General features: G+C 37.5%; 46 protein-coding genes and 1 tRNA gene (1 of these 47 running past the window's edge). 19 read left to right on the top strand and 28 right to left on the bottom strand.

Annotated features, from left to right (window positions below):
* From ABIL69_03855 to ABIL69_03775, 17 genes are all read right to left on the bottom strand, one after another.
* Positions 1-767: the 5' portion of a carboxypeptidase regulatory-like domain-containing protein gene (locus tag ABIL69_03855; protein ID MEO0123119.1), read on the bottom strand. 172 nt of this gene lie to the left of the window's left edge; the window shows 767 of its 939 coding nt (coding positions 1-767); it begins with the start codon at positions 765-767; the stop codon falls past the left edge of the window.
* Between the two features lie 80 nt (positions 768-847).
* Positions 848-3391, bottom strand: coding sequence for a polysaccharide biosynthesis tyrosine autokinase (locus tag ABIL69_03850; protein MEO0123118.1), 2544 nt, complete (start codon positions 3389-3391; stop codon positions 848-850).
* Between the two features lie 2 nt (positions 3392-3393).
* Positions 3394-4014, bottom strand: coding sequence for a polysaccharide biosynthesis/export family protein (locus ABIL69_03845; protein ID MEO0123117.1), 621 nt, complete (start codon positions 4012-4014; stop codon positions 3394-3396).
* Positions 4015-4085: 71 nt separating this feature from the next.
* Positions 4086-5294: a hypothetical protein gene (locus ABIL69_03840; protein ID MEO0123116.1), complete on the bottom strand. Its 1209-nt coding sequence runs from the start codon at positions 5292-5294 to the stop codon at positions 4086-4088.
* Positions 5291-5986 (bottom strand): ScpA family protein, encoded by a 696-nt coding sequence (locus ABIL69_03835; protein MEO0123115.1) that lies wholly within the window; start codon positions 5984-5986, stop codon positions 5291-5293. Before ABIL69_03835 ends, ABIL69_03840 begins: the two co-directional genes overlap by 4 nt.
* Positions 5987-6031: 45 nt before the next feature.
* Positions 6032-7366 (bottom strand): MFS transporter, encoded by a 1335-nt coding sequence (locus ABIL69_03830; protein MEO0123114.1) that lies wholly within the window; start codon positions 7364-7366, stop codon positions 6032-6034.
* A 26-nt stretch (positions 7367-7392) separates the two neighbouring features.
* A complete protein-coding gene (locus ABIL69_03825; protein ID MEO0123113.1) occupies positions 7393-9057 on the bottom strand; it encodes an adenylate/guanylate cyclase domain-containing protein in 1665 nt (554 codons plus the stop codon).
* On the bottom strand, positions 9050-10156 hold the full coding sequence (locus ABIL69_03820) for an HD domain-containing phosphohydrolase (GenBank protein ID MEO0123112.1): 1107 nt from the start codon (positions 10154-10156) through the stop codon (positions 9050-9052). Before ABIL69_03820 ends, ABIL69_03825 begins: the two co-directional genes overlap by 8 nt.
* The gene (locus ABIL69_03815) at positions 10137-11147 is read right to left on the bottom strand and encodes a DUF362 domain-containing protein (protein ID MEO0123111.1); all 1011 of its coding nucleotides are present in this window, start codon (positions 11145-11147) and stop codon (positions 10137-10139) included. Before ABIL69_03815 ends, ABIL69_03820 begins: the two co-directional genes overlap by 20 nt.
* Before the next feature lie 59 nt (positions 11148-11206).
* A complete protein-coding gene (locus ABIL69_03810; GenBank protein MEO0123110.1) occupies positions 11207-13006 on the bottom strand; it encodes an FG-GAP-like repeat-containing protein in 1800 nt (599 codons plus the stop codon).
* A gap of 171 nt (positions 13007-13177) precedes the next feature.
* Entirely contained in the window at positions 13178-14602 is a 1425-nt protein-coding gene (gene purF / locus ABIL69_03805; protein ID MEO0123109.1) for an amidophosphoribosyltransferase, read from the bottom strand.
* A gap of 1 nt (position 14603) precedes the next feature.
* A complete protein-coding gene (gene guaA / locus ABIL69_03800) occupies positions 14604-16106 on the bottom strand; it encodes a glutamine-hydrolyzing GMP synthase (GenBank protein MEO0123108.1) in 1503 nt (500 codons plus the stop codon).
* Between the two features lie 58 nt (positions 16107-16164).
* Entirely contained in the window at positions 16165-16302 is a 138-nt protein-coding gene (locus ABIL69_03795; protein ID MEO0123107.1) for a hypothetical protein, read from the bottom strand.
* 608 nt (positions 16303-16910) lie between these two features.
* A complete protein-coding gene (locus ABIL69_03790) occupies positions 16911-18230 on the bottom strand; it encodes a glutamine synthetase family protein (protein ID MEO0123106.1) in 1320 nt (439 codons plus the stop codon).
* The gene (pruA, locus tag ABIL69_03785; protein MEO0123105.1) at positions 18227-19795 is read right to left on the bottom strand and encodes an L-glutamate gamma-semialdehyde dehydrogenase; all 1569 of its coding nucleotides are present in this window, start codon (positions 19793-19795) and stop codon (positions 18227-18229) included. The genes ABIL69_03790 and pruA overlap by 4 nt, the downstream gene beginning before the upstream one ends.
* Before the next feature lie 52 nt (positions 19796-19847).
* Positions 19848-20885, bottom strand: coding sequence for a tetratricopeptide repeat protein (locus ABIL69_03780; protein ID MEO0123104.1), 1038 nt, complete (start codon positions 20883-20885; stop codon positions 19848-19850).
* A gap of 1 nt (position 20886) precedes the next feature.
* Positions 20887-22437, bottom strand: a complete 1551-nt coding sequence (locus tag ABIL69_03775) for a tetratricopeptide repeat protein (GenBank protein MEO0123103.1) — start codon at positions 22435-22437, stop codon at positions 20887-20889.
* A 244-nt stretch (positions 22438-22681) separates the two neighbouring features.
* Here ABIL69_03775 and ABIL69_03770 point away from each other — a divergent pair, with 244 nt between their 5' ends.
* The 8 genes from ABIL69_03770 to phoU all read left to right on the top strand — a co-directional run bounded on the left by ABIL69_03770 (position 22682) and on the right by phoU (position 30191).
* Positions 22682-24163 carry a DUF4832 domain-containing protein gene (locus ABIL69_03770; protein ID MEO0123102.1) on the top strand — a complete coding sequence of 494 codons (1482 nt, stop codon included), beginning with the start codon at positions 22682-22684 and terminating at the stop codon, positions 24161-24163.
* 10 nt (positions 24164-24173) lie between these two features.
* The gene (locus ABIL69_03765; GenBank protein ID MEO0123101.1) at positions 24174-25469 is read left to right on the top strand and encodes a radical SAM protein; all 1296 of its coding nucleotides are present in this window, start codon (positions 24174-24176) and stop codon (positions 25467-25469) included.
* Positions 25470-25546: 77 nt separating this feature from the next.
* Positions 25547-26338 carry a phosphate ABC transporter substrate-binding protein gene (locus ABIL69_03760; GenBank protein MEO0123100.1) on the top strand — a complete coding sequence of 264 codons (792 nt, stop codon included), beginning with the start codon at positions 25547-25549 and terminating at the stop codon, positions 26336-26338.
* Positions 26335-27168 carry a phosphate ABC transporter permease subunit PstC gene (gene pstC / locus ABIL69_03755; protein MEO0123099.1) on the top strand — a complete coding sequence of 278 codons (834 nt, stop codon included), beginning with the start codon at positions 26335-26337 and terminating at the stop codon, positions 27166-27168. Before ABIL69_03760 ends, pstC begins: the two co-directional genes overlap by 4 nt.
* Positions 27165-28007, top strand: a complete 843-nt coding sequence (gene pstA / locus ABIL69_03750; protein ID MEO0123098.1) for a phosphate ABC transporter permease PstA — start codon at positions 27165-27167, stop codon at positions 28005-28007. Before pstC ends, pstA begins: the two co-directional genes overlap by 4 nt.
* A gap of 2 nt (positions 28008-28009) precedes the next feature.
* Positions 28010-28759, top strand: coding sequence for a phosphate ABC transporter ATP-binding protein (locus ABIL69_03745; GenBank protein ID MEO0123097.1), 750 nt, complete (start codon positions 28010-28012; stop codon positions 28757-28759).
* The gene (pstB, locus tag ABIL69_03740) at positions 28756-29505 is read left to right on the top strand and encodes a phosphate ABC transporter ATP-binding protein PstB (protein ID MEO0123096.1); all 750 of its coding nucleotides are present in this window, start codon (positions 28756-28758) and stop codon (positions 29503-29505) included. The genes ABIL69_03745 and pstB overlap by 4 nt, the downstream gene beginning before the upstream one ends.
* Positions 29506-29519: 14 nt before the next feature.
* On the top strand, positions 29520-30191 hold the full coding sequence (gene phoU / locus ABIL69_03735) for a phosphate signaling complex protein PhoU (protein MEO0123095.1): 672 nt from the start codon (positions 29520-29522) through the stop codon (positions 30189-30191).
* 18 nt (positions 30192-30209) lie between these two features.
* Here phoU and ABIL69_03730 read toward each other — a convergent pair whose 3' ends face one another.
* The 4 genes from ABIL69_03730 to amrS all read right to left on the bottom strand — a co-directional run bounded on the left by ABIL69_03730 (position 30210) and on the right by amrS (position 34103).
* The gene (locus tag ABIL69_03730) at positions 30210-31526 is read right to left on the bottom strand and encodes a tetratricopeptide repeat protein (GenBank protein ID MEO0123094.1); all 1317 of its coding nucleotides are present in this window, start codon (positions 31524-31526) and stop codon (positions 30210-30212) included.
* Positions 31519-31971 (bottom strand): hypothetical protein, encoded by a 453-nt coding sequence (locus ABIL69_03725; protein MEO0123093.1) that lies wholly within the window; start codon positions 31969-31971, stop codon positions 31519-31521. The genes ABIL69_03730 and ABIL69_03725 overlap by 8 nt, the downstream gene beginning before the upstream one ends.
* Positions 31971-32846: a site-specific tyrosine recombinase/integron integrase gene (xerA, locus tag ABIL69_03720; GenBank protein MEO0123092.1), complete on the bottom strand. Its 876-nt coding sequence runs from the start codon at positions 32844-32846 to the stop codon at positions 31971-31973. Before xerA ends, ABIL69_03725 begins: the two co-directional genes overlap by 1 nt.
* Before the next feature lie 105 nt (positions 32847-32951).
* A complete protein-coding gene (amrS, locus tag ABIL69_03715; GenBank protein ID MEO0123091.1) occupies positions 32952-34103 on the bottom strand; it encodes an AmmeMemoRadiSam system radical SAM enzyme in 1152 nt (383 codons plus the stop codon).
* Positions 34104-34218: 115 nt separating this feature from the next.
* Here amrS and gcvH point away from each other — a divergent pair, with 115 nt between their 5' ends.
* The 8 genes from gcvH (at position 34219) to recO (ending at position 44578) form a co-directional block, all read left to right on the top strand.
* On the top strand, positions 34219-34650 hold the full coding sequence (gene gcvH, locus ABIL69_03710; protein ID MEO0123090.1) for a glycine cleavage system protein GcvH: 432 nt from the start codon (positions 34219-34221) through the stop codon (positions 34648-34650).
* A gap of 102 nt (positions 34651-34752) precedes the next feature.
* Positions 34753-36003: a nickel-dependent lactate racemase gene (gene larA / locus ABIL69_03705; protein MEO0123089.1), complete on the top strand. Its 1251-nt coding sequence runs from the start codon at positions 34753-34755 to the stop codon at positions 36001-36003.
* A gap of 25 nt (positions 36004-36028) precedes the next feature.
* The gene (locus tag ABIL69_03700; GenBank protein MEO0123088.1) at positions 36029-38524 is read left to right on the top strand and encodes an FAD-binding and (Fe-S)-binding domain-containing protein; all 2496 of its coding nucleotides are present in this window, start codon (positions 36029-36031) and stop codon (positions 38522-38524) included.
* Positions 38525-38631: 107 nt separating this feature from the next.
* Positions 38632-39177: an HDIG domain-containing metalloprotein gene (locus tag ABIL69_03695; protein ID MEO0123087.1), complete on the top strand. Its 546-nt coding sequence runs from the start codon at positions 38632-38634 to the stop codon at positions 39175-39177.
* On the top strand, positions 39174-40049 hold the full coding sequence (locus ABIL69_03690; protein MEO0123086.1) for a glycine--tRNA ligase subunit alpha: 876 nt from the start codon (positions 39174-39176) through the stop codon (positions 40047-40049). Before ABIL69_03695 ends, ABIL69_03690 begins: the two co-directional genes overlap by 4 nt.
* On the top strand, positions 40042-42105 hold the full coding sequence (gene glyS, locus ABIL69_03685; protein MEO0123085.1) for a glycine--tRNA ligase subunit beta: 2064 nt from the start codon (positions 40042-40044) through the stop codon (positions 42103-42105). Before ABIL69_03690 ends, glyS begins: the two co-directional genes overlap by 8 nt.
* Before the next feature lie 12 nt (positions 42106-42117).
* Positions 42118-43824, top strand: a complete 1707-nt coding sequence (gene aspS / locus ABIL69_03680) for an aspartate--tRNA ligase (GenBank protein MEO0123084.1) — start codon at positions 42118-42120, stop codon at positions 43822-43824.
* A gap of 13 nt (positions 43825-43837) precedes the next feature.
* On the top strand, positions 43838-44578 hold the full coding sequence (recO, locus tag ABIL69_03675; protein MEO0123083.1) for a DNA repair protein RecO: 741 nt from the start codon (positions 43838-43840) through the stop codon (positions 44576-44578).
* A gap of 117 nt (positions 44579-44695) precedes the next feature.
* Here the strand turns inward: recO and ABIL69_03670 are convergent, their stop codons facing one another.
* From ABIL69_03670 to murA, 4 genes are read right to left on the bottom strand one after another with little or no spacing between them, the layout of a single operon-like run.
* Positions 44696-45916, bottom strand: coding sequence for a Xaa-Pro peptidase family protein (locus ABIL69_03670; protein MEO0123082.1), 1221 nt, complete (start codon positions 45914-45916; stop codon positions 44696-44698).
* A 34-nt stretch (positions 45917-45950) separates the two neighbouring features.
* On the bottom strand, positions 45951-46556 hold the full coding sequence (locus tag ABIL69_03665) for a gamma-glutamyl-gamma-aminobutyrate hydrolase family protein (GenBank protein ID MEO0123081.1): 606 nt from the start codon (positions 46554-46556) through the stop codon (positions 45951-45953).
* Positions 46537-47592 (bottom strand): flavodoxin-dependent (E)-4-hydroxy-3-methylbut-2-enyl-diphosphate synthase, encoded by a 1056-nt coding sequence (ispG, locus tag ABIL69_03660; GenBank protein MEO0123080.1) that lies wholly within the window; start codon positions 47590-47592, stop codon positions 46537-46539. The genes ABIL69_03665 and ispG overlap by 20 nt, the downstream gene beginning before the upstream one ends.
* Positions 47589-48851, bottom strand: a complete 1263-nt coding sequence (murA, locus tag ABIL69_03655) for a UDP-N-acetylglucosamine 1-carboxyvinyltransferase (GenBank protein MEO0123079.1) — start codon at positions 48849-48851, stop codon at positions 47589-47591. The genes ispG and murA overlap by 4 nt, the downstream gene beginning before the upstream one ends.
* An 85-nt stretch (positions 48852-48936) precedes the next feature.
* Here murA and ABIL69_03650 point away from each other — a divergent pair.
* Positions 48937-49008, top strand: a tRNA-Cys gene (locus ABIL69_03650).
* Positions 49009-49028: 20 nt separating this feature from the next.
* On the opposite strand, the gene tatC is transcribed toward ABIL69_03650, so the two are convergent.
* From tatC to ABIL69_03635, 3 genes are read right to left on the bottom strand one after another with little or no spacing between them, the layout of a single operon-like run.
* Positions 49029-49745 carry a twin-arginine translocase subunit TatC gene (tatC, locus tag ABIL69_03645; GenBank protein ID MEO0123078.1) on the bottom strand — a complete coding sequence of 239 codons (717 nt, stop codon included), beginning with the start codon at positions 49743-49745 and terminating at the stop codon, positions 49029-49031.
* Between the two features lies 1 nt (position 49746).
* A complete protein-coding gene (locus ABIL69_03640) occupies positions 49747-51228 on the bottom strand; it encodes a hypothetical protein (GenBank protein ID MEO0123077.1) in 1482 nt (493 codons plus the stop codon).
* On the bottom strand, positions 51228-52790 hold the full coding sequence (locus ABIL69_03635) for an NAD(P)H-hydrate dehydratase (protein MEO0123076.1): 1563 nt from the start codon (positions 52788-52790) through the stop codon (positions 51228-51230). The genes ABIL69_03640 and ABIL69_03635 overlap by 1 nt, the downstream gene beginning before the upstream one ends.
* A gap of 105 nt (positions 52791-52895) precedes the next feature.
* On the opposite strand from ABIL69_03635, the gene ABIL69_03630 reads away from it, so the two are divergent.
* Both ABIL69_03630 and ABIL69_03625 read left to right on the top strand, forming a co-directional pair.
* A complete protein-coding gene (locus tag ABIL69_03630; GenBank protein ID MEO0123075.1) occupies positions 52896-55463 on the top strand; it encodes a T9SS type A sorting domain-containing protein in 2568 nt (855 codons plus the stop codon).
* Positions 55464-55909: 446 nt separating this feature from the next.
* Complete coding sequence (locus ABIL69_03625) at positions 55910-57400, top strand: choice-of-anchor Q domain-containing protein (GenBank protein MEO0123074.1); 1491 nt, start codon at positions 55910-55912, stop codon at positions 57398-57400.
* Positions 57401-57671 lie beyond the last annotated feature (271 nt).

Below are 57671 nucleotides of genomic sequence, written 5' to 3'. Positions count from 1 at the left end.
TGAGATAATTTCAAATTATATGCATCTGAACCAATATCATCTGTATGCCCTTGAATTTCAACATCAATTTCCGGATGCATCGTTAGTATTCTCGCTGCATCATCAAGCACAGGATATGACTCTGGTTTTAATTTTGCACTATTGAATTCAAATTCAACACCGTGCAGAATAATGCTTGAACCTTCACGAAATATTCTTATCATCTGGTCTGTAGATTTTCCCGGTTCAACCTTGATATCAGTCTGGGATGTAACATAATTTAATGCCTGCACCTTTAATAAATAAAATCCCGCAGGGACATTTTCAAACTCAAAAAAGCCATTCTTATCTGAGGATGTTGTGCGATTCAATTCCATTATTGTCACTTCAGCGACAAGGGGCTCGTTTGTCAAATAATCGGCAATTATCCCCTTGATACTACCGGTTTTTGTACCAATCCTTTTTAGAATCTGATCAAGTTCTATCTTTTTTCCTGCCTCTACCTTACACGAAATCGTCTTTGATTCAAATCCCGGACGGGTAAATATCAGATTTAAATCGCCAGGGGGTAAATCCTGTAGTATATAATAACCTGCAGAATTTGTATATACAGTCATTCCCCCCTCTCCTGCCACCGAAACCTCAACCCCTTCAAGCGGTTCATATTCTTCATCATTAACAAACCCAAAAATAGAACCGACTTCCACCAATCCTGAAGAAGTAAAAAAGGCGCAAGAAACAAAAAAACAAAAAATTAAGACTAAAAATAAGACCGATATACGAAACATAACTCCTCCTTTTTATTCTCTATTTAAACTTTTTACAAACAAATTTTTCTAAGTTATAAAATCACCATATATCCAATTGTTTATTTACTGTCTTTATAGTATTTAGAATAATATTTATAATAGTAATGGTAATAATAACTCCCAGATTTTAATGGCGCACCGTTGATAACAACTCCAACTATATCAGCACGCGCCGAAATCAAAATCTCTTTGCTGTTTTCTAATTCTTTTAAGTTAGTTTTATTATACATTGTGGTCAATAAAACTCCATCACAATACCGCGCAAGATATGTTGCATCCGCAAATAAAAGAATAGGCAGACCATCAACAAGTATATAATCATATTGGGTCTTTAATTTTTCAAGTAGCTGGCGCATTTTTTCTGACTCCAAAAAGATAAAAGGATTAGCAGGCACATCCCCGATTGGCAATAAAAACAGAGTTAAACTGTCCTTTGATTCAAATTGTGTCTTTGTATCTTCGCCGTTTGATTGCGCTATATCACTAAAAGGTACAATCACATTTTCCAATTCTACCTCTTCCTTTAGCACATCAAATATTCCTCTTTCTTTTTTCAATCTTGTAATATGGGTAAGATTACCCCTTTTCTTGCGGAAGTCTGTGTCAATTAATAGAACCTTCTTACCCTTTGTAGCAAAAACATAGCCAAGATTCAAAGTTACAAATGTCTTTCCCTCCTCAGGTCCGGATGAGGTTATGTAAATTGTTTTATACTCCTTTTCAGGATGGGCAAATTCAAGATGTACAGTAAGTTTACGGAAAGCCTCAAATTCAGCACTGGAACGGTTAGAAACAATTTTTAACTTGCTGGTTCTATGACCCGAATTATTAAACCCCAGAAAAGCTTGTATTGCATTTTTTAAATATTCAATATTAAAACCGGGCTTTGCTCTTTTATCATCGCTCTCCAAAATTCCCGGTATCGTTCCATAGACTGAAAGATTAAGTTTCTCTTTAATTGTATCCGGCTCTTTTACCGTATTATCAAAATATTCTGCAATAAACACCACTGCGGTTCCAACAAGAAAGGCAAAAAATACAGATAAAAATAAACTAAGTAATGCACGGCGCGGATTCACCGGACTACCTGAGACAAAAGGCGGATTAATAAGTTTTATATCAGAAGTAACACCTGCTTCCTGGACCCTCGTCTCTTCAAGTTTTTCTGAGAAAAAAGTATACAATTTTTCGGCAGTCTCTCTATCCCTTTCCAATCTTGCCAGACTTATTTCATCAGATGGTATATTTTCAAGTTTCAACTGAAGGTTTCGTATCTGGCTTGTGACACCCTGGATATCGGTTTTTATTGTAGAAACACGCTTTGCAATCTCATCTTTTAATTGTTCTTTAAAACCTTCATACTTTGCCTTAATTTCAGCATATTTGGGATGTTTTGTAGAATATTCTTTCAAAATTCCCTTCAATTCTGCATCGGCTTGAACGAGCTGGGCATATAGCTGTTGAATTCCCTGGTCTGAAATCATCGTTGTAGCAATATTGAGAGGCACATCTTTGAGAGTATCGCTCAATAGATATTTGTTAATATCAGTCAAAATCTTTTCTTCTATTTCTAACTGATTCTTTCTTGATTCAAGCGTAGATACCTGATTTATCAAAGCCTGGGTTGATGCCTTTAAGTCAGCAATCTTTTTTACCTCTTTGAAATTCTTTATCTGCTCCTCAAGTTCATTTAAACGTTTCTGATAGAACGCAAGTTGGGACTCTATAAACTCTCTGGATTGTACATATTGGAGGCTTTTTTCTTGAATATTTTCTTTGACAAGTATCTCGGACAATGCCCGTGCTATGCGTAGTGCCTGTTCCCTGTCACCCCAGTAAAGTTCAATCCGAAGAATACCAATAATATTCATCCCTGGGAATATCGTTTTCGCGGATACCATTTTCTTTGCCGCCCCTTCCCCTGAAATTGGAACACCAGAACGGTCCCCTGCCCGTTCTACTTTATCCGCCTCAAGTACTTTTACCGATATTGAATTTCTAAGGGCAAGCGCCATCTTACTTCTTGGATAAAATGTAAGTGAATAAGTCTTCCCGTTAATCAAATTTTGGTCGTGAGGAATTGTAAATTCTAAGGGACCAAGATTTATATATTCCCCATAATTTTTTTGAAAAACTTCACCATCCAGTTTTAAACTGAATCCGTTTTCCATTATTTTCAACTGATACGGTCCCAATGGTTGTTCAAAATTAGATTTTAACTGAACATTTAACCTGATATCTGAATTACCATTTTTAAAAAAGGCATAAAGTCCAAGGGTATCAACAACTTTTTCGGCAATTTTAACACTCAAAAGATTTGCGATAAGACGCTGGGTCACCGTGCCGATCTGGACCGTCGGTGTTTCTGACATACCAGTGAAAAATCCTTCTACAGCACGATTTTCAGCAACACCAAGGTCAAAACTTGACAAGTAGATTGGTGTGTATGGTCGGGAAAGTCTGAAAATAAGAATACCTAAAAATACAGGTATCGCAAATATAAAGAATAACCTGCGCCTGCGTAAAAACTTAACCCATAAGTCCTGCAGATTTAATGGTTTCTCCTGTTCAAGGTAATAATCTGGTAATTCAGAATTATTCATAATTATCTTAACCTTTCAATCGTAACATAAAGGTTAACTGCGGTCAGGGTCAGCGTTGCAAATTGTAATACCGTACCCCAGTTAATCATAAACTTTCTACCAATATAAACCCAGTCCCCTGCCTTCAGTTCAAAATTTTCTTTTTCGCTTCCCTTTTTCAAAATATTATCAAGATTAATCGTATATACCTTTACCCCTGACTCAGTGTTGCGCACAATTCTGACTTTCTTTAGATTAGCCCGGTCGCTGGGACCACCAGCGAGTGCAACATAATCACTTATCCGTAGGCCCCTTTGATAATTAACTGTTCCGGGTCTGATCACTTCACCATAAACTGCAACCGTAGAAATGCTGGGACCTTTAAGAATTACGGACACAAGTGGCTGAACGAAATATCTTTTTAAAAGATTGGCAATTGTATCAGCGACTTCATTGGTAGTAAATCCAGCAACACGGATATCACCGATCAAAGGGAATGTGATATTGCCGTTATGCATTACCAGCAAATCCCTGGATAATTCCTCCTGTCCGAGAACAACAACTTCCAGAACATCACCCGGTTCAATACGATAAGTAGAAGATTCCGCATTAATGCAGAATAATAGCAATAGTTTTATAAACATAATTCTATTTTATATAAAAAGCCCTAATTGTCAAGTCAAAAATACGACAGCATTATATACCCAAAAATTCTTTAAAAAAGTAGCATAAAATGTAAATAAGTATGATTGTGCATATATTTAGGTGTTGGGAAATCGCCTTCCATCGCTTCCACCAGATAAAACCATACATTTTTAAAATGATATTCCAATCCTACATTGATTCTCCTTTCTTTTATTTCAATTCCCTGATTATTTTGATAAAAATTTCTCTGGGTCCCGAAATGCCAGACGAAATTTCCGCCTGGATGATATTCAAGATCCAAAAGATAGGCAAATACATTTCTTTCATAATGTAGGGTATCTATTTCATTCTTGTAATTATAGGTTAGATAAAGATTGGGAATCCATTTTTTACTCTTTAAATATGTAATTTGCAACTCGGGCATCGCATCAAAAATCTTCTCGGAAATTTCAAACCCTGCGTTATCTTTCTTTTTAAAATATATTTTGCATTCGTTTAAAATCCCGATTCTGAAGATTCCAACATCTTGCCAGCAACGAATAAATGCTGTATGTCTGTATCCTTCTTCTCTAAATGTTGATGGTTTATCGGTTGACTCAAGTTGATACCTTCTTCCCAATTCAATCTCTGCTTTAAACCTACCCGTTGACCATTTTTTGTTAAAAATTGTTTTGATTTTAATCGGATAATTTAATCCCTTATAGATAATTTTATCCGGTCCATCTGTCATGTCCTGGAGAGAAAAATTTCTATCAAAATTTTCTACCAGCAAAAAAAATTCAAAAAAATTTAGATAATTATAACCCCTAAAATACCCAATTCCAATTTCATCTTCCCCTTTGTAATAATGAGTTGTTATTGATAAAAATAATCGGGTGTTTTCTTTTAATTGAAAAAACGGTTGAAAATAATGATTGGATATATGAATGTCATAGTCACCGATATAACGATTTTGGTAACGAATACCAAGAATTTTTGATAGATATGCTTCATAACGTAGTTCAAGATTGATATACCAGTTAAGTAAATCAAGACAACCCTGACTTGTCCGCATGCCATTTTTTGTTGAATCAAATGCAGTTTCCCAGGATTGAAAGTAATGGGCAAGTTGTTTATCAAGAAGATACTGATAATTTGAGTCTTCAGGTGCATAGGCAAAAACAAAATGACAAACACCAAATGTCAGAAACCAGAAATAATTATTGATTCGTTTAAATTGTTCAAAAATTCTGTCAAAGGTGCTATTTTTAATTTCCATATAAATACAGTTATTTTTCAAATACCCGGTTTTGTATCAATCTGTTTTTTATATAAATAAATCTCTCCAAATGTTTCATTCTGTTCTACACTTGCCAGCCCTTCTTTTACTATTTGTAGCATACCAAAGAAGTATGATACCGCTATAGAAGTATTTCTTTTTTCTTGAAGGAATTTCAAAAAATTGATTTTTTCATTTTTTTCAAGAACCTGTGTCAAATCTTCAATGACCTTCTCAATCGGTATTAATTGTCTTTTTATCAAAACTGCTTCTTTTTCAGTGGGTTTAAAACTTTTGAATGCAAGGATAAGGCTCGTCAGATCTCCTTCTTCAAGCACCGTTGTGGGTTCTACCTTTGCAAAACGGGGGAATTGTTTACTCGTCTGTGTTTCCATTTCTCCAAAATACCGTGCTATCTCTTTGAATTTTTTGTATTCTTCAATAATCTGCATCAATGTAATTGGTTTTGCCTCTTCTTCGTCTTCAGGGGTTCTGGGCAAAAGCGAGCGAACCTTTAATCTTATTAAAATTGCTGCCATCAAAAGAAAATCCGCTGCATCTTCAAGGTCTTGCCGTTCAATCTTTCTTATGTAATCAAGATATTCTTCTGCAACCTGCCCGATTGGGATATCAAATATATCAACCTCTTTTTTGCGAACCAGATATACAAGGAGGTCTATTGGTCCATAATAAATTCCAATATCAATCTTCACACCTTTATTTTAATCATCAAGATTGAAATGTCAAGCAAAGAGATTTTATTTTGTGAATCGTAATATATTCAAAAGCAAATCTTTGTGTTCATTCAATCTTCTTACTGCATAATCTCCAATTAATTGCAAGGTCTGAAAAGCAGGATAAGCTTCTTTCTCACGGACTTTTTTCAAAAGAAAAACACTTAAAAATCTAAAAAATGAAGTTCCTATAAAGAGGATATGAAAATTGACAAATGTCTGTCCCATGAATTCAAACCTGAAATTCTCAAGTAACTGGGCAATCAAACCACCCAAGAGTGAAGACAAAAAACCACATATTCCTGTTATTGTAGAAAAAACTGCAAAATATGATTCTTTCAATTCTTTCTCTTCAGTCAAACTCAATAAAATATTAAAAAGACTCAGGTTGATTCCACACCAGAACAGACCGCTAAAAAATGCATCAATCCATATCGGTAAAATAAAATCCGAACGGGCAAAAAGCCATATTATTGGCAAAAATATAGTACCCGCAAAGTTTATTGCCAATATAGGTTTTGACCTGACTCGGTCAATCATTTTTCCCCAGAATATTTGAAATACTAAACTCGCAATGCCCGCAATGATTCCATAAATGGCAATCGTTGAATAAGCCATTTTTAGATTTTTTATCATATGGACCACATAGAAAGGCGCTGCAATGCCTGCAAATAGATACCAGAATGATACAAATTTTAAAAGGGCAACAAAATTTTGGTCCTTCATCGGTTTTAAGAATACATCCTTAAAGTGTATAACCTTTTTTTCAAATTTAGGCTCAGGCTGGAATGAAAGCGTAATACCCGCAAGGGTAGAGAAAAAGACAGCCGTGGAAAAGATTATTATAAACGCCTGATTTGGTGCAAAAAAATCAAGGACCTTTCCTCCAAGATAATTTACAACCATTCCAACCGCACTTATTATTGTTGTTCTAATCCCGAAATATCTTCCCCTCTCTTCTTTTGGTATCAAATCACTCATCCAGGAAAGCCAGAGATTACCCGAAAAATTCAAAAGGAGATTAAACAAAAATATTATAACAAAAAAAGTATTAATGCTGATTCGGATATTAAAAACAAGTGCAATAACAAAAAATATAAAAATTCCCCTGCCAATCAATGCAGTAAAAAGACAGGGTGATTTCCTCTTTCCAATTATATTTGCGATATAAGCAGCAAAGAAACCAACACCCGCAAGTATTGATGGAATCGCAGTCAAAATACCTATCTGAAATGGATTGGCATTTAAAAACAGGGCAAACGAAGTTAAAAACATACCTCCGGTCAGGGTGATATGGAATTGAGCAAAAACGCCCTCTATGACAGAAATCCTTTTACCAGAAGTTAATTCGTTCTCCATTGATTTTGAGGTGTATTACTACATTTTTAAAAAACCAACTCATAAATCATAACTTCTTCTTCTTTACCCTTCACTTTTACCTTACCCAGTTCTTTAAAGTGAAGTTCAATTGTTGGATGTGATGAGACCATTTTATATGTTTCATTACCAATGATTACACTCACACCAAATTCTTTGGTCAAGCCCTCAAGCCTTGAAGCAAGATTAACTGCATCACCAATAACCGTGTATTCCATCCGCATTGGCGAACCAAAGTTTCCACTCACAACCTCACCAGAATTTATGCCCACCCCAATCTTTAATCCAAGCTGTTCAGCCCTCTTGACCATTTCCTTCGCACAGAGGCAGGCATTTAATGCCGAATTTTTTAATTTGACCGGATGGCCAAATACTGCCATCACACAATCACCAATGAATTTATCAACCCTACCTTGATACTTGAATACAATCATAACCATTTCCGTCAAAAATTTATTTAAAGAATTTGCTACCTCTTCGGGTGTTGACTTTTCTGTATATGGAGTGAAGTTTCTTATATCCGCAAAAATAATTGTGCAGGCAACCCTTTCTCCACCAAGTCTGGGTGGTTCTTTGATAATTTTTTCTAAAAGTTCCTTAGAATAATATCTTGAAAAGATAGATTTCAATCTACGCTTTTCTCTTTCTTCAAAGCGATAGCGGTATATAAGCGAAATTATTATCGTCAGGATTAGTGAATAATAAATGCGCACGCTCTGAAATTCTATATTGTTATAAAAAAGGACAAGAGAAAGAATAAAAATTGATAGAAAACTTATCAAATATACAAGCACATACACCCTTGTTTGATAAAAACTTGTGAAGATAGCGATAAGTAGCGAAAAAAATATTGTTATTAACAAAATAAAAAAATAGGGAAATTGTGTTATTTTCAAATTTTTGATAAAGCCATTAACTAAATTAGCCTGTATCAATATCCCCGGGAAATGTCTACGAAATGGAACCGCATGATAATCAAATAGACCGGATGCAGTTCCGCCAATCAGCACTATTTTATCCGTAAAATATTCCTTGGGCACCCGCTGTAAATACACATCACTGAATGATATTCTGCGAAATGATTCTAAATCAAAATAATGAATTAAAAATTTATTATCAAAAAAATTCTTGCCTATTTGGCGTGCAATTGTATATGCGAATGTCTGTTTGTGATTTATTTCTTTATATCCATTACGCACGACTCCATCTTCATCAGCAATTATCTCTCCAACACCGCTCGGGCATATAGAACTAAAGATGGATTCTTTATTTAATGAAGAAACAAGAACCACATTTTTATTATTCAATATTGCATTTATAAGGGTAGAATCAAAATCTGGCTTTTGATAATATCTTCTTGCATATACCGGCAGTGTGTCAGGTTCACCAAAGAATATATCGATCCCGATTAATTTCGCTAAACTCAAATATTCAATAACCTCCGCAAAATACACCCTGGGCCAGTTTTGATAACGACCCAATTTTTCTAAACTAATCTCATCAATATCAATAACCACAATATCTTCTATGTGCCTTTCCGATATCGCAATACGATATTTAAGATCGTAAATCTTCTGGTCAAAAGGTTGATAAAGAGGTTTGTAAAGACAGATGATATGTACAACAACAATAACACCAATAGAAATCAAAAGATTTTTCAAAATTCTATTCATTCTTAAATTGTCGCTCAAATGTCTTGATAAAAAGTTCCGCAAGTTTAGGGTCAAACTGTGTTTTGCGATTCTTTTTTATCTCACTCAATGCTACATTCGTTTCCATTCTTGGACGATAAGGACGGTCTGATGTCATAGCATCAAATGAATCAGCAATCGCAATAATTCTTGCACCCAGCGGAATTTTATCTCCTTTCAATCCCATTGGGTAACCTGTGCCGTCGTATTTTTCATGGTGATGAAGGATATTCGGTACAAGGCTTTTAAGCTTCTTTATTGGTTCAACAATCTCCGCACCAAATTCAGGATGGCGCTTCATATACGAATATTCTTCTTCATTCAGAAGCCCCGGTTTAGAAAGTATCCTATCCGGTATGCCAATCTTCCCTACATCGTGCAGCACTGCTGACAATTCAAGATCCTTTAATGATTCTTTGTCAAGCTCAAGACCCTCACCAATCAACAATGCATATTCAACGACACGTGCTGAATGTCCTTTTGTATATGGGTCTTTGGCATCTATTGCCTCAACGATTGCCCTGATAGAAGATAAAAATAGTTCATCAAGCTCCTTATATAAAGATGCATTCTCAATAGCAATAGCAATCTGATTTGCAAGCGCAAGATACATTTCTAAATCATCTTCATTAAATTGTTTATTACCCCGTTTATTTAAAACTTCCGCAACGCCTATTATCTTACCTTTAACCATAAGGGGCACGGCAAGAATTGAACGGGTCACAAATTTCGTCTTCTTATCAACACCACTGAACCAGCGGGGGTCTTTTGTAACATCAGGAACGAGCAATGGTTTTTTGTGTTGGGCAACCCACCCGACAATACCCTTTCCCATCGGAATGCGAATTTCTTTAACTTCCTTACCCTTTTCACCACGGGCAGTGATAAAATACAATTCATTCTTTTCTTCATCAATTCGGAATACACTTGATGCCTCAGCATCCATAAGTTCTTCTGCCTTTTGCAAAATGATATTTATTAAGGTATCAATATCCAAGGTTGAAGAAAACACAAGTGAGGCATCAATCAAGGTTTCAAGGTCTCTAATCTTCTTCTTAAGTTCATATATTTTTGATTTCATAATTACGCTCCCCTGCACCAAATTTCTCCCCATAATATAATTGGACCTGCGAATCTATGTCCGGACGCAATTTATCAATATCGTTTTTCACCATATCATAAGAAGCACAATCAATTGCAACCGGGTCAAATCCTGCAAGAATACCTACATCGGGGCATATCGGTGGTTCAGATGTGTGAAGACAATCACAATCAGGTGTGATGTTTATGATAAAATTCAAATAGAAAATCTTTTTATTTTTTACAAGATTTGCTGAATACTGGGCAATCCCTTTTTGAACTTCGTCAGAGGCTGCACTCCAGGAAAATCTAATTGCCCTTTGTGGGCAGATAGACATACAACCTGCACAACCACTACATTTATTATGGTTTATCTGGACTTTTTTCATATTCTTCTCAATGGCACTATATGCACAGTAATCATAACACTTAAGACAGAAAGTACATTTTTCCTTTTCCACATAAGGACGGGAACGAGAATGTAATTGAAGTTTGCCACCCTTTGAGGCAAAACCCATTCCTAAGTTTTTCAACGCTCCACCAAAGCCAGTTAATAAATGTCCCTTGAAATGACTGATGCAAAATATCGTATCAATGTTTTTGAAAGCCCTTGCAATCTTTGAACCATTAATTTCAAAGTATTCATCTCCATATATTCCGTCGCCAATTATAATCGGTGCAAAATCAAAACCATGTTCTTTTGCAAGTTCAATATGGGTATCACCCTTAAATCTTCTCCCCGAATAAAGCGTAGTAGTATCTATCAATAAGGGTCGGGCACCGGTATTTTTTATCATATCCACAACCTTGCGCACATACAAGGGATTGACAAAAGTAAGATTACCATCTTCACCAAAATGGGTTTTTACCGCAACAATCTTATTATTTTCTACTATCTTGAGCCCTCCAGAAATTTCTACCATTTTTTCCAGCATTTTCAAGTAATTTTCTTTCTGTTTTTTACGGAAATCAAGAAAATATAGATTTTGCATAATAGATAATACTCAAATAACAGAAAAATTCAAGGGGTATTTGTGTAAAAATTACAAATTCAATTTGTTATCGCAATTTTTTGTCTTATCTTTTTACCTTCATTTGTCTGCAGTTCTATAAAATAAGTACCTGTAGGAACCAACCTGCCCCTTAAGTCCTTTCTATCCCAATAAATCGTGAAAGTTCCAATGCCTTTTGTCCTGAATATACTCTTTAATAGATTTCCTACATTATCATATACCTTTATCTCGGTTTTTTCACCAGCCGTGCTGAATTTGATAAAAACCCTGTCCCTTGCCGGATTTGGATATACCGCCAGATTCGCTATAGTATTATTTTGACTAACGACCTCTTCTTTACCTACGATAGGCAGTATTGTAAAAGGCAAAGGATTAATTGCACTCACTGTATCATTTACAGTCATTGCAGTAAATTTGATATAGCAATTAGCAGAACCCTGAATATTAGAAGGTATTCGCCACTGGTATCTACAATTATTTTTCAAATTAGTTGCAATGGGATTCCAGGGACCATTTGGACCGGATGTGGAAAGTTCAAGTTTTATCGTTGCAGTTCCTGAAGGAACTCCACAGGTCCATTTTATGAATTGAACTGAACCGCGATAGAATTTCTGTCCACCCCTTGGGAAGACTGGATAAATAAATAAATTCTGTGGTATAGAAGATTCTTTATAAAATCTTGGCCTATTGCGGGAATTCCAGGAATCACCTTCATCACCAACAACAAGGATATCTGGATAACCATTATGATCTGCATCGGTGCCTACCCTGAATGCTCGGGGTGTCCCAGGACTGGGTGTCTTAAATGTTGTATCCTGTGTCCAGCCTGTACCGGTGTTGCGCCATATTGTAACCGTGCTATCACCAAATGCACACAAATCAACAAATCCATCAAGATTCATATCAAATAATTGCGTAAGGTCATAAGGACCGGTGGTGGGTAATCCTGTTGAATAAGAACTCCAGTTATTATTACCCTGCCAGGTCCAGACTTCAACCCCACCGCTTGAATTACAGAAGGCAAAATCTAAATCCCCATCGTTATCAACATCGCCAAGGGATGGTCCCCTTCTGCCCGAACTTCCCCCGGGTGGCAAATTGCCATCGGCATTTGAGAAACCGCCCGAACCATTTCCAATATATATACTTCCGTATTGATGCCCTGCACAGAAATCAGCATAACCGTCATTATTTACATCTCCGAACATAAAATCCATTGTAGAATTTCCACCAACAAAACCGAATGACTGATGCCAGGTTCCATCAAGATGATTGATAAAGATATGTATCCCATCATCCGCACCGAATGAATTTCCCCCCAGGTCTAAATCGCCATCATTATCAATATCTGCAAAGTCTGTGCAGAACATACCCCAGTAATTAGGATCGCCGATAGAAATCCCATCATCCCAGGGCGTCCAGTTTTGACCGGTGCCGTCGCCAAGGGCAACTTCCATAATTGAATCACCAAAATCATTATTTGAGTAGTTGTGGTGCATCCCATAACCAATATCAAGAAGACCATCATTATTAACATCACCGATAGCAATTCCACCGTATCCAAAATCACCATTCTGATATACATTCCAGACACCCTGACCATTGCCAAACCAGACCATCACACCGTGTTCCTGGGTATTCACATACGGTGAGCCGTGGTCACCGATTGATAGTATGTCAATATTTCCATCATTATTGATGTCAACCATCTCCATTTCAGTTCTACCTCCCTCCATTGCAGGATTTTCTAACCCCTGTGAAGATTCTATATAACTCAGTGCATAAAGAAGTGAATAGCACACAAGAAATACGAGAAGCAGATACAAAATCTTTTTCATAATCTCCTCCCTTAAAATTATTATAAATATCCCGTCCGAAAAATCAAGAGTAAAATATTTTTAGTTTACTAATCCCTCACAAAAGGTGTTGCACATCTAATTCTAAATCTACAAATGTAAAGTAAATCTTCGGGTTCACAATTTTAGCCTTTCTTTTTGTCATTAATTGCCCTAATTTGCCTTTTTTATTCTATCTCTTTCAATCTTTTCCAAAAATCCTTCTGATATTTCAGTAGGATAATCACCAGCAAAACAGGCAGTGCAAAAATCTGTGGTACCCATTCCTACACCTTTTATCAATCCCTCCACGGATTGATATATCAAAGCGTCTGCGCCGATTGTCTTTTTTATTTCTTCAACTGATTTATTTCGGGCAATAAATTCACCCCTGGTCTGCATATCTATTCCATAGACGCAGGGATATTTAAGGGGTGGTGAATAAACACCAAAATAAACCTCTTTCGCTCCGGCACTCCGTATCAATCCGATTATCTCTTTTGATGTATTACCGCGAACGATTGAATCATCTATTAGTAGAACTTTTTTATTCTTGATTTCTGATTTTATTACATTCAGTTTCATACGCACTGATTCAATTCTTTTCTCCTGGGTAGGCATAATAAATGTTCGGTAGATATAACGATTCTTTATCAAACCTTCACGATGTTTCACCTTTAAGACTTCTGCTACCATCTGGGCAGATCCCCGGGCAGTATCGGGAACAGGAACTACAACATCAGGTTTTATCCCGGCCTTCAGACATTCCTTTCCAAGTTCTTCGCCCAATCTTAACCGTGCTTCATAAACACCTATTCCATCAATAACCGAATCCGGTCTTGCAAAATATACATATTCAAATATGCAGGTTGCCTTTTTCCCATTATGAATCTTTTTTGAAAATACATTATTGTGTGTATCAATAAATATTGCTTCACCCGGTTCTACATCTTTGAATTCTGAACATCCAAGCATATCAAGTGCTACACTCTCTGAGGCAAAGGTGTAACCTTCACCATTTGGTGCATAGACAAGGGGTTTTATTCCATTCTTATCCCTGAAGGCAAGTAGACCCTTTCCTGCGATAATACAGACCACTGCAAAACTACCAATCAATTTATCATATACTCGTTTGAGTGCCTGGAATAATAAATCGGCATTAAATTTACTCAAATCCATTTTTGAAAGTTCAATTGAAAGAATATTCAATATAATTTCCGCATCACAATTTGAATTCAGATATCTTAAATCCTTTTCAATTATTTCTTTCTTTAAATCAAAATAATTGACCAAATTACCATTGTGCGCAAGGGCGATACCGTAAGGTACAGTCAACACAAATGGCTGGGCATCTTCAATGCCACCGGGTCCCACTGTAGGATAGCGCACATGACCGATGCCGATATCACCATCAAGGCGGGCAATGTTCTTCGAATTAAAAACATTTGTAACCAGCCCCTGCCCTTTTTTCAAGTGGAAAGTTTGTTCGTATGTCACCGCGCCGGCTGCATCCTGTCCCCGGTGTTGTAATGCAATCAAACCGGGATAAATATAATCAATCGCCCTTCCTTTACCAATTATCCCGATTATACCACACATATCACTCCCATTCTATTGTTGCGGGTGGTTTAGATGTAATATCGTAAACAACCCGGTTTATACCCTTTACTTCATTGGTAATGCGGCTTGAAACCTGTCGCAAAAAATAGTCCGGTAATTTAACCCAGTCTGCTGTCATCCCATCCTCACTATAGACCGCCCTTATTGCACACACATTCTCATAGGTCCTTTTATCACCCATTACACCCACACTCCCTAAAGGCAAAAGCACGGCAAAAATCTGCCATATATCTTTATAATTCTTTAATTTTTGTGCCTCTTCCTGTAAGATTCTATCTGCCTGTCTTAATGTTTCAAGTTTTTGTTCATTAATCTCCCCGACAATGCGCACGGCAAGACCCGGTCCCGGGAATGGTTTTCTCTGGATAAATGTCTCTGGCATCCTCAATCTTCTTGCTATTTCCCGAACCTCGTCTTTAAAAAGCATCCTCAATGGCTCAATAATCTTCAGGTGCATTTTTTCAGGCAATCCTCCGACATTGTGATGGCTCTTGATCACTGCTGAAGGTCCGATACCCTTTCCGGATTCTATGACATCAGGATACAATGTCCCCTGGATTAAATATTCCACACCTTTTATCTTGCTCGCTTCTTCTTCAAAAATTTTAATAAATTCGTTGCCAATAATTTTACGTTTCTGTTCCGGTTCTTTTATCCCACTTAATTTGTTCAAAAATCTCTTCCTCGCATCAACAACTATCAAATGCATTCTATTTTTCAAATTCCTTTCAACCTCTTCTCGTTCATTATATCTTAACAAACCATTATCAACAAATATGCCCACAAATTTGCTCCCGATCGCCCTGGATGTCAGAACACCGGCTACGGTAGAATCAATTCCCCCACTTATTGCGCAGATTGCCTTTTTATCACCAACGGTTTCTCTTATCTCTTTTATCTTTTCGTTTATAAACTTTCCCATTGACCAGGTCTTCTTTGCCTTGCAGATTCTAAATAGAAAATTATTTATTATTTTCATACCATATTGCGTATGTCTAACTTCCGGATGAAACTGGACACCATAAAAGTTTCTCAACTGGAGACCGGCAATCGGTGTAGTATCGGTTGATGCGATTACCTTTGCTCGCGGGGGCAATGTAACTACTGAATCGCCGTGGCTCATCCAGACTTTAAATCTAACCGGTAGGCCTTCAAACAAAAGGTTATTCCTAATTTTAATCTCCGCAGGTCCATATTCACGGCATTTTGTGTGTTGGACCTTACCGCCGAACATTTGAGCTGTCAATTGCAGGCCATAACATATCCCTAAAACCGGGACATTGTATTCAAAGAATTGTTTAAATACTTTAATATCAGACTCATAGACGCTACCCGGACCACCGGAGAGAATGATACCTTCAAGATTTTCGGTCTTTAATCTATCAATAAAACAACTGAAGATCTCTGAAAATACCCCACATTCCCTTACCCTGCGGGCAATCAACTGGGTATACTGGGAGCCAAAATCGATTACTGCTATCATAAATAATGATATCCAGATTTTCATAAAAATCAATGATATTTTATCAAATCACCTTATTTTAACATTTCTTCACCATTCCATTATTCCATAATTCTAAAATTGTGGAATAATAATAAGTGTCGGTTGAAAATGGAATAAAATTCTTACGAATTAACTCCAATCTACCCCTAACCTGAAAATTTTGCATTTCAAACATTTTTATCCAGCAAATCTCCCAACTTTTTGGAGAAAAACCTAAATAAAAATGGTTACAGGACAATAATGCAATTGTCAAACGGTCAAACAGGAATATTGTAGGAGCTGTTTCCAACCACGACATTATATCGCTGCTGGGAAGCGGCTCCTACAGATTTATTTTAGCCACTTGTTATAATGTTTAGATTTGCCCCGAGCGCCCACACAGGAATAAATCCCAAATTCCAAACACCAAATTAAAAAATTTAGTTTTTGTCTTTCATTGAACGGTTTCGCAGCCCGTTTCGTAATAGGGTTTTGCTTATCGTCCAATCCCCCTTTATCCCCCTTTAAGGAAGGGGGAGAGGATCTCAACCAATTGCGTCTTATTGCCCCTAAATACCTTATCCCCCTTTAAGAAAGGGGGAGAGAGAAAAGAGGAATCTTAGAAAGGGGACTCCCACAAGGGTGAGGGATTTGATGTATGGAGGGTGAGATCAAATTCCAAATTGGAAACATAATTCTAATACAAGAATCGCTTGCCTTTTTTCGCCCTCTATTGCCCTTTACTGCCCTGTATCGCCTTCTACCGCCCTCTTTAGCCTTCTTTATCCCTCTTTAGCCCTCTATTTAATATATCTCCAAATACTTATCAACCTCCCATTTTGAGACCTGGATTGAGTATTCATTCCATTCCCGCGTTTTTATCTCGTAGTATTTTTCAAAGAGTGTCTCACCAAATGTCCTTTTTACAAGATTACTCTTATGGTAATATTGCAATGCCTCCCATAATGACCTTGGAAGAACATCAATACCCTTGGATTGTAAATCCATACTCTCAAGATGATAAACATCTTCTTCAACCGGTTTTGGTGGTTTCAATTTTCTCTTCACACCATCAATACCAGCCTCAAGGATAACACTGAATGCAAGATAGGGATTTGTGCAGGGGTCAACTGAACGGAGCTCAAGACGGGTACTATTCAATCTATTCTTCGTGATCTGAGGAACACGCACCAGTGCTGAGCGATTCATCCTTCCCCAGCAGATATAGACCGGTGCCTCAAAACCAGATACCAGCCTCTTATAAGAATTTACTATGGGTGAAATCACCGCGGAAATCTCTTTTATGTGAGCTAAAAGACCTGCAAGGTAATGGTAGGCTGTCTCAGAAAGACCATAATCATCCTTCGGGTCCGCAAATATATTTTTCCCATTCTTGAATATACTCTGATGGGTATGCATTCCGCAACCTGCCATTCCGAACAATGGCTTAGGCATAAATGTCGCATAGAGATTGTGTTCTTCGGCAATACGTTTTATCACCATCTTTGCCGTCAGAATATTATCTGCAAGTTGTAGTGCATCAGTATATCTTAAGTCAATCTCGTGCTGGCTCTTCCCTACTTCATGGTGGCCTGCTTCAACCACGATACCGAATTCCGATAGTTTTTCACACATCTGTTTACGTACCCGTAATGCTAAATCACCACCTAAGTCAAAGTATCCAACCTGGTCATGTAGTAAAGGTGTAATCCTTGAACCATCACGCTGGAATAAGTAAAATTCAAGTTCCGCACCGACATTAAATTCCATACCATCTTTTTTAAGATTTGAAAGGACCTTTTTGAGTAAGCCACGCGGGTCAACCACTGAAGGCTTGTGGTCAGGACCATATACATCACAGATAAATCTTGCAGTCTTTTCTGCATTCCATGGTATTATCCGGAATGTATCAAGGTCAGGCCTTAAGAACATATCACTTTCACATATCCTGCCGAACCCTTCCACTGACGAGCCATCAAACCATATCCCATCTCTTAGTGCCTTTTGTAATTCTACAATTGTAATCGTTACATTCTTTATTGACCCGAGGATATCTGAAAACCAGAGGTCAATGAATTTTATATCATTCTTTTTTATCTCTTTAATTATTTCGTTTTCAGTCATTTTTTCCTCTTCTTGATTCCTACATACTCAGCGATTGATTTTGCCTGGGTGAATAATAGTAAATAATCAGGACCTCCTGCCTTGGAATCGGTTCCTGACATATTGAAACCACCGAATGGATGGACACCAACGAGTGCGCCCGTGCATTTCCGATTTATATAAAGATTGCCAACAAAGAATTCCTTCTTTGCCCTTTCAATCTTCTTGCGATTCTTTGTATATACTGCACCGGTGAGACCATATTCAGAATCATTGGCAAGTTCTATTGCATGGTCATAATTACGAGCCCTTATCACAGCAAGGACAGGTCCAAATATCTCTTCCTGGAATATCCTCGCCTTCGGACTATCAATCTCAATCACGGTAGGTCTGATAAACCATCCCTCATCACCTGCCGGCTCACCACCACAAACGAGTCTGCCTTCGGATTTTCCAATCTTTATGTATTCCATTATTGAGTTGTAGGCACTCTGGCTTATTACCGGTCCCATATAATTTTCAAAATACTTTACTGGTCCAACTTTAATGGCCTCAACCCTGGGAACAAACTTCTCCATAAATTTTTCATAAATCTTATCATCAAGGATAAGCCTTGAGCAGGCAGAACATTTCTGCCCCTGATAACCAAAGGCAGAAACAAGGACACCGTTGACTGCACTATCAATATCTGCCTCAGAATCCACTATAATTGCATCTTTACCACCCATTTCAGCAACTACCCTTTTTATCCATATCTGTCCGGGCTGGGTCTTTGCCGCCTGTTCAACGATCCGCAGACCAACTTCTTTTGAGCCAGTGAAGGCGATAAATCTTGTCTTTGGATGACGCACAAGATAATCACCGGCAAGTGCACCTGAACCAGTCATAAAATTTACAACCCCGGATGGAACACCCGCTTCTTCCACCACTTCCATAAATTTATAGGCAATTGTTGGTGTATCACTTGAGGGTTTCAAAATTACCGTGTTTCCGCTTACAAATGCTGCGGTCGTCATACCGGTCAAAATTGCCATCGGGAAGTTCCAGGGTGGGATAACAATTCCTACACCTAATGGGATATAAACCTGCACATCCTTTTCACCTGGATATTGAAGGAGTTTTGGACCCTTATCATATCTTAATGCTTCCCTGCCATAGTATTCACAAAAATCTATTGCCTCAGCAATATCTGCATCTGCCTCATTCCAGTTTTTCCCTGCCTCAAAAACAAGCCAGGAGTCGAGTTCCAGTCTTCTCTTACGCATAATATTTGCCATTTTAAATAGATAATTTGCCCTGACCTTTGCAGGCGTATATTGCCAGGTCTTGAATGTCTCCAATGCCGCAGCCATTGCCTGTTCCGCAATCTTTTCATCTGCCTTCTGGAAAACACCTACGACCTGGTCTTTTTTTGATGGATTATATGAAATCAATTTATTATTTGTCTTAACCCTTTTACCACCGATGATGATATCATATTCCCTGCCAAATTGTGCCTCAACCTCAGCAAGGGCTTTTTCCATCTTTTTTCTGTTTTCTGCGATTGTAAAATCAGTATATTTCTCATTCCTAAATGGTTTCATAATAATAACCTCCTTCAACCAATTATAGCGAAAAATTTACAAAAGTCAAGAAAACCTATTTTTTGTTTTTTTCTAAATCAACTATAGCAGACTTGACCAAAGAAAGCAACTTTTTATCATTCATTTTCATTGCATTCTGCTCTGCCCTGTAAAGATGAACACCTGCCTTAGCATATTGTCGTAATTTTGTATAAGTAATGCCCAGATGGATTTGTGCCAGGGTCATTCTACTAATATCGTTTAATTCCTGGAATATGGCAAATGCAATTTTCAAAAATTTGAGTGCCTGGGTATATTCACCATTAATAATAAAAACCTTGCCGAGCAGGCCCGAAGAAATACCGAGCTGTCTCCGAAATCCGAGTTCTTTTGCGATTTGGAAGTTCTTTTTGTAATATTCTATCGCTTTTGGATAATCACCCTGTTTTTCAAAAACTGCACCACAATTACCCAATGCTGAACCTACACCCATTCTATATCCGGTTTTTTCCGCTGCGATTAAAGCTTTATTATAATATTGTATTGCTTTTTTATAATCGCCTATTTCTTGATAAACAAGTCCAATATTATTAAATGTCGTTGCCATCCCCAACTTATCATTAATCTTCTTATCCAAAAGAAGACATTTATTATAGTAGTGCAGGGCGTTATCATACTCATCCCGGTTAAAAGCAAGCAGGGCAATATTACTCAAAACCCCGTTCATCCCATAATCATCTTTTAATTTTTTGTATATATTCAATGCTTTTTGAAAATATTTTTCTGCTTGAGCATAATTGAGTTCACGCCGGCAGATTACCCCCAGTAGATTAAAAATTCTTGCTTCAAAATGAGGATATTTTTTTATTCCCGGAAATTTTTGTAATTTATATATAAACCTGCGGGCATTTTTCAAATCCAATCTCCCCGTAATTAACAATCCAGAAATGCGAAGGATAATATCTACTCTGATTGATCGATCAAGTTTTTTGAAAATTCTGAGAATTTTATCATACTCTTCAATCGCCTTTTCATACTTCCCAATTAACCCATATATTTCTGCCCTATTTGTAACCGCATTAATCAAAAGTTCCTTCCTCTTATCTTTATCCATTTTATTGATTACCTTCTGCACTAAGAAGAGACTGCGTTTTTCTTAACCATACTTCAGAACCAATCTTTTTAAAGATATTTGCTGACCTATTCAAACATTCATTTGCTTCGTATTTATCTTGATCCTTAAGCATTTCACCAAAATAGTAGTAAGTTTTTGCCAGTTCAAACTGTTGTCCTAAAGATTCAAAAATCTTAATCGCCTCTATGAATTTTTTTTCTGCCATTCTTTTTCTATCTTCTCCGTTCTGTGCCGAATAAATTCTCGCCTTTAAAAAAATCGCCTCGCCCATCCCCTTTTTTGAACTTGTCTCACTGGCTAATCTATGTACTTTCTTGCAATATTCCATTGCACATATAAATTTCTTTTTTATAACCATTAATTCGCAGTAGGCAATATATATTCGCATTAAACTATCCTTTTTTTCGATTTCATTGGCTATTTTTTCAGCCCTTTGCAATAATTTAAAGACGCGCCCAAAATTTTGTAACATTATGTTAACATTGGCCAAATGGATCAAACAAACAACAACACTGTTAAGGTCCTGAATTTTGCTATTGATTTTAAGTGACTTTTTCAGGTAGCAAAGTGCCCTGTTATAATCGCCTAATACCAGATATATATAACCCAGATTGTTATAGATTGTTCCCTGTCCGCTTAAATTACCAATTTTTTCCCAGAGTATTATTGCCTTTTCAAAACTTTTAATCGCCTTTTTGTAATTCCCCATAGCAATATACACACTTCCTATATTATTATACGCCGTAGCCTGACCTTTTAGTGCCCCTATTTTCTTCTTTATCAACAATGACCTATAAAAATACTCTACTGCTTTATCATATAATCCATAAGCATAATAAATAACACCAACATTATTATAACTTTCGGCGATGCCTTCATTATCACAAATCTCTTCTCTGATTTTCAAAGCTTTTTTGTAGTATTCCAATGCTTTATCATTCTTTCCCAAAGAATGATAAATCGTTCCCATATTATTAAGAACATAAGCAAACCCAACACGAACATTATCCTTACCAAATAATCGCAAACCAATTTTATAAAATTTCAATGCCTTTTTATAATCTCCGAGCGCATCATATACAATTGCGATATTAACAAAATTTGTTGCTATGCCTTCATTATAATGAATTTTCTCGTTTATCTTAAGGGATTTATTATGATATGTTAGTGATTTCGAATATTTATCTTTCGCATAATAGACAAGTCCAATAATATTATAGCAATTTGCGACCCCTTCATAATTTTTGCATTTCTTATAAAAACGAATCGCCCGCGCTGATGTTTTAAACATATCTTCATAACTATTTAATGAATGATAAATATAACTCAATTGTAAAAAACAGTCCGCAAGTAACTTATAGTCTTTAATTTTTTCGGCAGCCTTAATGCCATACAGAATATCTTTTATACCAGTTGTGTTCTTTCCGATTATGTTCAAAACCGATGCCCTTCCCAATAATGCCCTGATAAGAAGTGATAATGAAATTTTATTAGAATATTTTATTTGTTTTCTTTTATACCCATTTTCCATAAGGTGTTATAAATATATTTAGTATGGGTAAAAAGTCAATAAAGTTTCTCAATTATTATAGGAGCAAAATTTCAATCCCCTCTTTCCCTCTTTTATAAATGGGGATAATGGGGGATTATTAAATGAAAACCAAAACTTCTGATATTTAAAAAACTCAGTAACTGACTCTTAATATTGAAAAATGTGGAAATGGGTCAGCAGTAAAAATTATTGACTTTATTTTAATTTTAAAGTATAATTAATTATGAAGTTTATGAGAATAAATTTTATACTACTTTTTTATGTTATAGTTATTTTGACATTTTGCAGTAAAAAAAATGAACATGGTCCAGTCAAAACAGTAAAATTAGAGGAAAATACCGACTCAATATTTGCCAATCCCGGAATGGGCTGGCAGACATTTTACCGAGCCGCCAATAATGACCCGAACCTCGCTGGACTGCCCACCACCACAATTTACCGCAGGTTCAGCTGGTATGAATTAGAACCCACCCCAGGAAATTTCAATTTTGCACTCTTTGAAGACTGGCTAAACAGGGCAAAGAGTAATGGACAGAGATTAGCCTGGCGTTTGATGATTGCGGCGGTCAGCCTCTCCTCTTCAACACCCTTATTGGGCTATGCGCCCCTATGGTTGATGGATGAAGGAGTCAGTGGCTGGATTTATTACTACGATGGAAACGGCAATAATCAGCAAGACCCTAATGAACCAGATATCTGGACACCTGATTTGGCTGATTCCCTCGCTGAATATTACCATAACCGCCTTGTTCAAGAATTTGCGCGAAGGTATTACGCAAATCCTTATATGGACATAATTGATATTGGTTCAGTAGGTCTGTGGGGTGAATGGCATTTTTATGCCACAAAAATAAAACAGATAATTGGTAACCCACCAACTGGTGGAACGATTGGAGGTAGAATACCGATGTATTCGGAAACTGTCCGGAAAAAAATAATTGATCTCTGGAATCAATCCTTTCCATCTCTACCCAAAGTAATGCTAATCGGTGATTCTCTTGGTATGTATTATGCTACAAACAATCTAAGAACTGGCTGGCGTGCTGATTCCTGGGGCGATATGAATTGGCATATGCCCTATTTCTATGACCAACAATTACAAAAAACCAGTGCTACCGAAGCCTGGAGAAATGGACCGGTGGCATTAGAACCAGGCTGGAATATGGAGTACTGGCAATCGCAGGGCTGGGATATTGATTATATTTTACAATGGGCGATTGACCACCATGCAACATATATCCAGAATAAGAGCGGGGTTATACCCGCGGACTGGATACCAAAAGTTAAAAATGCCTTGAAGAAAATTGGCTATCGGCTGGTTCTTCGCGAGATTCAAGTTCCCGAATATGTCTATAAAAATTTGCCTTTTGAAATAAATATGCTCTGGGAAAATACTGGTTCAGCACCACCTTATTTTGATTATTACTTGCATCTGAGATTAAAAAGAGAAAAAGACAATGTTTTTATAAAATGGGATTCACCGTCTTTACTATCGATCAAATATTGGCTTCCAGGGATACATAATGAAAAGGTTGAAATAACCCTACCCGATGAAATACCCGTAGGTGAATATGAATTGTACCTTGGGCTATTCAGTCCATTTGCAGAACATACCCATCCCAACTTAAAATACATTAAACTCGCAATCCAGAATACCGCGGATTCAGAGGGTTGGTATTTATTAAGCACAATAGAAGTGAAATAATAATTACTTAATGCGCGCTTTATTGGCAAATCCCTGGATATACGATTTTAAGGCATTTGATTTCTGGAATAAACCTCTGGGGTTGCTCATAGTTGCAGACATTCTAAAAAAATCAGGATGGGAGATTGATTTTATTGATTGTATGGACAGATTGAGCCCTTATTTTAAAACCGAAACAAAGACGGATATTTACGGACGAGGCAAATATCATTATGAAATTGTTGAAAAACCACAAATATTTAAAAATATACCAAGAAGGTTCAAACGATATGGCATCCCTGAAGAAGTATTCATCTCTGCATTAAAAAAAATTAAAAAACCCGACCTCATTTTCATCACCTCCTCAATGACCTACTGGTATCTCGGTGTATTAAATGCAATAAGAATAATAAAAAATCATTTTTCAGAAATACCGGTAATACTTGGTGGATTGTATGCAACGCTGTGTAAAGAACATGCAGAAAAGTATTCAGGTGCTGATTATATAATACCCGGCAATGCTGAAGATTGCTTAATAAAATTTTTAAACGAAAAAGGCTATCTAAAAAATAAGCTTGATAGAGAATCTACATTTCCTGATTTTTCTCTTTACAATTCATTGAATTATGGTGTTATAATCACATCAAGGGGATGCCCATTTAGATGTTCTTATTGTGCGACAAAGATATTATCACCTGATTTCTATTATTATGATAATAAACTGATACTTCAACAAATTCATAATTTATCTAAAAAAACAGATAACATTGCGTTCTTTGACGATGCCCTTTTATGTAATCCAAAATTCCCCGACCTTCTTGAAAAAATAATAGCAGAAAATTGGAGATTGAATCTCCATAGTTCAAACGGTCTCCATTGCAGATTCATTGATAAAAAAATTGCGCAACTTATGTATAAAGCAAATTTCAAGACAATGTATTTAAGTCTTGAAACAACAAATCCTGAGGTCCAAAAGAAAACCGGAAATAAAGTAAACACTGCTGAATTCCTTAAGGCAGTTGAGATTCTAAGACAGGTAGGTTTTACGCCAAATCAGATCCATGTTTATCTTTTATACGGAATGCCCGGGCAGGATTATGAAGAAATTATTGAAGGTATAAAACTCTGCCATCGTCTCGGTGTCAATCCACATCTCTGCGAATTTTCACCTATACCTTTCACTGACGAATACTCAAAATCAGAACTGACCCCTGAAACAGATCCATTATTTCACAATAACCATTTTTATACATGGTATTATCAAAATAAAAAATCAGAGATATACTCAAAAATTAAAAGACTCTTATCAAATAAACGGGCATTATAACGGCAGTTTAATATTTTAATGGTCACCAGCTAATACTGAATTTATTGACAATCTTCTTACTTTATGTAAAATAACCCGTGCACCGATACCTATTATTGTTAACATTAATACTTTTCACATTCTGTTCTAAAAGAACCGGTGATTTAGTTATCGCTGGTTCTACTTCGGTCCAGCCTTTTATAGAAAAACTTGCTGAAGAATATATGATAAAAAATAAAAATATCAAGATCAATGTCCAGGGTGGTGGTTCAACTGCTGGCATCCAGGCAGTATTTAATAAGACCTGCGCAATTGGAACTTCATCAAGGAATCTCCATACAGAAGAACAGGGGTTACATTCATTCATAATGGCTATTGATGGTATCGCAATCGTTGTGCATCCATCAAATCCTATCAAAAATTTAACCCATGATGAATTAAAAGACATATTTGCTGGTAAAATCACCAACTGGAAAGAAGTTGGTGGACCGGATAAAAAAATATATGCGGTTACAAGAGAAGAAGGCTCCGGAACAAGGGGGGCATTTGAAGAATTGATAATGCACGGGACTGCGATAAGTGATGCTTGCCTGGTCCAGGATTCTAATGGTGCGATACGGGAAATAGTCGCAAATACTCCACAGGCGATAGGATATATCTCAGCAGGACTCGTTGATAACAGGGTAAAGGCATTATCAATAGATAGTGTTGCACCGACGCTCGAAAATTATAAAAACAGCAGTTATAAATTCTTAAGACCATTTTTACTTTTGACCCTTGAAGAACCAAAAGGCACAATAAAATCATTTATTGACTATGTTCTGTCAGACGAAGCCCAGGAAATTTTAATGCATGAAGGTTTGATACCGGCAAACATATTTCAAAAATGAAAGAAAAAGTGTCGGAAAATCTTTTATTAATAATCTCTTTCTCTGCGATAGTATCGCTATTATTGATTACAATCTTCATCTTTGCCCAGGGGCTACCCCTTATTTTTAAGGCAGGATTCAAAAATTTCTTCTCAACACACTGGGCACCAACAAAAGGACATTTCGGCATCACCTCAATGATAATCGGCTCTTTATTCGTTACATTTGGAGCACTCATTGTTGGCGTCCCCCTTGGGTTAGCATGTGCAATATTCCTTGCAGAATTCTCTCCACCCCCAGTCCAGAAAACACTAAAACCGATAATTGAATTACTTGCCGGCATTCCTTCGGTTGTCTATGGATTCATTGGTATTGTCATTCTTGTTCCACTGGTAAGGGAAACATTCGGTGGTTCTGGCTTCTCAATCCTTACCTCAAGCCTTGTCCTTGGTATTATGATTTTACCAACAATCGTGAGCATTTCATATGATTCCCTCGTTGCAGTTCCCCAAACATATCGTGAAGGTTCTTTTGCACTTGGCGCAACAAAATGGCAAACTGTCTTAATGGTTTTATTCCCTGCCGCCCGTTCCGGCATAATCGCTTCAATAATACTGGGAATGGGCAGGGCGATAGGTGAGACAATGGCAGTAATCATGATTGCTGGAAATGCGTTAAAAATTCCCCATTCAATCCTTGATTCGGTAAGAACAATCACCTCAACGATTGCATTAGAACTTGGTTATTCAACTGGTGATCACCGCCTTGCACTCTTCGCCTGTGGTTCAATACTCTTTATTATCATCATTATTTTAAATATTCTTGCAATAAGGATTGCACGGAGAGAATGACATTTAGAATCGGACCAAGAACAAGTCAAATAATTGCCTATATTGGCTTATTGATATGCACAATCTTTGTAATATCTATCCTTTTCTTTGTCATCATTTTTGTTTTTAAAAACGGTTTTTCTTCAATAACCTGGGAATTCCTCACCCAGCCCACAAAGGCAATGGGTAGAGAAGGAGGTATATTCCCTTCAATAATTGGAACATTACTGGTAACATTGGTTGCAATCATAATTGCCACTCCCTTGGGTATCGGCACAGCCCTTTATTTAACCGAATATACAAAAGGTGGGTGGGTAAGAAGGATCATCAGTTTTGGTGCAGATTGTCTTGCTGGTGTCCCTTCTATCATATTCGGACTGTTCGGATTTATCTTTTTTGTGATTACATTAAAATTAGGCTGGAGCATACTTTCCGGTGGCTTTACGCTTGCAGTAATGATTCTGCCCACAATCATTAGAACATCAGAGGAGGCGATAAAGGCAGTACCTAGTGCATATCGTGAGATAAGTTATTCTTTAGGTGTTGGCAAGATTGATACAATACTCAAGATTGTCTTACCCACGGCATTTCCGGGAATCGCTACCGGCATAATCCTTGGCATTGGTAGGGCTGTTAGCGAAACTGCCGCTGTTATATTTACTGCAGGTTCGTCTTTGAATATGCCCACTGACCTTTTCTCATCAACCCGCACCCTTGCGGTTCATTTTTATATACTTGCCCGCGAAGGAATATCAATGTCCAAGGCATATGGTACTGCAACCGTCCTGATCATCAGCATCTTAATCATCAATTTCGTTGCCTATAGATTGATGCACAGGTTTATTGCCCGTTATTATTAAATATGGCTACACCTAAAATATCAATAAAGGGATTAAATCTTTTTTATGATGACATTCATGCTTTGAAAAATATAAACCTGGATATATATCCAAATGAGATATTAGCAATTATAGGACCAGCAAATTCCGGGAAGAGTTCTTTTCTCCGCACACTCAACCGCCTCGCGGAATTGGATGGTGCTAAAACTGATGGGGAAATAAAACTTGATGGAGTTAATATAACTGAGATACCGATCAATGAATTGAGAAGAAAGGTGGGGATGATCTTTGCCACACCTGTGGTATTGCCAGGCACTATCTACAAAAATATTGTCTATGGACCTAAGATGCACAACAGATATACAAAGAAAGAACTTGATGAACTCGTTTATTTTTCTTTGTCCTCGGCTGGGCTCTGGGACGAAGTCAAAGACAGATTATGGGACTCGGCATCCTGTCTTTCTGGTGGTCAGCAGCAGAGGCTCTGTATTGCACGAACAATCGCACTCAAACCCGAAGTGATAATGATGGATGAGCCCTGCTCAGGACTTGACCCGATCTCCACTACTAAGATTGAAAAAACAATGCTTGCATTAAAAGAAAAATTTACATTTATTCTTGTTACCAATAATACAAAACAGGCAGCAAGGGTAAGCACAAGGACCGCATTCTTTTTAAATGGTGAACTCATTGAGATAGGACCAACCGAGCAGATATTTACTGTACCAAAGGATAAACGGACAAATGACTATATTATAGGACGGTTTGGATGATTATCAAAACCACGAATCTCAACCTTTTTTATAATAAGTTTCAGGCGCTTAAGAATATCAATCTTGAAATAAAAGAAAATCTCATTACTGCATTGATTGGTCCATCTGGCTGTGGTAAATCAACACTCTTGCGGGTATTCAATAGAATGAATGACTTAATTCCTAATGTTAAAATAACTGGGAGTGTCATAATTGATAATGAGGATATCTATTCTCCATTGTGTGATTTGATATTTTTAAGGAAAAAGGTTGGAATGGTATTTCAACGCCCCAATGCCTTTCCCCTTTCTATTTTTGATAATGTAGCATACGGTCCAAGGGTCTGGAATATTACAAATAAAAAAGTTCTTGAAGAAATCGTAGAACGTTCTTTGAAAGCAGTAGGTATGTTTGATGAAGTAAAGGATATTCTGAAAAAATCAGCACTCACACTTTCTCCAGAACGCCAGCAGAGACTCTGTATTGCCCGTTTACTCGCAGTGGAACCAGAAATTTTATTAATGGATGAACCCTGTTCTGCCCTTGACCCGATTGCTACGGCTCGGATTGAGGAATTATTAATAGAATTGAAGAAAAATTATACAATCGTTATCGTTACCCACAATATGCAGCAAGCTGCAAGGATTGCGGATGATGTTGGATTTATGCTACTTGGTGAATTGATTGAATTTGATAAGGCAAAAAAGATTTTTACAAATCCGTCTGATGAGAGAACTTTTAACTACATCAGCGGAAGATTTGGTTAAAAACAGGAGGCACAATGCCAGGTTATTTTGATGAAGAATTGAAAAATTTGAAGAATGAAGTCCTTACAATGGCAACACTCGTTGAAGAATCAATCACTAAATCCCTGGAGGCACTCAAAAAAAGGGACATAAAACTCGCCCGTGAAATAAGGGATATTGATAAAAAGATTGATAAAATGGAAATAACAATTGAAGAGAAGTGTATAGAACTTATTGCCCGACACCAACCAGTGGGTTCTGATCTAAGGTTTCTCATAGGAGTTATAAAAATGAATAATGACCTTGAAAGGATGGGAGATCACGCTGTGAATATTGCTGATTGTGTTGTTTTTCTCGTTGACCAACCAAGGATAAAACCCGTATCCAATATCTGGACAATGGCAAGGATTGTTAATGATATGCTCAAGGAGAGCGTTGAGAGTTTTGTCACAAATGATGCGGTTAGAGCACAAAAAGTTTGTGAAAGGGATAGCACGGTTGATGAAATGCGGAATGAAATTATCAGAATAATGTTGACATATATGCTTGAAGAGCCGGAAAAGATTGGTTCGGCGATTCAATATTTTCTCGTTGCGAAGAATCTGGAAAGGATTGCTGACCTTTCAACAAATATCTGTGAGGATACGATTTACATAAGCCAGGCGAGAATAATCAAACACCATATTGAAGAAGAACAAAAAAAATGATAGTGGTAATTTGTTTTTCTATTTTGAAGGACGAATTTGTAACAACTTAATTTTTGATGAATTTTTAACCTCTTCTGAGTTTGCAATAAATCCTGCATTTTGATAATATCGTCGTGCGCTTAAGGTATCACCCATCACAAGTGCAACATCACCAGCCAAAATCAATGCCTTTGCTGATTCATCCCGGCGGTCTCCAAATTCTTCACTCGCCTGAAGATAGCATTTCAATGCCCGAGAATATTCTTTCAAACCAAAAGAAATGTTTCCGAGCTCAACAAGAATCTCGGGTTGATGAGGTTGTTTTTTAATTAATCCACCCAATATATCTTTTGCCTTTTGTAAATCACCCTGTTTCTTTAGTATCTCTATCCAGAGCAGATAAGCATCTTTAACAAATTTTGAATCAGGAAAATCCTTTATAAGAGTTTGTAATACGACGAGTGCCTCGTCAATAAACCCAATTTTGTAATATATACCAGCAATTTCTTTTAAAGCCAAATCTTTATATGCATCACAGTCATTTAATCTTGTCCAGAAATAAAGGGAAGAATCATACCTTTCTTCATCCCTGTACTGATTCCCGAGTTCCATAAGTGCGTAAGGATACAAATTTTGCAGGTTCTTATTTAAAACTATTGAGTATAATTTTTTCTTATAATTTTGCACATCACCAATGATTTTATAAATCTTTATCTCTTGGAATAATACATCACTTAGAAGCGGTGACTCAGGATAGGTAATTTCCAACCTGTAAAGCATAGTAAGTGCTGCATAATACTCTTTGTTCTCAGTATGCAATTGTGCTATTCTTAACATTGTCTGAGCAACTATACGATCAGATTTGATAGAATCAGCATATGTATCAACAAAATTCTGCAATGCATCGATAAGTTTAGGATACTTGCCAAGATGGTAGTTAATCTCATTGACCCTTAATTTGATTTCTAACATTAATTCCAACGGTAGTTCCAAATTCTCAATCTTTTGATAAACCTTAAGTGCCGAATTATATTTTTGCTGTGCAAGGTATGCCTCTGCAATTCCCTTCAGAGCAGACACTTTAAACTCAGAATTCGGATGGATTGTATTTAATTGTTGCCAGAAGTCAATCGCTTTTTCATAATTCTGTTTTTTGAAGTTAATTTCACCAAGCAAATATAGCGCATTATGATTATGGATTGACGATGGAAATAATTTATTATGTTGAATTAATAATGATTCTGCCTCTTCAAAATCATAATTCGTATAGGCAGTGTAGGCTTCATAAAATAGCAAAGAATCATCAACGATTAATAGTTGCTGACAGAGAAAATAAGAAAAAACAAAACTATTCAAGTGGAACATCAGAAACAAGAATCTTTATAAGTCTATGACATTTTGTATCATATACAAATAAAATCTGATACCCTGCATAAATAGGGTCTTTATAAATATGGGCGAAATAACGGAGTACCAGAAATTTATTTGCGTCATCAAGCCAGGTAAATTTGTATTGATAAATAAGGTCTTCTTTAAGTTCAAAGAATTGCTTTGTTATCCAGGGCAGTAGTTCAATATTTTTTTCTATTTCACCACGATATCTCTCGACCAATTTCTCATATTTACCAGGGTGGGGCATATAAATGAGCGTTCCCCTGTAATCCCCCTTTTCAACCCACTCAAAATTCCCCTGCCTTATTTTATGCCAGATATCTGAATGATGGCATAAAAGCACAAGCAAACAAAATAAAAGCACAAAATAAATTTTGATCTTTGAAATTTGACATTTGTAATTTAACATCACTCTGCCCTCGGATGTTTTAGTTTATAAACTTTTTTAAGATGTTCAGTAGTGAGATGTGTATAGATCTGAACCGTAGATAAAGAAGAATGTCCGAGCAGTTCCTGAACTGCCCTCAAATCCGCGCCATTTTCCAATAAATGTGTGGCGAATGTATGACGCAGGATATGTGGATTTGTCCCTGAGGCATCCGCAATTCTTTTTAGATATCTGTTAACTATCCTCTGCAAAGAACGGGTGGTCAGGCGTCCGCCCCGGTAATTTAAAAAGAGTGCAGGTGGGCTTGATGGTTTTTTGATTTCACTACGTTCCCCGAGATATTTCAAGATCGCTGTCTTTGCGACCCTGCCGAGCGGGACTATCCTCTCCTTTTTACCTTTTCCCCTTACCCTCACTTCTTCTCTGTTAAAATCTATATCTTCAAGATTCAATCCGACAAGTTCACTCGCCCGCAGGCCACAGGAATACAATAACTCCATAATTGCCTTGTCTCGTCGGTTATCAATCTCAAATCCCTTTTTTATTTGTTCATAGGTAAGAAGTCCAGGTAAATGCCTTTTTATCTTCGGCGTCTTTATTCCGACAACCGGATTGCTCTCAATCAATCCCAATTTTTTCAATGTCTTAAAATAAGTTTTTATCGCTGATAATCTCCTTGCTGCGGTCCGTGAATCAAAACCATATTTTAATAAAAAAGCAACATACTGGGAAGCTGCATTCTTGTCAAATCTTTCAATCCCCTGTTCCTGGAGATAACCGAAAAACTGCTCCAGGTCCTTCTGATAATTCCTCAATGTGTGTACCGAATAATTCTTTTCTTTTTTGAGGTAATCTATAAAATTTAAAATTTTGTTTGAAAGATATTCTATTTCCATAATACAAATTATTTTAACTTATTTTCTCCGAAAGTCAAGAATAATCTCGGCCTTATAATTTAAGAATACACTTTAGATTAAGCTTAAAATACTATTTGTATCCATTCACGACCATCTACCCGGGATTTCGGTCTTACAGAACTTACATTTGCCATTTTTTATATTCATCTGGAGGATGCTATAACCCTTCCTTTCTATAATAACCTTCTTACACTTCGGGCAGAATGAACTCTCTTCTTTTATACCAGGGACATTACCAATATAAACGAATAACAATCCTGTTTTTTTTGCAATCTTTGCCGCCTTCTGTAAGGTTTCAATCGGTGTAGGGGGGAGATTTTGTAATTTATAATGTGGATAAAATCTTGAGAAATGGATTGGAACTTCCATTCCCAGTTCATCCCTTATCCATTCGCACATTCGCTTTATCATCTTTTCATCATCATTCTTGGTGGGAATGATCAAATTGGTAATCTCGAGCCAAACTCCATTCTTTTTGAGTGTTTTTAATGTATCAAGCACTGGTTGGAGTGTGCCACCTGTTATATCTTCATAGAAATCCTCACTAAAACCCTTCAAATCAACATTTGCACCATCAAGATATTTTACCAATTCTTTAAGCGGTTCTTGATTTAAATATCCATTAGAATGGTATATATTAAGCACTCCATTCTTATGTGCGATTTTTGCAATATCAAGCATATATTCGTAAAAGATAGAGGGCTCGGTATAGGTATATGCTATTGCGGGTTTTTTGTACTCCAGTGCAAGTTTCACCATCTGCTCGGGCGAAACCTCTATGTTATCTGTATCTTCAGGGCTCGCCTGCGAAATATCCCAGTTCTGGCAATTTTTACAGTTAAAATTGCAGCCAGCAGTTGCTAAAGAAAGTACCGTCGTCCCGGGTAAAAAATGGAACAATGGTTTTTTTTCAATGGGATCTATATTATTGACTGCGCAGGGATTGGAATGGACGAGTGTGTAATATTCACCATTTATATTCTTCCTTGCCCGACAGAATCCTTTTTTACCATTGGGAACAACACACATCCTCGGACATAAAAGGCATTTAACCACTCTATTTGGCAATTTTTCGTAATACAATGCGGGTTTAGATATAATCAAACCAATTTTTCTATCGAATTCTTTGGCAGTAAGGTTTTTTATTACATCCTTGAAAAAGGACCCGGTGAATGTAATAGTTCCAAGAATTTTTAAGAAGTTCCTTCGTGTAATAACTTCCTCAAAAAAAAGCATATAAGATTATAATAACCAAAAAAGAAAAGTCAACAATAAACGCCGTATTTTTTACTTGATTTTTTGAAAAAATCAATTATAATTAATTCCTTAATAAATAAAAAGGAGGTATATAATGGAGATTAAAGGCTATAACATGCCTGAAGATTTATATTATCACGAAGAAGATGCCTGGGTTAGGGTTGAAAGCGACGGAACAGTAACAATAGGTATGGATGACTTCTATCAAAAACAGGCAGGAGATACCACCTATGTGGATTTGCCATTTGAAGGGGACACCATAACCCAGGGTGAAACCTGCGGAAAAATCCAGTCTTCAAAATGGGTAGGTAAGTTCGTCGCACCAATCTCGGGAGAAATAATTGCCGTCAATAGTGAACTTGAAAACGACTGCCGATTGATAAACAAAGACCCCTATGGTGCGGGATGGATAATTAAAGTTAAACCTTCAAATCTGGAAGCAGAATTAAAAAATCTCGCCCATGGTCCTGAGGCAATCCAGAAATTCATTGACGACCACCTGGCAAAGGCACAAAAGGGAGGATAAGTAGCAAATGCCTAAATATCCAACATACCAAAACTACCTAAATTTGATTTTTAGGTATTTAGGAATTCAGGCGTTCAGGAATTTTTATAAATGGGGGGTTTTATGGAACTCCAGGTCCCTTATGGAAAAGATGAAAAACTAAATGTCCGTATTGCGGACAAGAATGTACTCAAGGTGGTCTATCCCAATGAAGTACAAAAGCAAAATGAATCGGAAATCCTGCTAAAGGCTGTTGAGAATCCAATAAATTCGAAAAAATTTAAGGAATTTTTATCTGATGCGAAAGATGTATTATTTATTGTAAATGACGGCACAAGACCAACCCCTACTGCAAAGGTTCTTGATATTATCTATGACCAGATCAAAGATAAAAATATAAAATTTATTATTGCAACCGGTGTCCACCGCGCACCAACCCAGGAAGAATTTGATTTTATCTTTGGAAAGTATTATAATATCTTCAAAGAACGGATCTATGTCCACGACTGCAAAAAAGATGAAGATATGGTCTTTATCGGCACATCAAAAAATGGCACCGAGATGTATGTAAATCGTCTTGGCATGGAGGCGCACAAGATTGTCATCATCGGCTCAGTAGAACCGCACTACTTTGGTGGATATACTGGCGGCAGAAAATCATTCTTACCAGGGATTGCATCGAGAAAAACCATAGAACAGAATCACAAGCATGCCTTAAAACTATCAGCCCAGGCATTGGTCCTTGATGGGAATCCAGTACATGAAGATATGATTGATGCATTAAAAACGATTGCGGACAAAGAGATATTTTCTATCCAGACCGTGCTTGATGGTGAAAGGAATCTCTATGCAGTCACCAGTGGGCATATCCATGATTCTTTTTATGCGGCGATTGATAAGGCAAAAGAGGTCTTCTGTGTAAAGATTCCTGAAAAGGCAGATATTGTAGTAAGCATTGCTCCATACCCTATGGACATTGACCTCTATCAGTCCCAGAAGGCACTTGATAATGGCAAACTTGCATTGAAGGAAGGCGGCATTCTGATAATGGTTTCAAAGTGCCGAACCGGTATTGGCGAACCTGCATTCTTTGAATTGCTATCATCCTGTAAATCTCCACAGGATGCCCTTGATACAATTGCCAAAGGTTACAAACTCGGCTATCACAAGGCTTCAAAGATGGCTGAGATTGGAACATGGGCTGAGATGTGGGGAGTAACAGATTTAGAAGATAAAGATATGGAGGCGGTATTTATAAAACCATTCCATAATCTCCAGGAGGCAATTGATAAGGCAATAGAGAAAAAAGGGAAGGATGCCAAGATAATATTTTTAATGGACGGCAGTATCACAGTCCCGATGGTGAGTGCTTAAATTTAAAATTTGAAAGGAGAAAAATATGCCATTGAGCAAGGATATAATAAAACAATTAGAAGACATTGTTGGAACAGAATATTGTAAAACCAGCAATGCCGAGATTTATGCCTATGCATTCGACGGTGGAATACATCGCCATAAACCAGATGTTGTTGTCCAACCCCAGAATGCCCAGCAGGTTCAAAAGATAGTCCAGTTGGCAAATAAGTATAAGATACCGGTAGTACCAAGGGGAGCGGGTTCAGCATTGTGTGGACATAGCGTTCCGATTATGGGTGGAATTACGGTGGATATGCAGAAAATGAACAAGATAAAGGATATCCGAATCGGCGATATGTTTGTGATCTGTGAACCCGGTGTTGTTTGCGATAATTTTAACGCAGCAATAAAACCTTATAAATATTTTATTCCTGGACCGGCATCAAGTGAAGTAGCCACGATCGGTGGTATGGTGGCAATGAATGCCTCAGGAGAAAAGGCAGTAAAATATGGGGCAACAAGGGATTATGTTTTAGGGCTTGAGGTTGTGCTACCTACGGGCGAAATCGTAAGAATGGGAACACATACGATAAAACATTCCACCGGATATCAATTAGAAAGGCTGATGTGTGGTTCTGAAGGAATGCTCGGCATCATTACTGAGATTGTAATGAAGATCACTCCATTGCCACCAAAGATTGCCGGATGTATTGCTGCATTTGACGACCTTGAAAAGGCAGGTCAATGCGTTGCCAATATCATTGCCCATCCCATAATCCCATCACAATTGGAAATAATGTCCGCCCCATGTATCAAGGCGGTCAATAAAGCAGCCAAGATGAATCTACCTGAGGTAGAAGGGATTCTCTTAATTGAAATTGATGGCAGGCCCGAGACGATAAAACAGGATGTGGAGACCGTAGCAAAGATCTGCAAGGAGACTGGTGCGGTTTCTATGGAATTTACCGAAGATGAAGCTAAAATCACAGAAATCTGGAAGGCAAGAAAACAGATGATTCCTTCTTTGAGTATATTAAAAGAAGAGTATGCGACGACAATGCTTGCAGACGATATGGCGGTTCCAGTATCAAAGATTCCAAAGGCAGTTGCTGGAATATGGGAAATCTCACAGAAATATGATATCATAATCCCACCTTATGGTCATGCAGGTGATGGAAATCTCCATACCAAGGTATTGATGATTCCGACCGACCCGAAACACTGGGAACAGGCAAAGAAGGCTGTAGCCGAGATTTATCAATTGATTCGTGACCTCGGCGGGACAACGACTGGAGAACATGGTATAGGCATAACCAAGGCTGAAGAATTCCACAAAGAGAAGGGTGACCTGGTTCCGGCAATGAAGGCGATTAAAAGAGCTCTGGACCCGAACAATATAATGAATCCCAAAAAGATGATTGACTGGGATAAAGGATTTATGTATGACTTACGCTATCCACTCGATCAGAATAGAAAACTTGAAGGGCATCTGGCAAAATGGGAAAACGAGATGATGACCTGCACGATGTGCGGATATTGTAAGAATGTCTGTCCAACCTTTGTCAACCTGCTCTGGGACCCACCTTCAGGCCGTGGTAGAATGCAGCTTTCCTATGGTATCCTTGAAAAAGAACTTGAGATTGACGATTCAGTGGTAAAGGCGATATTCCAGTGCACACTATGCCGGGATTGCAATCGCCGTTGTCCGAGCAAGGTAAAGGTCCCGGATGTTGTGCGGGCAGCAAGGGCGGATTTAGTAGAAAAAGGATTTGCCTATCCCGCACATATTGATTTCATTGATAAGATAAAGAAGACAGGAAATATCTGGGGTGACACAGAATCAACTCCGCCGATTCAAGAAGGAGAGGTCACGGTATTTGTCGGCTGTCAATTCCTGGCAAGGCCCAATAAGACAAAGCAGTATTTGAAATTGTTTGAAAAACTCGGCTTAAAGCCAAAGGTGGTCAAAGAGGTATGCTGTGGTTATCCAATGGAAGCATTAGGATTCGTAAAAGATTTCGAAGAGCATAAGGAAAAATTCTTAAAGGCATTCCCCTTCAAGAATGCTATCACCCTCTGCCCCACCTGCACGGTCTATCTACGCGAGGCGTATAAAATAGATGCAAAACATGCATTACAGGTTATTGCGGAAAAATTGCCCAATGCAAATATAAAGAAATTAAGCGGTAAGGTAACCTATCATGACCCCTGTGATTTATCAAGGGGTGCAAAGATTGTGAAGGAACCGAGGGAAATCATTAAGGCACTTGGCTTGGAACTTGTGGAGATGAAATTTAAACAGGATACATCCCGTTGCTGTGGTGGCGGTGGTGGCATACTTGTCTCTGATAATCCGCTCTCTACAAAGATCGCTGAAACAAGGATTAAAGAAGCATTGAATACAAAGGTTGATACACTCGTTACTGCCAGTGCTACCTGTGAACAGGTATTAAAGAATGCAGCAACTGCCGTAGCAGAAAAAGGCGGTGGCAAAATCAATGTAATGGGCTTACAGGAAATGGTCTGGAAGGCTCTTTAACCACAAAGAATGAAAATCTGAACAGGAGCCACCGAAAGGTGGCTCTTTTTTTACAAAAAGTAATTATCCCTTGACTTTTTTAAAAAAATATGGATAATATTTTACTTATGAATAGAACTGAAGCCTTAAATTTAATATCACAAAAACTTAAAAACAAAAATCTTGTGAAGCATTGTCTGGCAGCAGAAGCCTGTTTAAAAGAACTCGCACGCCATTTTGGTGAAAATGAAGAATTTTGGGGACTCGCGGGTTTATTGCACGACATTGATTATGAAGAAACCCTAAATGATCCTTCACGCCATGGGATAATCGGTGGTGAACTTCTGGAAAAACAGGGTGTTTCATCTGAAATTGTTTATGCGATTAAGGTTCACGCCGGTCACTTAGCACCAAAATCACGTCTGGATTGGGCATTATTTGCCACTGACCCTTTGACCGGTTTGATCGTTGCTTCTGCACTCATGCATCCTGATAAAAAACTTGCCTCGCTTGATACCGATTTTGTTCTGAGAAGATTTAAAGAAAAAAGATTTGCAGCGGGTGCAAACCGTGAGCAGATTCTTGCCTGCAAAAATCTCGGTCTTGAACTTGACCAGTTTATTGAAATATGCCTGAAGGGAATGAAGTCCATAAGTAGCGACCTTGGTTTATGAGCAAAAAGATATTCACATTTGAAAATCTAATTTTCAAATTAAAAAACTACTGGCAGGAAAAGGGATGCCTCATATTTGAACCATATAATTCTGAAGTGGGTGCGGGCACATTTAATCCTGCCACATTTTTAAGAATACTCGGCAAGAAACCATGGAATGTCGCCTATGTTGAACCCTGTAGAAGACCAAGGGATGGCAGATACGGCGAAAATCCTAATCGTGTCCAGCAATATTATCAATTCCAGGTGATAATGAAACCCGCACCAGCAGATATACAGAGAATCTATTTAGAATCTCTTGAGGCACTCGGATTTAAACTTGGTGAGCACGAAGTGAAATTTGTTGAAGACGATTGGGAGAGCCCTACACTCGGTGCCTGGGGAATTGGCTGGGAGGTCTGGCTTGATGGTCTTGAAATTACCCAGTTTACTTATTTCCAGCAGGCGGGCGGCATTGACTTAGAAGTCATCCCTGTAGAAATCACCTATGGGTTGGAAAGAATATGTATGAACATTCAAGGCGTCTCATCAATATTTGATATAAAATGGAATGAAGAAATAACCTGGGGTGATATATATTTAGAAAATGAAAAGGAGTTTTCAAGGTACAATTTTGAAGAATCAGACCCCAAAAGACTTTTATTATTATTTAATGAATTTGAATCAGAATCAAAAGAACTTCTGAAAAAAGGGCTCGTATTCCCCGGATATGACTATGCAATAAAATGTTCCCACATATTCAATCTCATTGAGGCAAGAGGTGCGATAAGTGTATCAGAGAGGGCAAAAATGATTGCACGGGTGAGAAATCTCACATCTGAGGCAGCGCGATTGTATTTAGAAAAGATAACAGGAGAAAAGAGTAATGATTGACTTCCTTCTTGAAATTGGATTTGAAGAGTTCCCGCCGAGTTATCTCAACAAGACCGCAACCGAACTTCTGCAAAAAATAGAGGCACTATTCAAACGAGAAAGAATTTTTTATAGAACAATGCGTAAAATTTATACAAGCAGAAGAATCGGTGTGCTCGTTCTTGGCGTAGCAAAAAAACAAAAACCACAGACAGTAGAAATTCAAGGTCCGCCCAAAAAATTTGCCTATGATGAAAATGGCAAACCAACGAAGACGCTTGAAGGATTCCTCAATGCCCAAAATTTAAAAATAAGCGACATTAAGATTGTAAAAACAGAAAAAGGTGAATATGTATCGGCTACAAAAGAAGTCCCAGCAAAGGATACAGATGACATTTTATACTATGAAATTCCCAAAATAATTGCGAGTTTAGAATTTCCAAGAACCATGGTCTGGAATGGAGATAAGATTAGATTCCCAAGACCAATTCGTTGGATTGTAGGATTACTTGATAGGAAACCATTGAGGTTCAAGTATGCAGGGCTTGAAGCGGAGAGATACAGTATGCCCAATTTCCATTTCTCATTTGAACCAATTAGAATGGAAAAACCGCGTGAATATATGAATTTTTTAAGGCATGGTGGAGTCATTGTTGACCCGAACGAAAGACGCAAGATAATAAAAACACGGATAGATGAAAAGGCAAAAGAATTAAAAGGCGAACCTGTTTATGACGACAATATGATTGAAGAAATAAACTGCACCGTGGAATATCCTGATTCAGTGAGCGGAACATTTGAACCAGAGTTTTTAAAACTTCCTGAAGAGGTTCTCAAAACTACCCTCAGGGCACTGGGCAATCTTATCTGGGTAAAAGACACTAATAATTTCATCTGTGTATTCAACGGCAGGAGAAAGGCAGCCGAAAATGTCGCGCAGGGTTATGCGAGGGTATTAAAATCAAGATTACAGGATGCACTCTTTTATTATCAGAACGACCTTAAACTGGGGATTGAAAAAATGCAAGAAGCAACAAAAGAAATGGTCTGGTTAGAAGGGTTGGGCACAGTCTATGACAAAACAATGCGTCTGGTAAAATCAACAAAGAATTTTGAATCAATAAATGGTTTGAACGTAGAAGCACTAAAAAAGGCTGCGGAACTATGTAAGGCAGACCTTTGTTCAAATATGGTCAGAGAAAAAGAGTTCACTTCCTTGCAGGGAATCATGGGCTACTACTATGCAAAATCTGCCGGTGAAAAAGAAGATGTTGCCATTGCAATTAAAGAACATTATCTACCTTCGTTCAGCGGAGACAAAATACCCGAATCAAAAGAAGGGGCGGTATTATCCATTATTGACAAGATCGATAACATCATTGGTGCATTCCTTTCCGGACAGAGACCAACCGGCTCTTATGACCCGCTTGGTGTGAGAAGAAATGCCTATGGTATCTTTAATATTATTGATAAACATAATCTTGACATTGAACTATTACCTATCTTCTGGGAACACCTTAAATTATACAAAACTAATATTGAAAAAGCTCTTATTAGAGACTTCCTCATTGAAAGGGCTGAAAGATATCTTGAAGAACTCGGTTATAGATATGATGAGGTTGATGCCGCTATTTATAATACAAATCTAAATCTTTATGATACTAAACTCAGAACTGAAGCATTGAAAAATTTCCGTGGCAAAGAGGATTTTCTTAAACTTGTGATTGGACAGAAAAGAGTCCGCAACATTCTGAAGAATGTAAAAGAACCCGGTGATATTGATGAAGCCCTATTTGAAAAACCTGAAGAAAAAAATCTGTTCCAAAAGGGAAAAGAAGTTGAAGAAAAGATGCTCCCCCTTTTCCCTGAGAAAAATTACACCGATATAATGAAATTGTTGCTCAGTCTGCGCAAAGATATTGATAAATTTTTTGATGCAGTTCTCGTTATGTGCGAAGATAAGAACCTTCAGCGGAACAGACTCGCACTTGTAAATTATATCAATCAATTATTCTTGAAATTTGCTGACCTATCAAGGATTGTCATAGAAGGCGAAAAAGAAAAACAAAAGGCATAGCCAGGAGGAAAAATTAAAGAACTTTTCAATTCTCAAATAAATAAGACCTATATAGGTAAAAACATTCAAATTGCAGGATGGATATTCAAAATAAGAAATCTCGGCGGTCTTGTTTTTGTGGACCTAAAAGACCGCACCGGAATATTACAACTTGTAATCGATCCCAAAAAAATTCCATCAGCAAACGAACTAAATCTTCAAGATTGCATTGCCATAAAAGGTATCGTCCAGGAAAGACCTGAAAACCAGAAAAACCCGGATATTCCAACCGGCGATGTTGAACTGGCAGTAATGGAACTTACAATCCTTTCAAAATCAAAAACACCACCCTTCGTTGTTGAAGAACAACTTAAAGCAAGCGAAGAATTACGCTTAAAATACAGGTACCTTGACCTGAGACGGCTGACGATGCAAAGAATTATAATAATGCGCCATCAGATTGTAAATGCAATAAGGGAATATTTAAATAGTAAGGATTTTATTGAAATTGAAACACCGATCCTTACCAGAAGTATGCCTGAGGGTGCAAGGGATTATCTCGTTCCATCTCGCTTATATCCTGGGAAATTCTATGCCCTCGCCCAATCACCCCAGATGTATAAACAATTGCTGATGGTTGCAGGTTTTGAAAGATATTACCAGATCGCACGGTGTATGCGCGATGAAGATCCGAGGCATGACCGTCAGCCCGAATTCACTCAATTAGACCTTGAAATGTCATTTGTAAATGAAGAAGATATTTATGTTCTTATTGAAGGATTATTCCAGTATATCTTTAAAAAAGTATTGAATCAAGATTTAAAAATCCCATTTCAGAGATTTACATTTGAACAGGCTATCACAAAATATGGCACTGATAAACCTGATATCAGTTTCGGTTTAGAGATTAGCGATTTCACAGAAGATTTCAAAAAAGTAAATTTCCCACCATTCGCAGACAAAGAAAAAATTTGCGGAATTAAAATCCCGCAGGCAAAATCAATATCAAGGAAGATGCTTGATAGTTTCAGTGAGGAAGCGAAAAATAGAGGACTGGGTGGAATTTACTGGTTAAGAAAGGAAGGAAGTATCAGTGGTACCCTTTCAAAATATATTGAAGAGAATCTTCTCAATAAGATCGGACTTAATGATGGCGACCTTTTGATAACGACTGCCGGTGATAAAAAGATTTACTATTTCCTGGGTGAATTAAGAAATCAGATAGGTGATACATTAAATCTCCGTGGTAAAGGTTTCCATTTTCTCTGGGTCTATGATTTTCCACTCTTTGAGATAGATGAAAAAACGGGTAAAATAAATCCCTGCCACCACCCATTTACCCAACCAAAACCCGAAGATTTAAAACATCTGGATAGCGAGCCATTAAAGGTCAGAGGTAGACAGTATGACCTTGTCTTAAATGGAAACGAACTCGCATCAGGGAGTATCAGAAATCACAATAGAGAGTTGCAGGAAAGAATATTTGAGATTCTTGGTGTTGACAAAAAAACTGCCGCAGAGAAATTTGGTCTTTTACTTGAAGCCCTTGATTATGGCGCACCGCCCCATGGCGGCATTGCACCGGGTATAGAAAGGATTGTGATGCTCCTTGCGGGTGTAAAATCAATAAGGGATGTAATTGCATTTCCTAAGACTACCCAGGCACAAGGACTTCTTGAAAACATCCCTGACTTTGTTGAACCCGAACAACTAAAAGAACTTCATTTAAAGATTGAATAATTAAATTAATTAGATGTCTAATATCTTAAAAACCCGGGGTATTGTGCTCCGCACTTTCCCTTTTAAAGAATCAAGCCTATTCTGCTCAATCTTCACAGAAAGATTTGGTAAGTTAAAACTCATTGCCAAGGGTGCACGCAGACCAAAGAGTAAACTATGCGGCACCCTTGAACCATTGACCCTTTCGGAAATAATCTTTTATAAAAGGGAAGCAAAAGATATATATACATTATCCGACGCGGTAGTCATTGATGACTTTTCCAGAATAAAAATTTCACAATCGAAATTCACTGTCTGCGAAGCCATATGTGAATTCGTTGATAAAACAGCTGTATTGGAAGAACCTAATAGGCAACTTTATGAAGAAATACTTGGATTTTTTAAAAAAATATCCACGACTGAAGATAAAATAGCAGGTTGGGGGGCTCTGTTAATGCTCTTTAGACTACTCAAATTTGCGGGTGTGGAACCTCATTTAAATGATTGCGTCCGATGCCATAAACCAATTTTTGATAAAACAATATTAAATTTCAGCGTATTTGCGGGTGGTATTGTCTGTGAAGAACATTTTGACGAATCAGTTATTAAAATGGACAAAGAAGTGATAAAAACAATCATAAATGCCAAGGATAACATATCCCCATTAGAAATAAACCCTGCTGTGTTCCCATTATTGAAAAATCTATTAGAAAGTTATATTTTTTATCATCTGAACGGCACTACCTTGAATACCTTGAGGTTTATAAAATATTAAACCCCTCCGGCCGCAGCCCGAGGGCCACGACCGGGAGGGGAAAGATGATCTACTTTATTTGACAACCGAAATTAGTTTATGGTTTATTATATCCAGAATTTCAAAAAAGTCAATACCCTAAATCTCAACCACAAGTTCTCTGGGATATTTGGTAAGGTTAACAATTTGCCCTTTCTTATCAATATAAATCACATCCTCAAGCCTGATCCCATACCCTTTATCCGGATAATACAATCCTGGTTCAATTGTGAATACCATTCCCTTTTCGAGTCTATCCTGATTTGTCTTTAATAATCCAAAAGAAGGGCTCTCATGGACATTCAATCCCAGTCCATGGCCTAATGAATGACAATAACCGACCTGGGTTTTGGGATTGGATAAAAAAGTCGGATGGTTATGTTTTTCAAAATATTCGCAGACCTTTTTTTCAACATCCCTTGTTCTCTTACCTACTTTTAGATTTTCAAACGCAACATCCTGCGCCTCTTTTACAAGTTCAAAATCCTTTTTTGTGTAATCTGGTGCATAACCAAAGCAGACCGTCCTTGTAAAATCAAAAAAATATCCCCCACCAATTTCCTGAGGGAATATATCAAATACGATCGTCTTTCCTAATTTTATTGGCTCATTATCTTTACCTGCATTATGCGGAACACCAGCATCCCTACCCTGCGCCAGTATCATACCGCTTGAGTTAATATAGCCTTCTTTGAATAATTCATTAGAAATATTCTTTTTTAAATCCCTTATGAGCAATTTGTCATTTTTTTCTTTATAAATAAAACCATCCTTCACCTTCATCTTTCGCACCCATTCAATCGTCTTTGAAAATGCATTTACAACACCCTTCCTAACCTTTTTTATCCGCTCTATCTCATCCTCGCCTTTTGTCATTCTCAATCTCATTATCATTGTTTTTTCTGGTTCATATAAAATTTCCAGATTTTTATCAAGCCTTTTTAACTGTTTCAAAAAATTGTAACCATAACCGAGCGGTGCATTACCATAGAAAGCAATCCTGCCTTTTATTTTGAGGTCTTTTAGTACAGTATAAAGAAATACGGCATTCGCTTTAACCCTATCTTTATATTTGTTATATATCTCGTTCAGATTGTATCTGTTGAAACTTATCGTCTTCAATCCTGTTTTTAGTGCCTCTTCGCGTTCAATTTCAGAATGTAGCACATAGGCGGGCGACTTGTATTTTTTAATATACCAACCATTTACATTGACACCATTCAAAAGATAATACATTACCGCATCATTATGCGGACTACCGATTCCAATAATAGCGCTAACATCATTTTCTTTCATAAAATAATCAATGTCTTTTTTCATTTTTTATCTCCTCTTCATTTTTTTACTCCATTTTTTATTTTATGAAAAAACTTGCAACCTTAAAAAAGTTTTCAAGTATTATACCACCTGCTGGATGTTTATCATCATATCTCTCAGGGTGGAATTGAACTCCATAAATGGGTAAAGTTCTATGCTTCATTGCCTCTATAGGGCAGTTTGGTGATTCTGCAAGCAAAACAAATTCATAAGGGAGATTCTTCACCATTTCTTCATGCCCTTCCATCACCAAAAATTTTTCCGGTAGTCCTTCAAATAGTTCGTCATGATTTACCCTTTTCACCATATAATACCCCTCAATCTTCTGACCCATTGGCACAACATCTTCGTAGAACGCCATTGATATCAATTGATGTCCAAAACATATACCCAATATTGGTTTTTCACATCTTTTTATCATCTCCCCCACATTGGCATAAAGTTCATAAGTTCCAATCTCTGCAAGCTTTCTCTGGGAACCTGAAATGATTATTGCGTTGTAAAGTCTAACATCTTCTTCAACACCTATAACTGAAGCATCTTTTATTTCTACGACATCAGTGGTGATATCACTTATCACCTTATAAAGATGCTCAATCTGTGGTGAGTTTGGAAGATAACAATCAATTATTAATGTTCTCATATATCACCTCAAATAATGTATCTACCAATTTATTTTCTTTTACCCTTTTTATCTCATTACCTTTTGCAAATACCGCACCGAGCCCTTTTCCACAGGCAATACCAAAATCAGCTTCTTTTGCCTCACCCGGTCCATTTACAACACAACCCATTACCGCAATGTTAAGTGGTTTTTTTATCTTATTAAGTCTCTTCTCTACCTGATGAGCAATCTTTAATAAATCCACCTCACATCTGCCACAGGTAGGACATACAATCAACCTTGGGACGTATTCTCTCAAATTCAATGCCTGTAAAATTTCGTATCCCGCAACAACCTCTTTTACCGGGTCATCAGCAAGTGATACCCTTATCGTATCACCGATCCCTTTGTATAACAAAATACCTATACCAATTGCACTCCGGATACTTCCAGAAAACAAAAGCCCTGATTCGGTAACCCCGATATGCAATGGGAAATCAAATTTATTATCAATCGCCTCATATACTTCAACCGTTTTTAATACATCCGGGCATTTCGCTGAAATTACAATATTAGAAAAATTATGTTTATAAAAAATCTCAAGTGTCTCATTAAGTGTTTCAATTATTGCTTCGGTAGTTGGATGTTTATATCGGTGTAAAATCTCTTTCGGTAATGAACCAGAATTTATCCCGATTCTGATTGGTATTGAATGTTCCGATGCCTTTTTTATTATCTCGGTTATCTTCCACTCTTCGCCAATGTTGCCGGGATTTATACGAATCTTATCCACACCTGCGTCTATTGATTTCAATGCCAGTCGGTAATCAAAATGGATATCAGCGACCAATGGGATTTTAACTTGCCTTTTAATATCCTTTAATGCCTCGGCATCAATCCTGTTCATAACTGCAAGCCGAACAATTTCACAGCCTGATTTTTCAAGTCTTTTGATTTGATTAACGGTTTTTTTTATATCAGAAGTTTTGGTTTTTGTCATTGATTGCACAACCACAGGATTTTTACCACCGATAAATATGTTCCCAACCTTTACGGCTTTCTTTTGTTTTCTCATTCCTTTTCTCGCTTTATCCGTGCACCAAGCATCCTCAATTTTTTTTCAAATTTTTCATAACCCCGATCAAGATGATAAATGCGGCGCACATAGGTCTTCCCCTTTGCCGCAAGCCCCGCCAGAACAAGACAGGCTGAAGCACGTAAATCAGATGCCATCACATAGGTGCCACTCAAATTCTTTACGCCTTTTATCACTGCAGTATCACCTTCAAGCGTGATATTAGCACCCATTCTGGACAATTCCACTGCCTGCATAAATCTATTCTCAAAGATTGTCTCCTTAATGGTACTCGTTCCGGACCCCAAGGAGAGCAATGCCATAAATTGGGCCTGCATATCAGTGGGAAAACCGGGGTAAGGCGCCACAAATATATCGGCCGGTTTTATTGGCCTATTGCCCTTAACAATTATTTCATTATCCCCAACCTGAATGTCAGCCCCTATCTCCCTGAGTTTATCAATCACTGCGGTTAGATGTTCGTGTTTACAATTCTTTATTGTAACATCACCATTGGTTATTGATGATGCTACAGCAAAAGTGCCGGCCTCAATACGGTCAGGGATGATTCTGTATCGCACTTCAACCGGACACCAGTTTCCCCTGATTGTAATTTGATTTGTTCCCGCACCTTTTATATTCACACCCAAAGTCCTCAAAAAATTTGCCACATCAACAACTTCAGGTTCACAGGCAGCAAAATTTATAGTGGTTGTACCGTGAGCGCCGGTAGCAGCAAGCATAACATTTATGGTAGCCCCTACCGAAGTTCCCTTTGCACCTTGAAGATTTATCTCTGTCCCTTTTAAATTTTTGCATTCAGCCACAATATAGCCCTGTTCAATATCCACATTACAACCAAGTGTTTTTATCCCTTTGATATGTAAATCAACCGGTCTTGGCCCGATTGCACATCCACCCGGGAGAGAAACTCTCGCTTTTTTCTCACGTGCAATCAAAGAACCGAGTACATAATAAGATGCCCTCATTTTTCTAACAATATTGTAGGGGGCAATGATGCGTTTTATTTTCGGTGTATAAATCTCAAGGATATTTTTTTTAAACTTTACATTAGCACCAAGATACTCAACAAGTTGAATCATTGTATGCACATCCATAACATCAGGGACATTTTCAATAATGACTCTTTTGTCGGTCAGGAGCGATGCAGCGATTATTGGCAATGCTGAATTCTTTGCACCTGAAATTTCTACCACACCCGTTAATCTCTTTCCGCCTTCTATTACAAATCTATCCATAAAAAAGATTATAGTTATTTTTATAAAAATGTCAATAAGAACAACGCTTGACTTTATTCTTTTTTTAAATATACTTCAGTAATCAGGCGGCATAGCCAAGCAGCAAGGCGGCGGTCTGCAAAACCGCTATTCGCCGGTGCAAATCCGGCTGCCGCCTTTTAAGGTATATAAACCCGATTATTTTTTCTTACCGCCCGTAATTTTTGCGAACAAAATTCCTATTTCAATAAGGAGTATTAAAGGGATAGATATCAACAAAAGAGTAAACATATCACCGGTCGGTGTTATTATTGCTGCAATTATAAGGACTCCGACAATGAATTCGGCACGATGTCGGGTTATTGTTCGCGCATCCATAATGCCGAGTTTAATCAAAAAGAAAATAATCAAAGGTAATTGAAATAAAAAACCGCTACCAATAGCACACCAGAAGATAAATTCAAGGATTTTATTGATATTCATTATTGGTTTAATATTCTCTGTGCCAAAAGAAAAGAAAAATTTCAAGCCCAGTGGAATCAAAATAAAATATGCGAAGGCAAGTCCGATAAAAAATAATATCATCCCGGAAATCAAAAAAGGCAAAGAAACCTGCTGTTCTCTTTTAGTCAATCCCGGACCAATAAATGCCCATATCTGATAGAGTATTATCGGAAATGAAAGAAAAATACCCGCAAATATCGCAACCTTGATATTAACTATAAATGCCTCAGTTGGTGAAAAGAAATAAGCGGTCTCAATATTTATCCATTCAATAATAAAGTGCAGAATTTTGCGAGAGAAGAAAAAACAGATCACCGAAAAAACTAAAACAAAACCAATTGAGATTAATATCCTTTTTCTTAATTCTTCAAGATGTTCAATAAATGATGCCTGTTTTTCCTTCAGGAACACCTCAATCGCGGTATTTTATCGGCAGGCGATAGATACAATTATCAGAAATGGCGATAATATCTTCGTTAACAACTGCCACATTATTATATTTTATACGCGGAAGATTGTATATAGGATTGTATAATTGTGTCTCGGGGTCAAAGTAGTTAATTCCAGAACCAGTAGCACAATATAATATCTTACCATCCGAATCTATATCATAAATATTGAAATAAGGTAAAAGAATTACATTCGTATCACTATCTATTAGAATTGAATCTCCAAAAGGTTTGTATCTTATCAACTGGTTATCAACTGTAAGAAAGTAAAAATTTGATTTCACTTCACATATATCCTTTGCTCCCCAGGGCATTATCTGAAACCATTGGTTGAGTCTCTGGTCAAATCTGTAAGTAGCAAATTCTCCACCGACAAATATTTGTTCATTAGACGGGTAAATTACATATACCGGATAACGGTCTGGACCAAATTCAATAGGTTCTCTTGTTTCCCTTAGAATCTTATACATACCATCAACAGTGCCCACATAAATACTTGTTTGGTCAAAATTGAGTGTTATAATATTATTACCAAATTGAGTAATCGGCAGTGATACTGCACCACTGATTTTCGTAAGTTGGCTGCCAAAAGATATAATGTATTCATTCCCGATAAACAAAAAATCACCGGGTTTCTTTGATAGCCTGAAATAGCTCCACAGATTTTTGCCGTCAGATGACAAACTTGAAATCCCTGCCTCAGAAATAAAATAATATTTGTCGTTAAACTTTTTAAGTTTTATATTGTAGGTGCTCAGGGGTCCGTATATAATGCGGTCTCTCACCAGCGACACCGTGTTGTATCTCAATATTCCATACTTGTTAGTGCCGACATACAAATATATCCCATCCTGATAGAGGGCAGTGATTTCATATTGATAAAATGGGTCGTTCGTTTCATTTAAATAATCCTGATAGAAAAATGGAGAAAGAAATCTGTAATTGTCCAGTAATTTTTTCTCAAAAATATTGTACCATACCGTATTTTCAGGGAATTCAGATACTATCTCAAATTTTCCAGTTATACGGTCAAGCGCAATTTTTTTCTGAGAGAGGATATAAACCTTATCCGATGTCAGACCAATACTTTTCACAAAGTTATTGAAATGATATTCCCTTATACTACCCGAACTTATGTTATAACGAACGATTGAATTGACACTTGAAATCCAGAGTTCGTCATAAAATGGGTCATAGGCAACGAGTGAAATATCCTGACTAAAATATGTCGTCCTTATAAGTTCCAATGTATTTTTATCAAAAAACAAAAGATAATTATCACTTATTGCAAAAATTTTATTCATTGATGTAGCAATGGATTTTATCTTCCCCAGCGGTGGAATTATCTCATAGTGGTCTAAAAATATATTCTGGGGATATATCTCAATTGCATATAATTTAAGAAAAATGACTAATAAAATTATAATCCAATTTTTTTTATTCATCACATTTGTTCTTTTTCATACTCTTTATTTATAATAAAATTCAAACTCTTTGGTATGTAATCAATCAAATCGCCAGCGATGAGCGAATATTCGTTATGTTCTTTTACATATAGGTCAGCACAAAGACCATGAAGAAATACACCACCGATTGCTGAAGAGATAGTTGTCAAACCCTGGGCAAGCAAACCACCGATCATTCCAACAAGAACATCACCACTTCCCGCGGTTGCCAGGCCAGAGTTTCCCGTGGAATTTACATATAATTCACCCTCTGGTGAGGCAATCACTGTCGGCGCTCCTTTAAGGATCAAAATTCCCCCAAACTCTTTCGCATATTTCAATGCCAGATCTATCCTTTCTTCATTGATTCTTGGAATCGGTAATCCAGTCAATCTTGATAATTCTCCAGGATGGGGTGTTAGAATAAAATCGGTTTTTATTTTCTTAAATATCTTCACATCCTGACTGATGATATTGAGTGCATCAGCATCAATGATAGTTGGAATCTTTAATTGTGGTAATAAATTTGTAACAAACTCAGCAGTTTCTTTATTAGTTGTTAATCCCGGACCGATTATCACCACATCGGTCTTATCCAGTAAAGGAATAATTGTATCAACTGCCCTGGCACTTATGGTCTCTTCGTTAGTTTGCTTGAGTGGAACTTTTACCACTTCAAGTAATTTTGCCTCAAGGCTATCCATAATCCCTTCAGGTGCTGCAAGTCGGACTAAACCCGCACCCATACGTAAACAAGAAATTGAAGCCATTGCCGCTGCTCCGGAAAATCCCCTGGCACCGGCAATTATCAAAACCTGCCCGAATGTCCCCTTGTTGCCGGCAGGGTCGCGGAAAGGTAGAATGTCATAAATATCGTCATACTCCAAAATGTGCGGAAATCCTTTATCAATCAATTCATAGGGCACACCAATATCAACGAGATAAATATCACCGCAGAATGCCCTTCCTGGATAGAGAAAATTTCCTCGTTTGGGCAAACACATCACCGCTGTGGCATCAGCAATGACGCAGGACTCTTCAAATCTTCCGGTATCGCCGTTGATTCCAGAAGGGATATCCACTGAAAAGACAAAGGCATCACTATTATTAATCAGTCTTATCGCCTCAAGAAAAATTCCTTCAGGTTTTCCTTTAAACCCAGTTCCAAAGATTGCATCAATGATACAATCATATTTGTAGTTCTGAAAAACCTTTCTCAATTTTTGTACTGAGTTAATTTCAATGACTTCAAATTTTGCCTTTCTGGCTATCTGATAATTCAGCAGGGCATCGCCTTTGAGCTCATCCCCCCTGCCAAGCAAGACAATCCGAACATTACTACCATGATTTTTTAAATGACGAGCAATAACAAATCCATCACCACCATTATTCCCCTTGCCACAGACGACCAAAACATTCAAGCCTTCAAGTTCAAAATATTCCCTCAGCACCTCCACGCTTCCCCTTCCCGCATTTTCCATTAAAACTGTGCCCGAGATTTTTAAAAATTCCTGTGCCCATTTATCTATCTCTTGCATTTCCCGATTATTTACCAGCCGCATAATTTAATTTTATAAAAAAAAATAATAAAGTCAATATGGATATAAAAAACGACTTACTCATTGACACCTAAAAATTTTTATGTAAAATTTTACAAAGAGAGAATTATGTTAATCGTGCTGTTTTTACTCGGTCAAACTATTATTACTGATTTCCAGGTGAATAGCGAAGATTATCCGGGTCATTCGCCGCAGTTATATCCATCAATTACATGTTATGATTCAGGCGGAGCAATAATCTGGTATGACTTGCGCACTCCTACCAACGGAATGAGAGTATTCGGAACTTTAATAAATGCCTTTGGTGATACAATAAACACAAATTTCTGTTTGAACGATGATACAACAGCTGGCTGTATGAGTCAACCTTCCATTGATGGTGACACAAGTGGCAATTTCGTAATTGTTTATATCCAGCGTCAAAATGTGCTCTCCCGAAGATTTAATAAGAACGGCATTCCCTATGGTCTTTCTTTTGTAGTAAATTCAGTTTCGGGTTGTTCATATCCGGCAATTGCGGTTTCAAAAAGCGGCAGATCTGTTATTGTCTGGTTAAAAAATTATGAAAATAGAATATATGGACAGATTTTCGATGCAAATGGGAATCCGGTTGGCACAAATTTCTTGGTCTCGGATTCAGCAGTTGCCTACAGTTATCAAATTCCTGGTGTCGGCATAAAAGATAATGGTAATTTTATTGTATCCTGGTCTTTCAATAACGAAATCTGGGCACAGATATTTGACTCGGTGGGCAATAGAATTGGTGAAAATTTCAAACTCATAAATGATACAGCGAGTACAAGCGAAAGTTATCCGAAATTAAAATTTGATGAACAGGGCAATCTTTTTGTATCCTGGATGGCAAGTGTTGGTGGACAGGGTGATATAAACTGTCAGATATTTGATTCAACACTCACGCCGATCACGGGGATAATTAAAATTGATGAGGTTGGTATTGATACTGCTCGGTATCAGGCTATAGCCGTCAAGGATTCAATCTTTTTTGTCGCATTTCAAAATGGAATTAGCGCCGTCTATTTACAGCGAATTAAGTGTAATGGAGAGCTAATCGGAAATAATATCCGCATAAGTGAACCCGTAGGCACACGTAATATGAATCCCAAAATAGATTTAACCTCCCAATACTTTATCATAACCTGGGCAAGATGTTTGAGTGGAAATATATATGATATTTTGTGCCAAAAGGTCTCATTTGATGGTAATCTTATCGGAAACAATTATGTAATTACTGATGACAAAGGTGGTGAAGCCCAAATCTTGCCTGGCATCGTGGCAGATAATAATGGTAACTTCTTTATCGTCTGGACTGACTGGCGGCGTTATCCGGATTATTTTAACCTCCCAAATTGTTACGGCAGACGCTATAATGCCTATGCCAATCCCTATGGTGATGATTTTAGAATCAACACCTATGCGAATGCTGATTATTCAACAATCGGGATAAATTCAAATATCTATCTTGTTGTCTGGGCAAGAACTTTACCCGATTCAAATCATCAGATTTATGCCCAGAGATTTGATTATGATGGCAACCCCATTGGTGAAAATTATCAAATTAGCATTTCTTCAGGAATAGATCAACTATCATTCCCGAGAATAACCACCCTGTCCAATGGTCGTTTCGTAGTGATTTGGCATGAGAATATCGCAACCATTGATAAAATCTACGGAATGATTTTGGATACTATGGGCATCCCCTATGGTAATCAATTCAATCCCTATGTTGATTCTTCGGGATATAATTTGGGTTGGTCCGCAGTGGACGAAGGTAATGGAAAGTTTGTTGTGCCTATTTCATGCAACACTGGTGATTCAGTCATTATCGCCATTCAGGAATTTGACTACAACGGCATTCCAGTATCTTCATCAATAATTCTTAATGACGAACCGGCATCGTATTATCCTATCTGTGGAGCAAGGGGCATTGACCGCTACTTATTTGTCTGGCTTAACGCAAATCAAACAAAAATGATCGGTCAGTTTCTGGACAGCACGCTCCAGAAAATTGGCAATAATTTTATCATTAGTGACGATACAATTGCTTATAAAAACTTTTATTCGGTTGTTTCCAACAGCGATGGGAAATTCTTTGTCCTATGGGATGATCAGCCTAATGGCAATGCTGACCTTTTTGGACAATTTTTTGATTCGCAAGGCAACAAGATTGGTGATAATTTCCGGGTTGATAATGATACAACCAATGCTGAACAATCATATGCCAGTTGTTTCTCAGCAAACAATCGCATTTATATCGTATGGAACGATACCCGCATACCCGCCCACTGGTTTGATGTTTATTGCAAGATAATTGAATGGCCCGATGGACAGGAAATTATGGAGGTAGAAAAAATTAGCCACAAAATCGCCCTTATCGTTTCTCCAAATCCATTCAAAAACCATTGCTTGATTAAATTCCAAATCCAAAACAAATCCGCAATCCGAAATCCGAAATCCGAAATTTCTTTAAAGATCTATGACGTTTCAGGTCGTGTTGTACAATCCTTTAATCCTGAATCCTGTATCCTGAATCATACATCAGGTATCATCTGGTCTGGTAATGATGATTTGGGTCGCCGTCTTCCTGCGGGTGTCTATTTTGTGCGGTTAGAGGCAGGTGATTATAAGCAGGGTGAGAAGGCGATTCTTTTGAGATGATGGAAGTTAGGTGAGGAAGTGGGTTAGGAGGTTGGATACTGATTTCTATTTTTTAGTGTTGTCTTTAGTCTTCCTTTTTCAAATCCCCTTAATCCCCCTTTTCTAAGGGGGGGGAAATAGGGGGATTAGGCTGATAGACGAAACCATTTGACGATAGGAGCGGCGAAACCGTAAAACGATAGCCGATTTTTTGGAGTGCATTAGATTGCTAATGCGCTGTTCAATTCGCAATTCGAAATCCGAATTGTCATTGCGAGTCCCGTTGGGGCAAAGCAATCTCATTCGTTAAATTCATAATTTCCATTCCGTTTTTTAAAAAAATTGGGATTTAATTATTGTTTGGGATTTGGTGCTTGGGATTTGAGATTTGATTAACGATACCGTAAACCGTATAACCTTGTTGACTCCTTTCATATTATGGATAAAATCAATTACTGGGGGTCAGGATGAGAATATTAATGTATGTGTGCTTGTTAATCTGTGCTTATGGGACAACATATTATGTTTCAGTCAATGGAAATGATAATTGGTCCGGGACCAGTCCTGATTCTGCCTGGCGCCATATCAATCGTGCGTGTTCTACGGTCGTTGCCGGTGATACTGTCCTGGTACTTCCTGGTTTTTATGCTGAAAGGGTATTATTCAGACGCTCGGGCAATCCCGCTCAAAAGATTGTCTTCAAATCCGATCCAAGAAGAACCGCCACGACCTGGGGTTTTGATACCAATTCACCAACCTATGGAAGTTATACACGGATTGAAGGTTTTAATATTGAATGGGATACATCTCTAACAAGTTGGCGTGATTTTGGCATTTTCATTAATAGCAACAATGTTGAAATAGTTGATAACTACATTGCCAATTTTCGTAAGACTGCAATCCAGGGCAACTGGTCACAGCCCTGGCGAAGGGATATTTATATTGCAAACAATAAAATCTTCCATTGTCAGATGGGGATAGGTGTCCAGGGCACGAACTGGACAATTGAAAACAATGAGATAGAAAAACTTTTCTATTACCGACCTGGCGATTGTGATTATACAAGATTCTTTGGTGATAGCATTTTATTCAAAAATAATTACTTCCACGGGACTGACTTTGATTCCGTGGGCAGTGCCCATGTAGATTGTTTCCAGACATTTGATAATAATGGTGAGCATGCCTGTTATGTAACGATTGATGGGAATCGTGGTTTTGATTTTCACCAGGCTTTTATGGGTGAAGCAAATTACTATCATAATTCCCATGATATAATTTTTAAGAATAACATCTTTGCTCGTGGTGGTGCATGGGGACTCTGTGTCAAAAATATCGGTAATGTGAAAGTCTATAATAACACCTTTGCCTATATCAGATGGCATGGAGTCGGATTTGAAGGGCAATATGCCCAGAATGAAGATGTAAGAAACAATATCTTTTTCAACACCAACACGAGTTACTGGTGGGCGGATACTGCTACGGCAACTGGTGATTATAATCTTATCTTTGGTGCCAGCCCACCAACTGTGGTTGGACCACACGATATCTTGAATCAGGACCCATTATTTGTTGACTCAATACACAACGATTTCCAACTCCAGCCTAATTCACCAGCAATTGACCATGGTGACTCACTCCTTGAAGTTCTTTATGATATTATTGGCGTCTCCCGTCCTCAGGGATTGCGCTGGGATATCGGTGCTTATGAATATGTTGCGGGTGGGGTTACAGATAATAGAAAACAACAAAAAATAATAAATAATCCAGTTATCATTCCCAATCCATTTTCGCATTTTGCAATATTAGAAGGTAGTAAAAATCAAAATTGCACGGTTTATGATATAAGCGGTAGAAAGATAAGAACATATTCAACGGAAAAAATTGGGGCGGACCTGAACCCTGGCGTATATTTTGTCAGTGTTAATGAGCAATTCTTACGCGTAGTAAAAGTCAAGTAGTAAAGTTCTTATACTAATAAGGTTTAAGGAAAGTGGTATTTAATAGCAGGTAATCTTCTTTGGATAAAATACAAATATACTTCGTTGTTAACTAAAATCCCCCTTAGTTCCCCTTTTCCAAAGGGGGAGATTAATATCATTTGTAGTAGCAGAGTTTACTCTGCAGGGTGGTATGCAATAAAAATTGTAGTGGCAGAGCTTGCTCTGCAAAAATATCGGTCAAGCGAGCTTAACCACTACGGGAGAGGATTGTCAAGCGAGCTTGACCACT

It is taken from the genome of candidate division WOR-3 bacterium, assembly GCA_039802005.1.
Lineage (GTDB): Bacteria > Hydrothermota > Tepidihabitantia > SM23-42 > JAOAFX01 > JAOAFX01.
Note: the sequence above shows the minus strand (reverse complement) of the source record. Positions and strands in the feature narration are given on the sequence as shown.

Coding starts and splice junctions, on each gene's coding strand:
- ABIL69_03850 (MEO0123118.1), bottom strand. CDS start 3,391: ATGAATAATTCTGAATTACCAGATTATTACCTTGAACAGGAGAAACCA.
- ABIL69_03845 (MEO0123117.1), bottom strand. CDS start 4,014: ATGTTTATAAAACTATTGCTATTATTCTGCATTAATGCGGAATCTTCT.
- ABIL69_03830 (MEO0123114.1), bottom strand. CDS start 7,366: ATGGAGAACGAATTAACTTCTGGTAAAAGGATTTCTGTCATAGAGGGC.
- ABIL69_03825 (MEO0123113.1), bottom strand. CDS start 9,057: ATGAATAGAATTTTGAAAAATCTTTTGATTTCTATTGGTGTTATTGTT.
- ABIL69_03820 (MEO0123112.1), bottom strand. CDS start 10,156: ATGAAATCAAAAATATATGAACTTAAGAAGAAGATTAGAGACCTTGAA.
- ABIL69_03815 (MEO0123111.1), bottom strand. CDS start 11,147: ATGCAAAATCTATATTTTCTTGATTTCCGTAAAAAACAGAAAGAAAAT.
- ABIL69_03810 (MEO0123110.1), bottom strand. CDS start 13,006: ATGAAAAAGATTTTGTATCTGCTTCTCGTATTTCTTGTGTGCTATTCA.
- purF (MEO0123109.1), bottom strand. CDS start 14,602: ATGTGTGGTATAATCGGGATAATTGGTAAAGGAAGGGCGATTGATTAT.
- guaA (MEO0123108.1), bottom strand. CDS start 16,106: ATGATAGCAGTAATCGATTTTGGCTCCCAGTATACCCAGTTGATTGCC.
- ABIL69_03795 (MEO0123107.1), bottom strand. CDS start 16,302: ATGTTTGAAATGCAAAATTTTCAGGTTAGGGGTAGATTGGAGTTAATT.
- ABIL69_03790 (MEO0123106.1), bottom strand. CDS start 18,230: ATGACTGAAAACGAAATAATTAAAGAGATAAAAAAGAATGATATAAAA.
- ABIL69_03780 (MEO0123104.1), bottom strand. CDS start 20,885: ATGGATAAAGATAAGAGGAAGGAACTTTTGATTAATGCGGTTACAAAT.
- ABIL69_03775 (MEO0123103.1), bottom strand. CDS start 22,437: ATGGAAAATGGGTATAAAAGAAAACAAATAAAATATTCTAATAAAATT.
- ABIL69_03770 (MEO0123102.1), top strand. CDS start 22,682: ATGAAGTTTATGAGAATAAATTTTATACTACTTTTTTATGTTATAGTT.
- ABIL69_03765 (MEO0123101.1), top strand. CDS start 24,174: ATGCGCGCTTTATTGGCAAATCCCTGGATATACGATTTTAAGGCATTT.
- pstC (MEO0123099.1), top strand. CDS start 26,335: ATGAAAGAAAAAGTGTCGGAAAATCTTTTATTAATAATCTCTTTCTCT.
- pstA (MEO0123098.1), top strand. CDS start 27,165: ATGACATTTAGAATCGGACCAAGAACAAGTCAAATAATTGCCTATATT.
- ABIL69_03745 (MEO0123097.1), top strand. CDS start 28,010: ATGGCTACACCTAAAATATCAATAAAGGGATTAAATCTTTTTTATGAT.
- pstB (MEO0123096.1), top strand. CDS start 28,756: ATGATTATCAAAACCACGAATCTCAACCTTTTTTATAATAAGTTTCAG.
- phoU (MEO0123095.1), top strand. CDS start 29,520: ATGCCAGGTTATTTTGATGAAGAATTGAAAAATTTGAAGAATGAAGTC.
- ABIL69_03725 (MEO0123093.1), bottom strand. CDS start 31,971: ATGTTAAATTACAAATGTCAAATTTCAAAGATCAAAATTTATTTTGTG.
- xerA (MEO0123092.1), bottom strand. CDS start 32,846: ATGGAAATAGAATATCTTTCAAACAAAATTTTAAATTTTATAGATTAC.
- amrS (MEO0123091.1), bottom strand. CDS start 34,103: ATGCTTTTTTTTGAGGAAGTTATTACACGAAGGAACTTCTTAAAAATT.
- gcvH (MEO0123090.1), top strand. CDS start 34,219: ATGGAGATTAAAGGCTATAACATGCCTGAAGATTTATATTATCACGAA.
- larA (MEO0123089.1), top strand. CDS start 34,753: ATGGAACTCCAGGTCCCTTATGGAAAAGATGAAAAACTAAATGTCCGT.
- ABIL69_03700 (MEO0123088.1), top strand. CDS start 36,029: ATGCCATTGAGCAAGGATATAATAAAACAATTAGAAGACATTGTTGGA.
- ABIL69_03695 (MEO0123087.1), top strand. CDS start 38,632: ATGAATAGAACTGAAGCCTTAAATTTAATATCACAAAAACTTAAAAAC.
- ABIL69_03690 (MEO0123086.1), top strand. CDS start 39,174: ATGAGCAAAAAGATATTCACATTTGAAAATCTAATTTTCAAATTAAAA.
- glyS (MEO0123085.1), top strand. CDS start 40,042: ATGATTGACTTCCTTCTTGAAATTGGATTTGAAGAGTTCCCGCCGAGT.
- recO (MEO0123083.1), top strand. CDS start 43,838: ATGTCTAATATCTTAAAAACCCGGGGTATTGTGCTCCGCACTTTCCCT.
- ABIL69_03670 (MEO0123082.1), bottom strand. CDS start 45,916: ATGAAAAAAGACATTGATTATTTTATGAAAGAAAATGATGTTAGCGCT.
- ABIL69_03665 (MEO0123081.1), bottom strand. CDS start 46,556: ATGAGAACATTAATAATTGATTGTTATCTTCCAAACTCACCACAGATT.
- ispG (MEO0123080.1), bottom strand. CDS start 47,592: ATGAGAAAACAAAAGAAAGCCGTAAAGGTTGGGAACATATTTATCGGT.
- murA (MEO0123079.1), bottom strand. CDS start 48,851: ATGGATAGATTTGTAATAGAAGGCGGAAAGAGATTAACGGGTGTGGTA.
- ABIL69_03640 (MEO0123077.1), bottom strand. CDS start 51,228: ATGAATAAAAAAAATTGGATTATAATTTTATTAGTCATTTTTCTTAAA.
- ABIL69_03635 (MEO0123076.1), bottom strand. CDS start 52,790: ATGCGGCTGGTAAATAATCGGGAAATGCAAGAGATAGATAAATGGGCA.
- ABIL69_03630 (MEO0123075.1), top strand. CDS start 52,896: ATGTTAATCGTGCTGTTTTTACTCGGTCAAACTATTATTACTGATTTC.
- ABIL69_03625 (MEO0123074.1), top strand. CDS start 55,910: ATGAGAATATTAATGTATGTGTGCTTGTTAATCTGTGCTTATGGGACA.